Origin of the sequence: Actinomadura sp. RB99 (assembly GCF_014706005.1) — a bacterium.
Classification (GTDB): Bacteria; Actinomycetota; Actinomycetes; order Streptosporangiales; family Streptosporangiaceae; genus Spirillospora.
The window spans coordinates 1-57,671 of record NZ_JABMCA010000046.1 but is presented as its reverse complement, the minus strand read 5'-3'; the positions used below and the strand labels follow the sequence as shown (position 1 = coordinate 57,671).

49 protein-coding genes and 1 pseudogene are annotated in these 57,671 nt (G+C 72.6%); 32 read left to right on the top strand and 18 right to left on the bottom strand.

What is annotated here, in order from left to right:
- The first annotated feature begins 230 nt into the window (after positions 1-230).
- A complete protein-coding gene (locus amrb99_RS32495) occupies positions 231-566 on the top strand; it encodes a hypothetical protein (RefSeq protein ID WP_190863327.1) in 336 nt (111 codons plus the stop codon).
- A complete protein-coding gene (locus amrb99_RS32490; protein ID WP_190863325.1) occupies positions 563-997 on the top strand; it encodes an acyl-CoA thioesterase in 435 nt (144 codons plus the stop codon). Before amrb99_RS32495 ends, amrb99_RS32490 begins: the two co-directional genes overlap by 4 nt.
- A 17-nt stretch (positions 998-1,014) precedes the next feature.
- On the opposite strand, the gene amrb99_RS32485 is transcribed toward amrb99_RS32490, so the two are convergent.
- The 3 genes from amrb99_RS32485 to amrb99_RS32475 all read right to left on the bottom strand — a co-directional run bounded on the left by amrb99_RS32485 (position 1,015) and on the right by amrb99_RS32475 (position 3,578).
- The gene (locus amrb99_RS32485) at positions 1,015-1,653 is read right to left on the bottom strand and encodes a LuxR C-terminal-related transcriptional regulator (protein WP_190863322.1); all 639 of its coding nucleotides are present in this window, start codon (positions 1,651-1,653) and stop codon (positions 1,015-1,017) included.
- Positions 1,650-2,780 (bottom strand): ATP-binding protein, encoded by a 1,131-nt coding sequence (locus amrb99_RS32480; protein ID WP_206700190.1) that lies wholly within the window; start codon positions 2,778-2,780, stop codon positions 1,650-1,652. The genes amrb99_RS32485 and amrb99_RS32480 overlap by 4 nt, the downstream gene beginning before the upstream one ends.
- A gap of 180 nt (positions 2,781-2,960) precedes the next feature.
- Complete coding sequence (locus amrb99_RS32475) at positions 2,961-3,578, bottom strand: hypothetical protein (protein WP_190863317.1); 618 nt, start codon at positions 3,576-3,578, stop codon at positions 2,961-2,963.
- Between the two features lie 130 nt (positions 3,579-3,708).
- On the opposite strand from amrb99_RS32475, the gene amrb99_RS32470 reads away from it, so the two are divergent.
- The 6 genes from amrb99_RS32470 to amrb99_RS32445 all read left to right on the top strand — a co-directional run bounded on the left by amrb99_RS32470 (position 3,709) and on the right by amrb99_RS32445 (position 10,166).
- Complete coding sequence (locus amrb99_RS32470) at positions 3,709-4,950, top strand: PspC domain-containing protein (protein ID WP_190863315.1); 1,242 nt, start codon at positions 3,709-3,711, stop codon at positions 4,948-4,950.
- Entirely contained in the window at positions 4,943-5,149 is a 207-nt protein-coding gene (locus amrb99_RS32465) for a hypothetical protein (RefSeq protein ID WP_190863312.1), read from the top strand. Before amrb99_RS32470 ends, amrb99_RS32465 begins: the two co-directional genes overlap by 8 nt.
- A 212-nt stretch (positions 5,150-5,361) precedes the next feature.
- Positions 5,362-6,720 (top strand): dicarboxylate/amino acid:cation symporter, encoded by a 1,359-nt coding sequence (locus tag amrb99_RS32460; RefSeq protein ID WP_190863310.1) that lies wholly within the window; start codon positions 5,362-5,364, stop codon positions 6,718-6,720.
- A 187-nt stretch (positions 6,721-6,907) separates the two neighbouring features.
- Entirely contained in the window at positions 6,908-7,609 is a 702-nt protein-coding gene (locus tag amrb99_RS32455) for a TetR/AcrR family transcriptional regulator (RefSeq protein ID WP_190863308.1), read from the top strand.
- Positions 7,610-7,799: 190 nt separating this feature from the next.
- On the top strand, positions 7,800-9,701 hold the full coding sequence (locus amrb99_RS32450) for a hypothetical protein (RefSeq protein WP_190863306.1): 1,902 nt from the start codon (positions 7,800-7,802) through the stop codon (positions 9,699-9,701).
- Between the two features lie 27 nt (positions 9,702-9,728).
- Positions 9,729-10,166, top strand: coding sequence for a hypothetical protein (locus tag amrb99_RS32445; RefSeq protein ID WP_190863304.1), 438 nt, complete (start codon positions 9,729-9,731; stop codon positions 10,164-10,166).
- Positions 10,167-10,203: 37 nt separating this feature from the next.
- Here the strand turns inward: amrb99_RS32445 and amrb99_RS32440 are convergent, their stop codons facing one another.
- Positions 10,204-10,590 carry a cysteine dioxygenase gene (locus amrb99_RS32440; protein ID WP_241756138.1) on the bottom strand — a complete coding sequence of 129 codons (387 nt, stop codon included), beginning with the start codon at positions 10,588-10,590 and terminating at the stop codon, positions 10,204-10,206.
- 288 nt (positions 10,591-10,878) lie between these two features.
- Between amrb99_RS32440 and amrb99_RS32435 the strand changes: the two genes are divergently transcribed.
- The 4 genes from amrb99_RS32435 (at position 10,879) to amrb99_RS32420 (ending at position 14,723) form a co-directional block, all read left to right on the top strand.
- Positions 10,879-12,417, top strand: coding sequence for an alkaline phosphatase D family protein (locus amrb99_RS32435; protein ID WP_190863299.1), 1,539 nt, complete (start codon positions 10,879-10,881; stop codon positions 12,415-12,417).
- Positions 12,418-12,598: 181 nt separating this feature from the next.
- Positions 12,599-12,964 (top strand): hypothetical protein, encoded by a 366-nt coding sequence (locus amrb99_RS32430; protein ID WP_190863297.1) that lies wholly within the window; start codon positions 12,599-12,601, stop codon positions 12,962-12,964.
- Between the two features lie 140 nt (positions 12,965-13,104).
- Entirely contained in the window at positions 13,105-13,617 is a 513-nt protein-coding gene (locus amrb99_RS32425) for an RNA polymerase sigma factor (RefSeq protein ID WP_190863295.1), read from the top strand.
- Positions 13,614-14,723, top strand: a complete 1,110-nt coding sequence (locus amrb99_RS32420; RefSeq protein ID WP_190863292.1) for a CU044_5270 family protein — start codon at positions 13,614-13,616, stop codon at positions 14,721-14,723. Before amrb99_RS32425 ends, amrb99_RS32420 begins: the two co-directional genes overlap by 4 nt.
- Positions 14,724-14,727: 4 nt before the next feature.
- On the opposite strand, the gene amrb99_RS32415 is transcribed toward amrb99_RS32420, so the two are convergent.
- A complete protein-coding gene (locus amrb99_RS32415) occupies positions 14,728-15,453 on the bottom strand; it encodes a TetR/AcrR family transcriptional regulator (protein ID WP_190863290.1) in 726 nt (241 codons plus the stop codon).
- A 114-nt stretch (positions 15,454-15,567) separates the two neighbouring features.
- Between amrb99_RS32415 and amrb99_RS32410 the strand changes: the two genes are divergently transcribed.
- From amrb99_RS32410 to amrb99_RS32365, 10 genes are all read left to right on the top strand, one after another.
- Entirely contained in the window at positions 15,568-17,073 is a 1,506-nt protein-coding gene (locus amrb99_RS32410; protein ID WP_190863288.1) for an MFS transporter, read from the top strand.
- A gap of 224 nt (positions 17,074-17,297) precedes the next feature.
- Positions 17,298-18,170 (top strand): isocitrate lyase/PEP mutase family protein, encoded by an 873-nt coding sequence (locus amrb99_RS32405; RefSeq protein WP_347256949.1) that lies wholly within the window; start codon positions 17,298-17,300, stop codon positions 18,168-18,170.
- 189 nt (positions 18,171-18,359) lie between these two features.
- Positions 18,360-18,707, top strand: coding sequence for a hypothetical protein (locus amrb99_RS32400; protein ID WP_190863286.1), 348 nt, complete (start codon positions 18,360-18,362; stop codon positions 18,705-18,707).
- Between the two features lie 194 nt (positions 18,708-18,901).
- Positions 18,902-19,069, top strand: a complete 168-nt coding sequence (locus amrb99_RS32395; RefSeq protein WP_190863380.1) for a hypothetical protein — start codon at positions 18,902-18,904, stop codon at positions 19,067-19,069.
- The gene (locus amrb99_RS32390; RefSeq protein WP_190863283.1) at positions 19,066-19,773 is read left to right on the top strand and encodes a peptidoglycan-binding protein; all 708 of its coding nucleotides are present in this window, start codon (positions 19,066-19,068) and stop codon (positions 19,771-19,773) included. The genes amrb99_RS32395 and amrb99_RS32390 overlap by 4 nt, the downstream gene beginning before the upstream one ends.
- Before the next feature lie 224 nt (positions 19,774-19,997).
- A complete protein-coding gene (locus amrb99_RS32385) occupies positions 19,998-20,492 on the top strand; it encodes a (2Fe-2S)-binding protein (protein ID WP_190863281.1) in 495 nt (164 codons plus the stop codon).
- The gene (locus amrb99_RS32380) at positions 20,489-22,909 is read left to right on the top strand and encodes a xanthine dehydrogenase family protein molybdopterin-binding subunit (protein ID WP_190863278.1); all 2,421 of its coding nucleotides are present in this window, start codon (positions 20,489-20,491) and stop codon (positions 22,907-22,909) included. The genes amrb99_RS32385 and amrb99_RS32380 overlap by 4 nt, the downstream gene beginning before the upstream one ends.
- Entirely contained in the window at positions 22,906-23,763 is an 858-nt protein-coding gene (locus tag amrb99_RS32375) for an FAD binding domain-containing protein (protein ID WP_190863276.1), read from the top strand. Before amrb99_RS32380 ends, amrb99_RS32375 begins: the two co-directional genes overlap by 4 nt.
- Before the next feature lie 207 nt (positions 23,764-23,970).
- Positions 23,971-24,852, top strand: a complete 882-nt coding sequence (locus tag amrb99_RS32370) for an SRPBCC family protein (RefSeq protein ID WP_241756137.1) — start codon at positions 23,971-23,973, stop codon at positions 24,850-24,852.
- A gap of 102 nt (positions 24,853-24,954) precedes the next feature.
- The gene (locus tag amrb99_RS32365; RefSeq protein ID WP_347256948.1) at positions 24,955-25,656 is read left to right on the top strand and encodes a class I SAM-dependent methyltransferase; all 702 of its coding nucleotides are present in this window, start codon (positions 24,955-24,957) and stop codon (positions 25,654-25,656) included.
- A gap of 66 nt (positions 25,657-25,722) precedes the next feature.
- Here the strand turns inward: amrb99_RS32365 and amrb99_RS53395 are convergent, their stop codons facing one another.
- The 3 genes from amrb99_RS53395 to amrb99_RS32350 all read right to left on the bottom strand — a co-directional run bounded on the left by amrb99_RS53395 (position 25,723) and on the right by amrb99_RS32350 (position 34,088).
- Complete coding sequence (locus amrb99_RS53395; protein WP_190863271.1) at positions 25,723-29,343, bottom strand: bifunctional glycosyltransferase/CDP-glycerol:glycerophosphate glycerophosphotransferase; 3,621 nt, start codon at positions 29,341-29,343, stop codon at positions 25,723-25,725.
- A gap of 75 nt (positions 29,344-29,418) precedes the next feature.
- Positions 29,419-32,865 (bottom strand): bifunctional glycosyltransferase/CDP-glycerol:glycerophosphate glycerophosphotransferase, encoded by a 3,447-nt coding sequence (locus amrb99_RS32355; protein ID WP_190863269.1) that lies wholly within the window; start codon positions 32,863-32,865, stop codon positions 29,419-29,421.
- 308 nt (positions 32,866-33,173) lie between these two features.
- A complete protein-coding gene (locus tag amrb99_RS32350; RefSeq protein ID WP_347256947.1) occupies positions 33,174-34,088 on the bottom strand; it encodes a LysR substrate-binding domain-containing protein in 915 nt (304 codons plus the stop codon).
- Positions 34,089-34,255: 167 nt separating this feature from the next.
- On the opposite strand from amrb99_RS32350, the gene amrb99_RS32345 reads away from it, so the two are divergent.
- From amrb99_RS32345 to amrb99_RS32335, 3 genes are read left to right on the top strand one after another with little or no spacing between them, the layout of a single operon-like run.
- Complete coding sequence (locus tag amrb99_RS32345) at positions 34,256-34,828, top strand: SigE family RNA polymerase sigma factor (RefSeq protein ID WP_190863267.1); 573 nt, start codon at positions 34,256-34,258, stop codon at positions 34,826-34,828.
- Positions 34,825-35,916, top strand: a complete 1,092-nt coding sequence (locus amrb99_RS32340) for a hypothetical protein (RefSeq protein WP_190863264.1) — start codon at positions 34,825-34,827, stop codon at positions 35,914-35,916. The genes amrb99_RS32345 and amrb99_RS32340 overlap by 4 nt, the downstream gene beginning before the upstream one ends.
- Before the next feature lie 49 nt (positions 35,917-35,965).
- Positions 35,966-36,571, top strand: a complete 606-nt coding sequence (locus tag amrb99_RS32335) for a TetR/AcrR family transcriptional regulator (protein WP_190863262.1) — start codon at positions 35,966-35,968, stop codon at positions 36,569-36,571.
- Positions 36,572-36,692: 121 nt separating this feature from the next.
- Here amrb99_RS32335 and amrb99_RS52660 read toward each other — a convergent pair whose 3' ends face one another.
- A complete protein-coding gene (locus amrb99_RS52660; protein WP_277820096.1) occupies positions 36,693-36,821 on the bottom strand; it encodes a hypothetical protein in 129 nt (42 codons plus the stop codon).
- Between the two features lie 394 nt (positions 36,822-37,215).
- On the opposite strand from amrb99_RS52660, the gene amrb99_RS32330 reads away from it, so the two are divergent.
- On the top strand, positions 37,216-37,770 hold the full coding sequence (locus amrb99_RS32330) for a redoxin domain-containing protein (protein ID WP_190863260.1): 555 nt from the start codon (positions 37,216-37,218) through the stop codon (positions 37,768-37,770).
- A 127-nt stretch (positions 37,771-37,897) separates the two neighbouring features.
- Positions 37,898-38,440, top strand: a complete 543-nt coding sequence (locus amrb99_RS32325) for a carboxymuconolactone decarboxylase family protein (RefSeq protein ID WP_190863257.1) — start codon at positions 37,898-37,900, stop codon at positions 38,438-38,440.
- 82 nt (positions 38,441-38,522) lie between these two features.
- Here amrb99_RS32325 and guaA read toward each other — a convergent pair whose 3' ends face one another.
- A complete protein-coding gene (guaA, locus tag amrb99_RS32320; protein WP_190863254.1) occupies positions 38,523-40,091 on the bottom strand; it encodes a glutamine-hydrolyzing GMP synthase in 1,569 nt (522 codons plus the stop codon).
- Positions 40,092-40,321: 230 nt separating this feature from the next.
- On the opposite strand from guaA, the gene amrb99_RS32315 reads away from it, so the two are divergent.
- Positions 40,322-41,299, top strand: coding sequence for a zinc metalloprotease (locus amrb99_RS32315; protein WP_347256946.1), 978 nt, complete (start codon positions 40,322-40,324; stop codon positions 41,297-41,299).
- A 1,311-nt stretch (positions 41,300-42,610) separates the two neighbouring features.
- On the opposite strand, the gene amrb99_RS32310 is transcribed toward amrb99_RS32315, so the two are convergent.
- A complete protein-coding gene (locus amrb99_RS32310; RefSeq protein WP_190863251.1) occupies positions 42,611-43,345 on the bottom strand; it encodes a DNA alkylation repair protein in 735 nt (244 codons plus the stop codon).
- Between the two features lie 247 nt (positions 43,346-43,592).
- On the opposite strand from amrb99_RS32310, the gene amrb99_RS32305 reads away from it, so the two are divergent.
- Positions 43,593-44,504, top strand: a complete 912-nt coding sequence (locus tag amrb99_RS32305; RefSeq protein WP_190863249.1) for a zinc metalloprotease — start codon at positions 43,593-43,595, stop codon at positions 44,502-44,504.
- Positions 44,505-44,569: 65 nt separating this feature from the next.
- Here the strand turns inward: amrb99_RS32305 and amrb99_RS32300 are convergent, their stop codons facing one another.
- A complete protein-coding gene (locus tag amrb99_RS32300) occupies positions 44,570-44,956 on the bottom strand; it encodes an avidin/streptavidin family protein (protein ID WP_190863246.1) in 387 nt (128 codons plus the stop codon).
- A gap of 74 nt (positions 44,957-45,030) precedes the next feature.
- Between amrb99_RS32300 and amrb99_RS32295 the strand changes: the two genes are divergently transcribed.
- On the top strand, positions 45,031-45,987 hold the full coding sequence (locus amrb99_RS32295; protein WP_190863244.1) for a helix-turn-helix domain-containing protein: 957 nt from the start codon (positions 45,031-45,033) through the stop codon (positions 45,985-45,987).
- A 233-nt stretch (positions 45,988-46,220) separates the two neighbouring features.
- On the opposite strand, the gene amrb99_RS32290 is transcribed toward amrb99_RS32295, so the two are convergent.
- A complete protein-coding gene (locus tag amrb99_RS32290) occupies positions 46,221-47,978 on the bottom strand; it encodes a GMC family oxidoreductase (protein ID WP_194737382.1) in 1,758 nt (585 codons plus the stop codon).
- Positions 47,979-47,980: 2 nt separating this feature from the next.
- Complete coding sequence (locus amrb99_RS32285; RefSeq protein WP_190863240.1) at positions 47,981-49,561, bottom strand: succinic semialdehyde dehydrogenase; 1,581 nt, start codon at positions 49,559-49,561, stop codon at positions 47,981-47,983.
- A 289-nt stretch (positions 49,562-49,850) separates the two neighbouring features.
- Here amrb99_RS32285 and amrb99_RS52655 point away from each other — a divergent pair, with 289 nt between their 5' ends.
- Positions 49,851-50,825, top strand: coding sequence for a TetR family transcriptional regulator (locus amrb99_RS52655; protein WP_277820095.1), 975 nt, complete (start codon positions 49,851-49,853; stop codon positions 50,823-50,825).
- Positions 50,826-51,443: 618 nt separating this feature from the next.
- On the opposite strand, the gene glpD is transcribed toward amrb99_RS52655, so the two are convergent.
- The 3 genes from glpD to guaB form a co-directional block, all read right to left on the bottom strand.
- Complete coding sequence (glpD, locus tag amrb99_RS32275) at positions 51,444-53,180, bottom strand: glycerol-3-phosphate dehydrogenase (protein ID WP_190863235.1); 1,737 nt, start codon at positions 53,178-53,180, stop codon at positions 51,444-51,446.
- A gap of 97 nt (positions 53,181-53,277) precedes the next feature.
- Positions 53,278-54,393: a GuaB3 family IMP dehydrogenase-related protein gene (locus tag amrb99_RS32270; RefSeq protein WP_190863362.1), complete on the bottom strand. Its 1,116-nt coding sequence runs from the start codon at positions 54,391-54,393 to the stop codon at positions 53,278-53,280.
- A 409-nt stretch (positions 54,394-54,802) separates the two neighbouring features.
- Positions 54,803-56,299: an IMP dehydrogenase gene (gene guaB, locus amrb99_RS32265; protein WP_190863232.1), complete on the bottom strand. Its 1,497-nt coding sequence runs from the start codon at positions 56,297-56,299 to the stop codon at positions 54,803-54,805.
- Between the two features lie 275 nt (positions 56,300-56,574).
- On the opposite strand from guaB, the gene amrb99_RS32260 reads away from it, so the two are divergent.
- Positions 56,575-56,964, top strand: coding sequence for a DUF5319 family protein (locus amrb99_RS32260; protein WP_190863230.1), 390 nt, complete (start codon positions 56,575-56,577; stop codon positions 56,962-56,964).
- Positions 56,965-57,204: 240 nt separating this feature from the next.
- On the opposite strand, the pseudogene amrb99_RS32255 reads toward amrb99_RS32260, so the two are convergent.
- Positions 57,205-57,671: pseudogene (locus amrb99_RS32255) on the bottom strand (hypothetical protein); the annotation flags it as partial.

Here is a 57,671-nt window from a genome sequence, read left to right as displayed (position 1 = left end):
GCGGGGGCGGATAGGGGGCCATGGGATCGGGGCCCGGCTGACCGGGCCCGGGAGGTGGATAACTCATGGGGAGCGACCCTGCCACACCCCGCGGACCCCGTGATCATGATGCCCGATATTCCGGACATTACATTTTGCTCACGCCCGCCACTGACACGTAGGCCCCGGGCGGGGCGACGGAGACGCCTCAACATAGGTAAGCGATCGCTATCGATTGCTAAGCTATGAGCATGGAGCCGCCCACCACGCCGCCGACCCCCCGCGAGGAGCGGATCGCCGCGGCGCTGCGCCAGATCAGCGCCGGGTTCGCGGCCCTGGCCGACGCCGTCGCGGCCGACCCCGCCGAGCCCACCGAGGAGAGCCGCTACCGCGGGCTCATCTCCGAATGGGGCCGGCAGGGCCTCACCAGGGCGGAGGCCAGCGCGCTGTTCCGCAAGCACGGCTTCTCCCCGCAGGCCGCGGGCGGCTGGGTTCGCGGCGACTGGCTGGAGGTCCGCGACGACGGCCGCCGCTACCTCACCGAGCGCTCGCTCCGCTGGCGGGCGGAACAGGAGGACCCCGAATGACCGTCGCCGCCGAACCGTTCAGCGTCCGGATGGAGGTCCGCGTCTACGAGATCGACCCGCAGCTGCACCTCAACGGGGGCTTCTACGTCCAGTACGCCGACCACGCGCGCTTCGCCTGCGTGCAGGCCGCCGGGGTGTCCGTCCAGGACCTCGTCGGCGGCGGCTTGGGGCCGGTCAATCTGGAGACCGTCATCAGGTACCACCGCGAGCTGCGCGGCGGCGACCAGGTCGACGTGACCTGCGAATGGGAGTGGGGCGGCGGCAAGACCTACCGCGTCCGCCACGAGTTCCGGCGCTCGGACGGCACCGTCGCCGCCGAGGTCGCGCACGTCAGCGGCCTGCTCGACTTCGGGACGCGGCGCCTCGTCGCCGACCCCCGCGAAGCGTGGCGCACCCGGGCGAGCAGGCCGGAGCTCCTCGGCCTGGCCTGAGGTCCCCGGTCCGTCCGCTAGACGAGGCGGCGGGCGGCCGCCCAGCGGGACAGCTCGTGCCGGTTCGACAGCTGGAGCTTGCGCAGCACGCTGCTGACGTGCGTCTCCACCGTCTTCACCGAGATGAACAGCTCCTTGGCGATCTCCTTGTAGGCGTAGCCGCGGGCGATCAGCCGCAGCACGTCCCGCTCCCGCTGGGTGATCTGGTCCAGCTCCGGGTCGACCGCCGGGACGTCCGTCGCCGCGAACGCGTCCAGCACGAACCCCGCGAGGCGCGGCGAGAACACCGCATCGCCCTCCGCGACGCGGCCGATCGCGTCCGTCAGCTCCGGACCCGAGATCGTCTTGGTGACGTAGCCGCGCGCGCCGCCCCGCACCACCCCGATCACGTCCTCCGCCGCGTCCGACACCGACAGCGCCAGGAACCGCGACGGCACCACCCCGTTCAGCCGCCGCAGCACCTCGATGCCGCCGCCGCCGGGCAGGTGCACGTCCAGCAGCACCACGTCCGGGGTCGTCGCGCGGATCACCGACACCGCCTCGTCGACGTCGCCGGCCTCCCCGACGATCTCGACGCCGCCGCCGAGCTCCGCCTTCACCCCGGTCCGGAACATCTGGTGGTCGTCGACCAGCACGACCCGCTTCAGCTCGCTCACGCCTTCTCCATTTCCAGCCGGACCTCGGTGCCCTCCCCCGGGGCGGTGCGGACGGTGGCCTTGCCGCCGTTGCGCTCCATACGTCCGATGATGGACCCCCGGACGCCCATCCGGTCCTCCGGGACCTGATCCAGGTCGAATCCCTTCCCCCGGTCCCGGACGAAGATGGCGACCTTCTCCCCCTCCACCTCCGCGTACACCGACACCGACGGCGACTCCGCGTACTTCGCGGCGTTCACCATCGCCTCCCGCGCCGCCTGCAGCGCCGCGCCCAGCCGGTCGTCCAGCTCGGTGTCGCCGACGCACACCACCTCGATCGGCACGCCGTGGTCGTCCTCGACCTCGCCCGCCGCCGCCTTGATCGCGGCGGCGAACGTCTGGTCCGGGTCCGAGCGCGGCTGGTAGAGCCACGTCCGGAGGGTCCGCTCCTGCGAGCGCGCGAGCCGCTGCACCTCCCGCGCGTCGTGCGCGTTCCGCTGGATCAGCGTCAGCGTGTGCAGCACCGAGTCGTGGATGTGCGCCGCCAGCTCCGCCCGCTCCTGCGACCGGACGCGCTCGGCGCGCTCGGTGTCCAGGTCCTGCCAGAGCCGCACCACCCACGGCGTCACGATCAGCGTCACCCCGGTCAGGATGATCAGCATCGCGATGACGACCGAGCGGGCCTGCCCGACGTCCACCCGCTGCGCCACGAACCCGCCGATGCCGCCGACGACCAGCAGCAGCCCGAGCAGGCTGCGCAGCCAGCGCTGCCGCAGCGGCAGCACCCACCGCTGCCGCTGGTCCCGGTCGGCCTGCTGCCACAGGATCGCGACGCCGACGCCGCCGAGCACGAACGGCCAGATCGCCCACTGCATCAGCCCGCCCGCCTCGCCCGCCGCCCCCCACGGCAGGGCGGCCAGGCCGAGCGTGACCGCGGCGTAGGCGGCGAGCTGCCCCCAGTCGCGGCCCCGCCGCACCGCCGCGCCCTCCCGCGCGGGCACCAGGATCCAGAACGCGCCGTACGCGGCGAGCCCGAGCCCGCTCGCGATCGTCAGCAGGACGAACGCCGACCGGACGATCAGCACGTCCACGCCGAGGTGCGCGGCGAGCCCGCGCGCCACCCCGGCGACGAGCCGCCCTTCCGGCATCCGTTCCAGCCGCGCCCCCTCGGGCCCGGCCGACGGCGCGGCCGTCACCCCGCCCGCCGCCCCCGCGTCCTGCGGGCCTTCGCCACGTACTCCCACGTCACCGATCGTCACACGCCTCGCGCCGCCCCGCATCAGGGCCGCACCCCGATTTCCCTCAGGGTCGCCCTCGCGGCCCGCCCGTCAGGAGTCGAACCAGACCACCAGGCGGACGTCGTCCGGCGCGGTCCGCTCGGCGAGCGTCTCCATGACCCGCCAGACGTGCCGCCACGCCCCGTCCGGCGGCACCACGTCGCGGCGGCGGAGGGTCACCGCTCGGAAGACGAGGTCGCCGAGTTCGAACTCCTGGCCTTCGGACCAGCGCACCCGGCCCTCCAGAACGTCCTCGTAGGACGCACCGGTCGCCTCCATGAGGCTCGGCCCCCAGAGGCTCTTTCCCATGGGCTCCAGAGTGCCGTCGGGTCGGCGGAGGTACTGGCGCAGCCGCTGGTCGGCGCTCTCGGCGGGCTCGTCCCAGTCCACCCTCGCCACCTCGGCCCAGCTGATCCAGGTCGCGTCGTGGTGCTCCCAGCTCTCGGCCGCCTCCCGGACGGCGTCGGACACGTCCTCGGGCAGCCCCCGCCCGGCCGCCAGCGGACGGAACGAGGCGTAGTTGCGCACCCCGAACAGGCAGCCGAACGCGTCGTAGTGCCGATCGTCGTAGAGCAGGTCGAGGTCCATGGCGGCGCGCCATGACCCGGACGCGTCCGGCCGGAGGGGCCGTTCGCGGCACTCGATGTATCCGCTGATATCGGTTCCCATGCCGCGATCGTCGCAGTGCCGTCAATCCGTTTCCGCCGGCCGGGTCCGCGGCGGCGAGGGCGCCATATCCGGGACGGGTCAGGGTCGTCCCCGATACCGGGGGGCGGCGGGAGCGGACACGATGGTGGGCATGGTCGAGGAACGGAACGCCGGCGAGCGCCGGCGGCTGGCACGGAATCCGGAGCGGCGCGTGCTGGCCGGGGTCTGCACCGGGCTCGGGCGGTACACGGGGATCGACCCCGTCGTCTTCCGCGTGGGGTTCGGGCTGCTGGTCCTCGCGCACGGGCAGGGCGTCTTCCTCTACATCGTCGCCGCCCTGCTGATGCCGTCGAGCCCGGGCGAGTCGTCGCCCGCGGAGCGGCTGTTCCGCCGGTGGTTCGACGCGCCGGCCGTGCTGTCGGCGCTCGGGGCGCTGCTGTGCCTCGGCGTCGCGCTCAGCCTGTTCGGCGGCGTGTCGACGGACTCGATCGCCGTGCTGGTGGTGTTCGGGCTGGTCATGCTGGTCGCCCACGCGCGGGGCGTCGACCTCGTCGGCGCGGCCAGGTCCCTGCCGGAGCGGTTCGCCGGGCACCCGCCGGGCCCGTCCGGCGAATGGGCCTCGGCGGCGAGCGTCTCGCTGGAGAAGGAGGCGCCGGTCCGGACGGGCGGCGGCCTGCCCGAGGGAATGATCGACCTCGCCACCTTCGGGCGCTCCCGCACCGCGGAGCGGCCCGCGGAGCCCTGGGACGAGGCGCCCCCGCCGGAGCGGCGGCGCGAGCGCCCGAAGTCGCCCGCGGCGACGATCACGCTGCTGGCGGCGATGGCCGCCGGCGCCGCGCTGATCCCCGTCGCCCGCGGGTACCCGGCGCCCGAGGCGGCGCTGATCGTCATGGCGCCCGCGCTCGCGGTCGTCGGGCTGGGCCTGATCGTCGGCGGCTGGTTCCGGACGCGCGGCCTCGCCGCCGCGGGGACCCTGCTCGCCCTGTCGCTGCTGGCCGCCTCGGCCGCGGCGGACCTGCCGGAGAACCTGAAGTACGGCGACATGGAGTGGCGGCCGATGAACGCGACCAGCACGCACCAGGAGTACCGGATCGGCGTAGGGCAGGGCACCCTGGACCTGACCGCGCTGCCGCTGTCCACGGGCCAGCGCGTCTCGGTCGACGCCCGCGTGGGCCTCGGCGGGATGGAGGTCAAGGTGCCGCAGGGCGTCCGGGTCCGGCTGGACGCCCGGATCGCGCTCGGCGACCTGCGCATCGAGTACCGCACCACGAGCGGCCCGAACGCCAAGGTCGTGCGGGTGCTGGAGCCGGAGGGGACGGCCGTGAAGAACCCGCCCGAGATCGACCTGCGCATCCGCGGCAAGGTCGGGGACGTGGACGTGCACCGTGTCTGAGGGGCGTCGAAGGTTCGACCCGGCCGGGCCGGTCACGGGGATCTTCTTCCTCGCGCTCGCGGGGATCTTCCTCGCGGACGGGCTGTCCGGCGGGGACGCCGTCGAGGCGGCGGTGATGGCGCCGGTCGTGCTGATCGGGCTGGGGGTCGTCGGGACCGTCCGGGTGCTGACCCGGGCCCGCCGCAGGCGGCTGAGGTGACGGGAGTCACCCCGGTGGCCGGGAACATCCGCTCCGGGGGCGGCTGTTCGAAGGATTCGTGAAGTTCTCCGGGAAGAGCGTCCTGCTCGTGGCGCGGCTGCACGTGGACCTGTGCCGCCTCGCCAGCGTGCTGTGTAGCCGCTGAGCCTCTCCGCGCCCACCGCTCGTCCCCTTGTCACAGCCGGTCCACGGCTGCCCTGGAGAACCCCTCGATGAATCCGCGTGTCTGGAAATGGCAGTTCTGGCAGCAGATCGTGCTGTCGCTGGTGCTCGGCGTCGCCGCCGGCGCCCTGATCAACAACTTCGGCGGCGGCGAGAAGACCGCCGCCGACTGGCTCGACCCGTTCGGTGACGTCTACGTCAGCCTGCTGAAGGTCGTCGTGGTGCCGCTGGTGTTCGCCGCGATCGTGGTGAGCGTCGGCAGGCTCCGGGGGGTCGGCAGCGTCGCGCGGCTCACCGCGAAGACCCTCGGCTGGTTCGTGGTGACCTCGGCGATCGCGACCGCGATCGGGCTGACCGTCGCGCTGCTGATCAAGCCGGGCCAGGGGCTCGGGAAGCTCGCCAGCGAGTCCGCCACCACCGACCCCGTCACCTGGACGCAGGTGCTCCACAACCTGTTCCCGTCCAACATCGTCAAGGCGATGGCGGACGGCAACGTGCTCGGCGTCGTGACGTTCGCGGTGCTGTTCGGCGCGGCGCTGGTCGCGATCGGGCCGCGCGGCGAGCGGCTGACGAGCCTCATCGACGACCTGTACGTCGTGATGCAGAAGGTCGTGTGGTGGGTCGTGCGGCTCACCCCGATCGGGTCCTTCTTCCTGATCGGCTCGGTCGTGGCGACCTACGGGCCGAGCTCGCTCGCGCCGCTGGCGAAGTTCACCGGCGCGATCTACCTGGCCGTCGCGATCATGCTGCTGGTCGGGTACCCGGTGCTGCTGCGCGTGTTCGGGCGGGTGAGCCCGCTGAAGTTCCTGCGCAACTCCTGGCCGGCGATCCAGTTCGGCTTCGTGTCGTCGTCCTCGCTGGCGACGCTGCCGATCGCGCAGCGGGTGTCGATCGAGCGCAACGGCGTCCAGCGGGAGTACGCGAACTTCGCGCAGCCGCTCGGCGCGACGATCAAGTTCGACGGCTGCGGTGCGATCTACCCGGCGGTCGCGGCGGTGTTCGTCGCCCAGTACACCGGCGTCCACCTGGGCATCGCCGACTACGCGCTGATCGCGCTGGCCGCGGTGATCGGGCAGCTCGGCACCGGCGGCACGCCCGGCCCGGCGCTGGTCGCGCTGACGCTGACCCTCACCACGGTGGGGCTGCCGCTGCAGGCCGTCGGCTACCTGATCGCGATCGACAAGGTCATCGACATGGCCCGGACGGCGCTGAACGTCACCGGCCAGCTCACCGTCCCGGTGCTGGTCGCGCGGTCGGAGGGGCTGCTGGACGAGGCCGTGTTCAACGGCCCGCCGAAGGAGCTGACGTCGGCCCCGTCCACGCCGGACGAGACCGGCGGGACCGGCGGGACCGGCGGGACCGAGGAGGCGCCGGCCCGCGACCGCGCGGCCGAGCCCGTCCCCGCCTGACCGGCTTGTGCCGGGGGCGCGGGAAGCGCCCCGCGCGCACACCGCCCCTCCCACCACGGGGAACGCCCGCACCGGACAGGTGCGGGCGTTCTCCGTGTGACCCGTGCCGCACCGCCGGGACATCCCCCTCCGGTGGGAACGCGAAGTAGTGTGATCCCAACGGCAGGTGATCGGGGATCGAGGTGTGATGGCAGGGCAGCCCGGTGTCCCGGAGGCCGGCGGCACGGACGTGCTGCCGGGCTCGCGGTCCGCCCTGGATCCCGGCCGCGCGATCAAGCCGGGGCGGCACGGGCTGTCGCCCGAGACGGTCGCCGGCATCCAGCGCGAGCGGCTCATCGACGCGTTCGTGCAGGTGGTGTCGGAGCGCGGGTTCGCGCACACGACGATCGGGCGGGTGACCGAGGGCGCGGGCGTCACGAAGAAGACGTTCTACACGCACTTCACCGATCTCGACGACTGCTTCTTGGCCGCCTACCAGCGCGGCATGGACATCCTGCTGCGGCGGATGACCGAGGCGTACGAGGCGGCGCCGTCGTGGCCGGACGGGATCCGGGCGGCGCTGCGCAGGATGCTCGCGATCCTCGCGGCGGAGCCGCGGTTCGCGCGGGCGTCGCTGGTGGAGGTGAACGCGGCGGGCCCGCAGGTGCGGCAGGCGCGGATCGACAACCTCGCCCGGTTCCGCGGGTTCTTCGAGGACCCGTCGCTGCCGCCGGTCCCGGTCGCGGTGATCGACGCGATCGTGGGCGGGATCTACAGCGCGATCCACGTGCAGATGGAGACGGGCGAGGCGGAGGAGCTGCCGTCGCTGCTGCCGGCCCTCACCTATTTCGTGCTGCTGCCGCTCATCGGCCGCGAGGCGGCCTCCCCCTATCTGACCAGCGAATACTGACGCAGTCGCTCTCTTCGCAGGTCCGGGACACGCGCGCTGCGGTCCCGGTTGTCCCGCTGACCGGATGCGGACGAGGATCACCGATCCCGTTGACGTGAAAAACTTACGGGTTTCTAGTGTCCAGTGGATCTTGTGTGTGCGCGATCACTTCTCATCCGCCTCGGGGGACTTCGTCAAGGGAGGCGATGGCATGCGCCATCGGCACAGCAGGACGGGGTCGCTGGCGCTGGCCGCGATCCTCGGGATGACCGCCTTAGCCGCCTTCAGCGCACCCGCGGCCTCCGCCGACACCGGCGGAGTGACCGAGACCGCGCTGCCCGTCGCGGACGTCGTGCCCGTCGGCATCGCCGCCGGCGCCGACGGGGGCGCCTGGTTCGCCGCGAACGCCGGCGGCATCGGGCACGTCGACGCCGGCGGCAAGGTCACCGAGTACCCCGTTCCGGACAACTCGCAGAAGCTGGCGGGCATCCCCGACGGGATGGCCACCGGATCGGACGGCACCGTCTGGTTCACCGACCTGTCCGGCGTCGTCCCGCGCGTCGGCCGCGTCGACGCCGCCACCGGCAAGTCCACCCTCTACGAACTTCCGACCACCGGCGACGTGAACTTCGCCAACGCGCAGGTCTCCGACATCACCGCCGGGCAGAACGGCGCGATGTGGTTCACCGGCGGCTACTCCGGAGCCCTCGGCAGGATCGACCCGTCGGGGAACGTCACCGCCTACGCCACCGGCCTCGCCCCCGCCACCGTCACCCTCGGGCCCGACCAGGCCGTCTGGTTCACCGACAAGTCCGGCTCCATCGGCCGGCTGGACCCCGCCACCGGCGCCGTCACCTCCTACCAGACCCCGTCCGGCGGGAACGGGTCGCCGGCGCTCGGCGGCATCGTCGCCGGCCCGGACGGCAGGCTCTGGTTCACCGAGCCCGGCGTGAGCAAGGTCGGCAGCATCGACCCCGCCACCCACGAGATCCAGGAGTACGGCACCCCGATCGCCGACTCCCGCCCGTTCGGCATCGCCGCGGGCAAGGACGGCAGGCTCTGGGTGACCGAGTCCGCGACCAGCAACGTCGCGAGCGTCGACCCGGTGAGCGGCGCGATCCAGGAGTACGGGCTGCCGAAGACGCTCTCCGCGCCCGCCGAGATCACCGCGGCGCCCGGCGGCGACCTGTGGATCACCGAGCCGGGCCGCGGGCTGATCGGCCGCTTCGACCCGTCCGCGCCGCCGGCCGCCAACCCGAACCCGGCCGTCCCCGCCTTCTCCCCCGGCGCCTACCCGAACGGCGCCGCCGCGTTCATGAACCGCTGCCCGGCCGGGCAGATCTGCCAGACGCAGGTCACCACCGGCGGCACCGTCACCATCGGCTCGTTCAAGCAGACGCTCCCGGCCGGCGCGATCCGCATCACCGGCTACCTCGGCGCCGCCGACGGGACCGGCGACCCGGTGCTCGCCCCGCCGGTCGTCGGGCAGCAGCTCGAGTCCGCGCCGGTGGACGTGCCCGGCGGCCTCATCGGCCAGCTCCCGCTCATCGGGCCGATCCTCGGCCAGTCGCCCGCCGCGATGTGGGACGTCAACAAGCTGACGGTCACGCAGTCCCTCAACGGCCCGATCCACGTGTCGCTGGACGGCGGCGGCATCGGCGCGAAAGCGTCGCTGAACATCCACCTCAACAACCAGCTGCTCGGTTCGTCCTGCGTGATCGGCCCGCTGAACGCGAGCCTGTCCCCCACGTTCAGCGCGGGCTCCCCGGCGTTCGACGACTCGATCTCCTGGATCGCCGCGCAGATCTCGATCAGCGCGCCGGTCGCCGTGCCCGCCGCTAAGGGCTGCGGCCCGTTCGGCATCCTCGACGGCGTCATCAACCAGATGATGGGGCTGCCGTCGCCCGAGTCGAAGAACTCCATGTCGCTCACCGGCGTGCTGAGCCTCGCGGGCGGCATCAACCCGAGCAACGTCCCGGTCGGGCTCGCCCCGTCCGCCACGGCCAAGGCGAAGGCGTCCCAGTTCCTCAAGAAGGCCCGGACGGCGAAGAAGCCCGCGCACGTCGCCAAGGCCCCGAAGAAGGTCACGCTCCGGCTGAAGGCCCGGCACTGACCTCACCGCACCACCGAAGGAGCGCACATGCGGAGGTCCGCCCTCGCCGGTCTCGCCGTCCTGGCCCTGCTGGCGTCCGGCTGCAGCGGCTCGGACGACGGCGCCGCGCCGTCCGGCGGGGGCACCGCTCCGTCCGGGGGCGCCTCCCGCAGCGCTCCGCTTCCGACCAGGCCCGGGGCGGTCGTCACCAACGGCGTCCGCCCCGGCGCGGAGAAGAAGACCGCGCTGGACGGCACCTGGACGTCCGCGAAGGGCGGCGAGAAGGTCGCCCTCTACCTCTACCGGGGCGCGGCCGCGCTGAACTCCCCCGGGTTCTGCACCGGCACCATCGACGCGTCCGCGCGGATCGAGCTGACCTGCGCGAAGGGCTCCCGGACCCGGACGAGCGGCCGCGCCGTCCTGCGGTCCGGCGCGCTCGTCGTCAGCTGGCGGAACGGCCCCCGGGACACCCTCCACCGCCGCTGACCCGCACGGGCCTTCGCAGCGCCCGCGCGGTCGGCCGCTAGGCGGCGTGGAGGCTGACGGCGAAGGCGGGGCCCGGGTTCGTGAACGTCTGCGGGCCGCCGTGGACGCGGATCCGGTTGGCGCGCAGCGGCCGCTCCGTGACGCCGTCCGCGGCGATCGCGACCTCCGCCAGCTCGCCGGCGATCAGCGTGCTGACCTGCCCGTGCACGGTCGCGCCGTGGCCGGGCGGCCATGTCGTCAGCCACAGCCGCACGCCGTCCGGCGTGTCCAGCGCGACGCGGACCGGGCCGGCCTCGTCGAAGACGAGGCGGCGCCACCAGCCGGACGGGTGACCGGTCAGCTCGCGGACGCGGGCGGCGAGTTGCCCGACGGTGGGCGGGCGGGCGGTGACGGTGCGGCCGTGCGGGTCGTCCTGGCCACGCATAGTGAGATCGGGAACCATGTCCTGGATGTCCTGGTGTGAGCCGGATCCGGGTGAGCGCCACCCGGGAGCAACGGGATGATCAGCGGCTACAGGCAGGACACAGCGCGCTGGCCACGCGGCGGAGGGCCACGGGGCTGTCGGCGGGAACGCGCGCTGGCATGGAAACAAGGAGACACTCCGTGACCAACGGTTGTCAAGCCGAACGCCTCCGTTCACCCGCCGTGCACCCCTGATCCGTCCCGGTCCGTCACCATCCGTCCGGTAACGGATCAAGGAACGGAGTCTGCGATGGACCGGCGGACCGTGCTGCGCGGTGGTCTCGTGACGACCGCGGGAGCGGCTTTTGCCCTGCTGAACGACGGCCCGGCGCGCGCGGCCGGCCTGCTGCGGACGGGCCGCCCGCGGCTCACCCACGGCGTGCAGAGCGGCGACGTCACCGCGAACGAGGCCGTGATCTGGGCGCGTTCGGATCGGCCCGCGCGGATGCTCGTCGAGATCGGCGACCGCCCCGACTTCCGCGGCGCCCGGACCCTCCGCGGCCCGGTCCTCACCCCGGACACCGACCTGACCGGCAAGGCGTTCCTGCGCGGCCTGCCGCCCGGCCGCGAGCTGCACTACCGGGTCCGGCTGGACGGCCTGGACCGGGGCCCGGCGTCCGAGCCGGTGGCCGGCCGGCTGCGCACGGCGCCGCGCACCCGCCGCGACATCCGGTTCGTCTGGTCCGGCGACCTCGCCGGGCAGGGCTGGGGCATCAACCCCGACCTCGGCGGCTACCGCATCTTCAAGGCGATGGCCGCGGTCGATCCCGACTTCTTCCTGTGCAGCGGCGACCTGGTCTATTCGGACGGCCCGCTCTCCGAAACGGTGAAGCTGCCGGACGGGTCGACGTGGCGCAATCTCACCACCGCGGAGAAGTCCGCCGTCGCGCAGACCCTCGCCGAATACCGCGGCCAGTTCCGCTACAACCTGGAAGACGCCAATCTCCGCGCGTTCAACGCCCAGGTCCCGATGCTGTACCAGTGGGACGACCACGAGACGCTCAACAACTGGTACCCCGGCGAGATCCTGGACCTGCCGCAGTACACGGAGAAGCGGGTGGACGTACTGTCGGCGCGGGCCCGCCGCGCCGCCTTCGAGTACACGCCGATCGCCATTCCGGCGGCGAAGGGCGGGCGCATCTACCGCAAGATCTCCTACGGTCCGCTGCTCGACGTGTTCATGCTGGACATGCGCACGTACAAGTCGCCGAACGACGCGGACGACTCCCCGACGCAGCGCGACGGCCTGCTCGGCGCCGAGCAGGCCGCCTGGCTGAAGAGCGAGCTCCGCCGCTCCCGCGCCACCTGGAAGATCATCGCGAACGACCTGCCCATCGGCCTCGTCGTCCCCGACGGCACCGCGCAGGAGGCGGCCGCGCAGGGCGACGGCGGCGCGCCGCTCGGCCGCGAGCGCGAGATCGCCGGGATCCTCTCCGACATCAAGAGGAACCATGTCCGCAACACGGTCTGGCTGACGGCCGACGTCCATTACACGGCCGCCCATTACTACGACCCGTCCAAAGCGGCGTTCAAGGACTTCGACCCGTTCTGGGAATTCGTCTCCGGCCCGCTGAACGCCGGCGCCTTCGGCCCGAACGCCCTCGACGGCACGTTCGGGCCGGTCGCGAAATTCGTCCAGGCGCCGCCGCACGCCAACACCTCGCCCGCCGAGGGCTACCAGTTCTTCGGCGAGGTCGACATCGACGCGGATTCCGCGGCGCTCACCGTCCGTCTGCGCGACCTGGACGGAAAGGTCCTGCACACCGAGACGCTGAACCCCGCCCGCTGAAGGGCTCCGGAGGCCGCGCCCCCGGCACGGCGCGGCCTCCGGCGGCCGGTGGCGGTCAGCGGGTGATCAGGACGTACGCGATCACGGTGAGCACCGCCGTCACGATCAGGTACCTGGTGAACACGTAACGCACATACCCCACAGATCGGGGCACAGTCCACGACCTGGGATCATCGTCCCTGTGAACCCCGTGCGCACCCTCGTCCCGCCCGTGGCGGCGCTCGCCCTGTGCCTCCTCGTCCCCGGCTGTTCCGGCGGCGGAGGCGACCACCGGAAGGCCGACTGCGCGAAGATCACCGCCGCGCTGCGCACCCCGGCGAAGTCGGACGACGTCCAGGGGATCATCGACGCCCTGCGCCGCGTCCGGCCGAAGCTGAAGGACGACCACCTGGCCCAGCAGGTCGACGTCGTTCTGGACGTGGGCGCGAAGCTGAAGAAGAGCGGCGGCGACGAGACCGGCCGGAACCTGCTGTCCGATTCCGAGGCGATCCGCTTCAGTAAGGCGACCGACGACATCACCAAGACCTGCGGCACCCCGTCCCCCTGACACCACGCCGGACCGGCCGCCCCACCCGGTCCGCCGACCCGGTCCGGCCGCCCGTTCCGGCGGCCCGGTATCGGCGGTAACCCGCGCGGGCTCCGCGGACCTTTAGGGGTGAGGGGCCCCATCTCGGGTTTGGAGTCGGAGTGGCGGACGATGCGGCGGAACGGTTCACGGTGCTGTTCAGACGGCACCACGCGCGTGTGCGGGCGTACGTCCTGCGCAGGACGGACGAGGCACGCGCGGACGACGTGGTGGCGGAGGCGTTCACCGCGGCGTGGCGGCACATCGACCGGCTGCCCGAGGATCCGCTGCCCTGGCTCTACCGGGCGGCGCACAACTGCCTGAACAACGACCGGCGATCCCGGCGGCGGCGCGACCGGCTGGCCGGGCGGCTGGCCCTCCACCACGAGGACGCGCCCGACCACGCGGCGGGCGTGGTCGAGGAGGTGCGGCTGCGGGAGGCGCTGTGGCGGCTGCCGGACGCCGACCGCGAGGCGCTGATGCTGGTCGGCTGGGAGGACCTCGACCACCCTTCGGCCGCCTTCGTGGCGGGCTGCTCCGCGGCGGCGTTCAAGGTGCGGGTGCATCGCGCCCGCAAACGCCTGGCCGCCCTGCTCACCGACGACACCAGTCCCGCAGAGGAGGCGGCACGATGAACGACCTGGACGGCCTGCTGGCCGCCGCGAACCCGGTGCGCGCGGAGGACCTGGAGTACGGGGAGAGGGAGGAGGCGGTGCTGCGGGGCATCACCGCCCGGCGGCGCGGCCGGTGGCGCCCGAGGTGGAGCCCGAGGTGGAGCCCGCGGCCGCGGGCGAGGTGGGCGCTGCCCGGAACGGCCGCCGCCGTGGCGGCGGTGGCGGCCGCGGCGGTGGTGGCGTGGAACGCGCTGACACCCGAGCCCATCCCCCGGCAGCGGTTCGTGACGTCCGGACCGGCGCACGCGGTGCTGATGGCTGCGGCGGAGAAGGCCGACCACACCGAGCCGAAGCGGTTCTGGCACGCGGAGGGCGAGGTCGGGCAGCTGATCCAGCGCGACCATCACGGCCACCGGTACACGCTGCTCGCGACGTTCCCCACGGAGACATGGCTGCCGCGCGACCCGGTCGACGGGGACGGTGTGCACTCCTACGACATGGGCGCCGTGCGGCTGCGGCCGGTGAGTCCGGCCGACGCCCGGGAGTACCGGCTGGACGGGTCGCCGCAGCCGAACGAGAACCCGGACCCCGACGCGGGCGTCTCGGTCCCGGACGTCCCGCCGGGCCCCCGGCCCGACGACCGGGTCTTCGAGGGGGACCCGGCGCGGCTGCCGAAGGACCCGGCGCGGCTGCGGACGGCGATGCTGACCTGGATCCGCGACCACGGCGGCCTGCCGAAGGACCCGGACGCGTGGCTGTTCCGGGAGACGCCCGGCCTGCTCAGCGATCCGGTGTCGCAGCCGTCGCAGGCGCTGCGGGCGGCGGTGTACCGGATGCTCGCGGGGCTGCCGGGCGTGCGGAACCTCGGCACGGTCCGCGACCCGCTCGGGCGCCCGGCGCTCGGCGTCGCGATGGACGAGACCACCCGCGACCTCGGGACCCTGCAATGGCAGATCATGCTCAGCCCGTCCGAGGACTTCCTGATGGCGAGCCGGGCCGTGGTGGTGCGGCCGGGGACGGCCAACAGCCGGATGCCCGCCGGGAGCGCGCAGTACTACACGGTGCAGCGGACGGCGGGGTGGACCGACACCCCGCCGGCGCAGAAGCTGCCCGGCGCGCGGCGCTGAGCGGTCAGGACTTCCGCTTGAGCCAGCCTTCCAGGCCGTCGAGGATCCGTTCGAGGCCGAACTCGAAGCTGACGTCCGGCTCGACGCGGATGGTCGGGTTCTCCCGCCACCAGGCGGCGTAGCTGGGGTAGTCGTCGGCGACGCGCTCCACGAACGGGCGGAGCTGCTCGACGAGGTCGGCAGGCGACTTCCCTGCGTCGCGGGTGGCGCGCTCCAGCGCGGCGTCCGACATCGCGTAGCCGATGGCGTGCGACATCAGCAGGTTGCTCGCCCAGCTGACCTCCGCGCCGGACAGGCCGGCGGCGGTCAGCAGCGCGATGGTGCGGTCGCTGACCCGCATCGCGTTCGGTCCGATGGCGGGGTGGTTGCCGAACAGGCCGAGCACCCAGGAGTGGCGGAGGAGGACCGCGCGGAAGGCGCGGACGGTCCCGGCCGCCGCCTCGCGCCAGCCGACCTGGTCCGGATCGGGGATCTCGACCTCGCCGAGGATCTCGTCGACGACGAGTTCCAGCAGCTCGTCCTTGTTGGCGACGTAGAAGTACATCGAGGTCGCGCCCGCGCTGATGCTGGCGGCGAGGCGGCGCATGCTGAAACCCTCGATGCCCTCGGCGTCCAGCAGCGCGACGGCGGCGCCGACGATCTCCTCGCGGCTGAGCTGCGGGCGGCCCCGGCGCGGACGGCCGGGGCGCAGCCAGACCGAGCCGGCGACGGGATCGGTTTCAGAGGCCATGCGACGTCCTTCTGACCAGGGGATGCTCGGCCGCTCCAGATTATCGGTTGACGAACGCCGTACCAAAGTTAGTACAGTGTGCGAAAATTCGATCGCCGTACGAACGGGGATGCCATGTCCGCCCGCAATCCGCGCCGCTGGGTGATCCTCGGCGTGCTCTGCCTCAGCCTGCTCGTGGTGGTCATCGACAACACGGTGCTGAACGTCGCGATCCCGTCGCTGGTCGAGGACCTGCACGCGAGCAACTCCGACATCCAGTGGATCCTGGACGCCTACATGCTGGTGTTCGCCGGGCTCCTGCTCACCGCGGGCGCCCTGTCGGACCGGTTCGGGCGCCGCCGCGGCCTCGTCACCGGCCTCATCCTGTTCGGCGGCGCGTCCGGCCTCGCCGCGCTGGCCGACTCGTCCGGCGAGCTCATCGCCGCACGGGCGCTGATGGGCATCGGCGGCGCGTTCCTGATGCCCGGCACCCTGTCGATCCTCACCACCGTCTTCGACGACGAGGAGCGCAAGAAGGCCCTCGCCATCTGGAGCTCGGTGCTGATGGTCGGCGCCGTCGCGGGCCCGCTGGTCGGCGGCCTGCTGCTGCGCGACTTCTGGTGGGGCTCGGTGTTCCTGCTGAACATCCCGATCGCGGTCGTCGGGGTCGTCGCCGCGCTGCTGATCATCCCCGAGTCGCGCGGCCCGGCCGTCCGCCCGGACGCGGTCGGCGCCGTGCTGTCGACCGCCGGGATGACCGCACTCGTGTGGGGCGTGATCGAGACCGCGCGGGACGGCTGGTCGTCCGGCCGCACCATCGGCGGGTTCGTCGTCGCGGTCGTCACGATCACCGCGTTCGTGCTGTGGGAGCGGCGCTGCGCGGAGCCGATGCTGCCGATGGGCCTGTTCCGGGACCGCAACTTCAGCGGCGCCAGCCTCTCGGTGGTGCTGATGTCGTTCTCGGCGGGCGGGCTGCTGCTCGCGCTCACCCAGTACCTGCAGTTCGTCCTGGAGTACAGCCCGTTGAAGGCGGGCGCCTCGTTCATCCCGCTGATGGTCGCCGCGATGGCGTTCAACGGGGTCGGCGTGGTGGTCGACAAGAAGCTCGGCGCCCGCGTCGCGGTGGCCGCCGGCCTGCTGCTGCTCGCGGCCGGCTTCGGCGTGCTGGCGACGCTGTCGCCCGGCGACGGCTACCCCAAGCTCGTCGTCGCCCTCGTCGTCATGGGGATGGGCAGCGGGACGATGGGGCCCGCGGCGTACGGGACGCTGCTCGGCGCGCTGCCGCCCGAGCGCGCCGGCGTCGGCTCGGCGGTCAACGACACCGTCCAGCAGGTCGGGCAGGCGCTCAGCGTCGCGGTGCTCGGCAGCGTCCTGTCGGCGGCGTTCTCCAGCCACATGCCGGACGGCGTGACCGGCGCGGCACGCGAGTCCATCGGCGACGCGCTCGCGGTCGCGGCGGCCAAGGGCGACGCCGGGCTCGCGGCGGCGGCGCGCGACGCGTTCACCGACTCGATGGCCACCATCGCGGTCGTCGGCGTGGTCGCCGGCGTCGCCGCGGCCGTGCTGGCGTTCCTCGTCCTGCGCCCGGCCCCGTCGGCGCAGCAGGACGCCCCGAGCGCGCCGGTCGACGTCGCCCCCTAGACGACGCCTTTTACAAATCACCATATGCCACTTCATTACCGGCGATGCATGACCGGTTTTTAGTGGACCGCTACATTCACTTTACCCCTCCTATACGTTCTGGATGAGTAACTAATCGCGACGCGGAATAGCGACACATCCGCGTTGTTCGAGGCGTGACAGTTCCCCCGGCCCGGTGCCCGCGCGGCACGAGCCTGCCACACCCCAGAACAGAGGAGTGATACGTGAATTACGGAGACGAGCTACGACGCGAGATCATGTCGGAGGGGGTCACCCCGCTCATCGGAGTGTTCGACATGTTCTCCGCCTCCGTCGCCGCGAAGCACTACGACGGCCTCTTCGTGTCCGGATTCGGGTTCGCCGCGTCGCACTACGGGCTGCCCGACATCGGCTTCATCGCCTGGCCGGACCTCGTCGCGTTCGTGCAGCGGCTGCGGCTCGCCTTCCCCGGCCGGCACCTGCTGGTCGACATCGACGACGGGTACGTCGACCCGGAGGTCGCCTGCCACGTCGTCGAGCAGCTGGAGATGATCGGCGCGTCCGGCGTCATCCTGGAGGACCAGCAGCGGCCGCGCCGCTGCGGGCACGTCGACGGCAAGCGGATCCTCCCGCTGCCGGAGTACCTCGAGAAGCTCGACATGGTGCTGCGCACCCGCGGCGACCTCGTGGTGGTCGCCCGCACCGACGCCACCGACGAGGACGAGATCCTGCGCCGCGCGCAGGCCCTCGCCGAGACCGACGCGGACGTCGTCCTGGTCGACGGCGTCCGCAGCGTCGACTGGATCCGCCGGGTCCGGTCGGTGATCGGCGGCAAGCCGCTGCTGTTCAACCAGATCGCGGGCGGCAAGTCGCCGCGCATCTCGCTGCCCGAGCTGACCGAGCTCGGCGTCGACGTGGCGATCTACAGCACGCCGTGCCTGTTCGCCGCGCAGAGCGCCATGGACGCGGCGCTGCTCGAACTGAAGGGCGCCGACGGCCGGCTGCCCGAGATGACGCCGGACGCCGTCGGCGTCAAGGAGTCCATCGAACTGCTCGAACGCAATATCAGCCGGCACCACCGGCCGAACGGCCGGAAGATGGCGGGCACCCCCGCCTGAGCCTTCCGAACACCGGCATTCGCCCATCGCGGTGATTCCCCATCCGGGAGTCGCCGCGATGTTTCGTCCTTGCACGGTTCCCGTCCTTCACGGGTTCCTTTCCGCGCGAATTCCGTCGCCCACGGGATCCGCCGTCCGCGAATTCCACCCGTCCACGAATTCCACCCGTCCACGAATAAAGGGGTCACCATGCGCATGCTCACCAGGCTTCTGGTCCTGTCCGCCCTCACCTGCGCCGCCGCGGCCGCGACGGCCGGCGTCACCTGGGCGTCCACCTCCCCGTCCGCCCCGGCGGCCCCGGCCGCGCACGGGGACAGCCTCGTCAGCGCGTTCAACAACACCGGCGACGACGCCGGCGACGACAGTTGGCTGGAGATCGACCGCTCGTTCAACCTCGCCAAGGGCGACGGCAGCCCGGGCAGCGACATCATCAACGAGGTCGGCGGCGCGTCCAGCGGGATGTCGCCCGGGTCCGCGAACGGGTCGCTGTCCGGCACCTCGACGACCACGTCCCCGCCGCAGTCGGACGACGAGTGACGTCCGGGACGGCGCCCGCGCACCGGCCGGGCGCCGTCCGCTCACCCGCGGGTGACGATCGGGCGGCCCTTGGGGCAGGTCAGACGGTGTCGAGGTGATTAGGGCGGAAAACCGGAAATGTAGGGGGCATCCGATTACGGTCGGTTGGTGATCGCCCACGGAACGGGGGCGGTCGCGACCGGCGAGGAGTGACAGTGACCCCCGAAGCACGAACGGACGCCGCGGAGGCGTCGCATATGGACCGGGTCGACGTGAACCCCGGCGTCGACCGCGCGACGGAGCCCGACGAGGACCGGGTCCTGCGCGAGCTGTACGGAGAGCCCGACGAGGACGGCATCCACCGCGGGGAGGGGCTCTCATGACGGCGGCGAGCATGCTGGCGGAGGCCCGCAAGTCCCTCGGGATGTCGGGCCGTCCGAACACCATCACCAAGGAGTACGCCGCCCGGCACGGGGACGAGTTCCTCAAGGCGTCCTGGTGCGACATGGCGATCACCTACTGGGCGCGGCACAGCGGCAACGCGGACGCCGCCCTGCTCGGCGGCGACCGCGCCTACACCGTCTGGCACGCCGAGGACTTCCAGAAGGCCGGGCGCTGGCACGCCGGCACGGCCGCGCGGGTCGACGCGGCGAAGCCGGGCGACATCGTCTTCTTCGACTGGGGCGCGTCCAACAGCATCTCCGCGATCGACCACGTCGGCGTGGTCGAGAAGGCGCTCGGCGGCGGACGGGTCCAGACGATCGAGGGCAACACCTCCGACGCCTGCAAGCGCAGGGTGCGCGGCGCGGACGTGATCGCGGGCTACGGACGGCCCGACTACAACGGCGACGACTGGACGGAGGCCATCGTGAACAAGCTGCCGCAGGTGAGCAAGGGCGACACGGGCGAGCACGTCGAGAGCGTGCAGGGGCTGCTGCTGGCGCGCAGCCACCCCGAGGTGTCCGTCAACGGGCGCTTCGACGACACCACGGAGGCGGCGGTGAAGGCCGTCCAGAAGTGGGGCGGCGTCACGGCGGACGGGGTCGTCGGGCCGGACACCTGGCCGGTGCTGCTGCGCGTGCACTAGGACCGAAACTCCCCCGGTCCCGGGACAAATAAGCCACGTCGGGGTCTAGTACGCGATTCAACCGCGGCATACCTTCGTAAGGTCGCATGTCGCGGAGCGGTTCCGGCAGGCACGCCGCGGAGTGCTCCAGAGAGGCGGGGCCCCGATGACGTGGCCGAACCAGCGCGCTCCGCCCGGGGACGTCCTCTCTCCGGTCCACCCCGAGACGTCCCTGGGAGAAACGCATGCCACGTATCCGTGTCGAGGTCGACGGTGCGACGTACGAGGACGACGTCGAACCGCGGCTTCTTCTCGTCCACTATCTGCGCGACCGGCTGGGGAAGGTCGGCACCCCCGTGGGGTGCGACACCAGCAACTGCGGAGCCTGCACCGTCCTGATGGACGGGATGAGCGTCAAGAGCTGCTCCGTGCTCGCCGTCCAGGCCGACGGCCGTGACGTCACGACCGTCGAAGGGCTGGGGATCGGCGGCGCGGAGCATCCGATGCAGCGCGCCTTCCACGAGGAGCACGCGCTCCAGTGCGGCTACTGCACCCCCGGCATGATCATGGCGTCGATCGATCTGCTGCGGGAGAACCCCGACCCGTCCGAGGAGGAGGTCCGGGACGGGCTGGAGGGCAACCTGTGCCGGTGCACCGGCTACCAGAACATCGTGAAGGCCGTCCGGCGCGCCGCGGCGGAGATGCGGACGCCCGCGCAGGAGCGGGAGGTGACGCCATGACCGCGACGGCCGAGGGCCGCCCCGCGAAGGAGATGGGCTCGCCCCGGAAACGGTCGGAGGACGCCCGGCTGATCACCGGGCGCACGAAATGGACCGACAACATGGCGCCGGCGGGGACGCTGTACGTGGCGTTCCTGCGCAGCCCGCACGCGCACGCGCGCATCGCCGGGGTGGACGTCGCGCAGGCGAGGAGCCGCCCCGGGGTGGTGGCGGCGTTCAGCGGCGCCGACTTCGCGGACGAGCAGGGGGCGCTGCCGTGCGCGTGGGTCGTCACCGAGGACATGAAGCATCCGGACCATCCGCCGATGGCGGTGGACGAGGTCCGGTACGTGGGCGAGCCGGTGGCCTGCGTGGTCGCGCGCGACCGGTACGCGGCGTTCGACGCGCTGGAGGAGATCGACGTCGACTACGAGCCGCTGCCCGCCGTGGTGGACATGGAGGCGGCGGTCGCGGACGGCGCCGACCTGGTCCATGAGGACCTCGGCACGAACACCTCGTACACGTGGGTGTTCGAGAACGGGGACCTGGACGCGGCGATGCGGGACGCCCCGGTCGTGCTGGAACGCCGGTACGTGCAGCAGCGCCTGATCCCGACGGCGATGGAGCCGCGGTCGGTGCTGTGCGTCCCGGAGGGCGACGAGTTCACGCTGTACTCGGCGACGCAGATCCCGCACATCCTGCGGCTGATGCTGGCGACGGTCACCGGGATCGGCGAGCACCGGATCCGGGTCGTCGCGCCGGACGTGGGCGGCGGGTTCGGGTCCAAGCTCCAGGTGTACGGCGAGGAGGTCCTCGCGCTGCTGCTGGCGCGGCGGCTGGGCCGTCCGGTGAAGTGGACGGAGTCGCGCAGCGAGGGGAACATGACCGTCCACCACGGCCGCGACCAGATCCAGCGGCTGACGCTCGCGGCGGAGCGGGACGGGCGGATCCGGGGCCTGAAGGTGGAGCTGCTCGCCGACATGGGCGCCTACCTGATGCTGGTGACGCCGGGCATCCCGCTGCTGGGCGCGTTCATGTTCAACGGCATCTACAAGATGGACGCCTACTCCTTCACGTGCTCGGGCGTGTTCACAACGAAGACGCCGACGGACGCGTACCGGGGCGCGGGGCGCCCCGAGGCGACGTTCGCGATCGAGCGGCTGATGGACGAGCTGGCCGCCGAGCTCGGCATGGACCCGATCGAGGTGCGGCGCCGCAACTGGATCGCGCACGAGGAGTTCCCGTACGACACGATCGCCGGCCTCACCTACGACAGCGGGAACTACGAGGCGGCGACGGACAAGGCGCTGGAGCTGTTCGAGTACGACAAGCTGCGCGCCGAGCAGGCGGACCGGCGGGAACGCCATGACCCGGTGCAGCTCGGCATCGGGGTGTCGACGTTCACGGAGATGTGCGGGCTGGCGCCGTCGCGGGTGCTGGGGTCGCTGTCGTACGGCGCGGGCGGCTGGGAGCACGCGTCCGTCCGGGTGCTGCCGTCCGGGAAGGTCGAGGTCGTCACGGGGTCGTCCGCGCACGGGCAGGGCCACGAGACGGCGTGGGCGCAGATCACTGCGGACCGGCTCGGCGTCCCGTTCGAGGACGTGAAGGTGCTGCACGGCGACACGGCCGTGTCGCACAAGGGCATGGACACCTACGGGTCGCGGTCGCTGGCGGTCGGCGGGATGGCGCTGTACTCGGCGTGCGACAAGGTCGTCGACAAGGCCCGGAAGGTCGCCGCGCACCTGCTGGAGGCGTCCGAGCAGGACTTGGAGTTCGAGAACGGGCGGTTCGGCGTCCGGGGCGTCCAGCAGGAGGGCCGGACGCTGCAGGAGGTCGCGCTGGCCGCGTTCGCGGCGCACGACCTGCCGGACGGGATCGAGCCGTCGCTGGACTCCGACGCGACGTTCGACCCGGACAACTTCTCCTTCCCGCACGGCACGCACCTGTGCGCGGCCGAGGTCGACACCGAGACCGGGATGGTGAGGATCCGCAAGTACGTCGCGGTGGACGACGTCGGCAAGGTCGTGAACCCGCTGATCGTCGAGGGGCAGGTGCACGGCGGGCTGGCGCAGGGCATCGCGCAGGCGCTGTACGAGGAGGCCGTGTACGACGCGGACGGCAACCTCACGACGACGACGATGGCCGACTACCTGATCCCGTCGGCGGCGGACCTGCCGCCGTTCACGACCGACCGCACCGAGACGCCCGCGACGTCCAACCCGATGGGCGTGAAGGGCGTCGGCGAGGCGGGCACGATCGCCTCGACCCCGGCGGTCGTGAACGCGGTCGTGGACGCGCTGCGCCCGTTCGGCGTGGACGACGTCCCGATGCCGTGCACGCCGGAGCGCGTGTGGCGCGCGCTCCGCGCGGAGTCCACGCCCGACACGGCCGAGCCCGGCGCGGGCGGCGGCCTCGGATCGGCCGGAGGTGCCCAGTGATCCCCGCGACGTTCGACTACGTGCGGCCCGCGTCGGTGGACGACGCCGCGCGGGCGCTGGCCGACGCGGGCGAGGACGCGAAGGTCCTCGCCGGCGGGCAGAGCCTGATGCCGCTGCTGCGGATGCGGCTCGCCTACCCCGACGCGCTCATCGACCTCGGCCGGCTGGACGGGCTCCGGGAGATCCGCGACGACGGCGGCGCGGTGGTCATCGGCGCGATGGCGACGCACCACCAGGTGGTCGGCGACCCGCTGGTGCGCGAGCACCTGCCGCTGCTCGCGCGGGCGACGGAGACTGTCGCGGACCCGGCGGTCCGGCACCGCGGCACGTTCTGCGGGTCGCTGGCGCACGCGGACCCGGCGGGCGACCTGCCGGCGGTCGCGCTGGCGCTGGACGCGGTGCTGCTGGCCCGGTCGGTGCGCGGCGAGCGGGAGATCCCGGCGGCGGAGTTCTTCGTCGACTGGATGACCTCGGCGCTGGAGCCGGACGAGCTGCTGGTCGGCGTCCGGGTGCCGAAGCTCGGCGCGGGCTGGGGCGTGCACTACGAGAAGTTCCACCGGACGGCGCAGGCGTGGGCGATCGTGGGTGTCGCCTGCGCGGTGCGCCGGTCGGGGGACACCGTGGAGGACGCCCGCGTCGCGCTGACCAACATGGGGCCGGCGCCGGTCCGGGCGAGCGGGGTCGAGGAGGCCGTCCGGGGGCGGGCGGCGTCGCGGGAGGCGTTCCAGGCCGCCGCCGCGCGCGCCGCCGAGGGCACCGAGCCGCCCGCGGACCTGCACGGGTCCGCCGAATACCGGACGCACCTGGCGTCCGTGCTGACCGCGCGGGCGCTGAGCGCGGCGGCGAACGTATGAGCGGCCCGGCTCGGCGGGTGCGCGGGACCGTCCCCTCGCACGCGGCGCGCGGCTGAGTCGTGGCCGTGCGGCCGGGTCCCCGCGCCCCGGGGCCCGGCCGCGCGGCCGCCCGTGCCGCCGCGAGTGTGGGGACACCCCGCACTGGCGGCGCCCGGGTGATCGCCGTAGGGTCGCGAGGAAGTACACCGGACGATAAGGACCATGATCATGGAGCTCGACCACGAATTCACCGTCCCCGTGCCGGTGGATCGGGCCTGGTCGGTGCTGCTCGACGTGGAGCGCGTCGCGTCGTGCATGCCGGGCGCGACCCTCGACTCGGTCGACGGCGACGAGTACGCGGGCCGGCTGAAGGTGAAGGTCGGCGCGATGACCATCACCTACCGGGGCACCGCGCGCATCGTCGCGGCCGACGAGTCGTCCCGCACCGTCACGATGGAGGCCGCCGCGAAGGAGGCGCGCGGCTCCGGCACGGCGTCGGCGACCGTCCAGGCGAAGCTGCGCCAGCAGGAGGACGGCACGACCCTGGTGTCGGTGCGCACCAAGCTGAACGTGACGGGGCGGCCCGCGCAGTTCGGCCGCAACATCCTGTCCGAGGTCGGCTCGAAGATCATCGCGCGGTTCGCGAAGGCGCTCGCGGCGGAGCTGGAGTCGCCGGCCGAGCCGGAGGCCCCGGAGGCTCCCGTGGCCGAGGCCGCCGCGACGGCCGCGCCCGCGGCGCCCGTGCAGGAGGAGGCCGCGCCGGAGCCGGAGGCTCCGGCCGAGGAGCCGGCGCCGGAACCCGAACCGGCCGCCGAGAAGGCCCCTGAGCAGGCCGCTGAGCAGGCCGCCGAGCCGGTGAAGCCTGCCGAGCCGGTGAAGCCCGCCGAACCGGAACCGGCGAAGGCGGAGGTGGCGCGGCCCGTGCCGGCCGCGCCGCGGCACGCGGCGCCGTCCGAGCGGCCGCCGCTGCGGCTCGCGCGCGACGACGACGCGATCGACCTGCTGGAGGTCGCCGGGCCGTCGCTGGTGAAGCGGGCCGTCCCGGCGGCGGGCGGGCTCGTCGTGCTGCTGCTGGTGATCCGCTGGCTGGTGCGGCGCCGCAGGCGCTGACGGCCCGCCGAGGCTCGGAGCCGGTTCAAGCGCGGGTCAACGATCGGCATGCGATCGGCGACGACGGTGGAACGCGCCGCCGCGATGGCGTGGCCTTGTCCCGTGGACACGATCGAGCTGCAGCGGATCTCGGGGATCGAGCACGACAACTGGTGGTACCGGGAACGGCGCGCGATCGTCTCCGGTGAGCTGCTGCGGTTCAGCGTGCCCGGCACGGCCGTCGACGTCGGCGCCGGGGCGGGCGCGGACGCGCGGATGCTGGCCGGGCACGGCTGGCGGACGACCGCCATCGACCTGAACCCGGGCGCGGTCGCGCTCGCGCGCGCACACGGCGTCGAGGCGTACGAAGGCGACGCCCGCTACCTCCCGCTCCCCGGCGGGCAGTACGACCTGGCGCTCGCGATGGACGTGCTGGCGCACATCGACGACCACGAGCGCGCCGCCGCCGAGATCGCCCGCGTGCTGAAGCCCGGCGGGACGGCGCTGGTGTGCGTCCCGTGCGACATGGCCCTGTGGTCGGCTCACGACGTCGCGCTCGGGCGCGTTCGCCGCTACACCCGCGACGCCCTCACCGAGCTCCTCGAAGGCGCCGGCCTGCTGCTGGAACGGCTGTGGAGCCGCGGCGTGCTGCTGCGCCCCGTGCTGCGCCGGCTCCGGCACCGGACGACGCGCCGCGAGGACCTCGCTCCCCTGCACCCGCTGGCGAACGAGGCCCTGTGGCTGTCGATGGCCGTGGAGCGGCGGCTGCCGCTGTGGTCGTGGCCGGGCACCTGGCTGTTCGCCCGCTGCCGCCGCCCCGGCTGACCGGACGGCGTTCACCCGCGGCGAGCCGCCGTCATGGCGGACCCCATGACGGCGGCTCGCCGCGGGTCAACGAGGGAAGACGTGGTCGATGACGCGGGCCGCGGCCTCGCCGTCGTCGTGCGGGCAGTACTTCACGAAGAAGTCGTCGTACCGGCCGCTGTACACGTCCTCCAGAGCGGGCGCCTCGCGGACGGCCTCGGCGACCTCCTCCGACGTCGCGACCAGCGGTCCCGGCGCCTCCGCTTCCAGGTCCAGGTAGAAGCCGCGGACGTGGTCCCGGTAGCGCTCCAGGTCGTAGGTGTAGAAGACCATCGGGCGGCCCAGGACGGCGTAGTCGAACATGGCGGACGAGTAGTCCGTCACCAGCACGTCGGACGCCATGTAGAGGTCGGCGATGTCGGGGTAGCGGGTGACGTCGATGACGAAGTCGTCCGACGCGACGTGGGCGCGGTCCGTGACGAGATAGTGCGCGCGCAGGAGCAGGACGTGGTCATCCCCGAGCGCGCGCCGCATGGCCTCGATGTCCAGTTCCAGGTGGAAACCGCGGCGGTCCGGGGTGTGGTGTTCGTCGTCCCGCCACGTCGGCGCGTACAGCACCACCTTCTTGCCCTCGGGGATGCCGAGGCGCTTGCGGATGTCCGCGCCCACGCGCTGCCACTCGGGAGCGCTCATGACGTCGTTGCGCGGAAAACCGGTCTCCAGGACCTCGCCGCTGTAGTGGAACGCGTGCCGCATCACCTGCGTGGCGAACGGGCTGGACGACAGCAGGTAGTCCCACCGGGGCACTTCGCGCTGTATCCAGTCGAGCTTCTCGGTGCGCCGGTACGGCATGTCCTTCAGGTCATAGCCGAGCCGCTTGAGCGGCGTGCCGTGCCAGGTCTGAAGGTAGATCTGGCCCGGTCGCTTGGCGAACCAGTACGGCGCCCCGTAGTTGGTGACGATGTACTGTGCGCGCGCGAGCGTCCGGTAGTGCTCCCGTGTTTCCGCCTGGACGGTCCGTGCCTCGCCCTCGACGGCGAACTGGCCGTCCCGCGAAACCCACACGCATTCGAGGTCGGGCCTGCGCTTGGCGAGCTGCTCGTAGAGCGCGCGCGGGTTGCAGCTGTACTGGGACGCGTTGCAGCTGTCGAACACGACGACGTCCGACAGCGGGCTGCGCAGGTAGACGGGGTAGTCGTTCTGCTGCAGGAGCCGCTGCGCGTGCCGTCCGCGCTCGTCCTCCGACAGGGCGGGACGGCTGTGGATCTGCACCGCGTCGGTCTGGTGGACGCCGACCTCGAACTCGTGGGTCCCGACGCGCCGCCATTCGGGCAGCGCGGGGATCCCGGCGCGCTCGGCGACGACGGCGACGTCCCCGGACCGGGTGGGCGCGATCAGGTCCCAGGCGCCCTCGGCGAGCGGCAGGTCCGTCCCGAACACCGGCAGGCGCGCGGGCGTCAACGCGGCGGTGAACCGGTTCCCCTCCCAGGTCAGCGGCACCTCGTGCGCCTCGCCCGAGCGGCTGCGGTGCAGCACGAGGCGGCCGGGCCGGTCCTCGGGGTCGGCGTAGGTGCCGGTGAGCGCGAGCCGGCCCTCGGCGTCCCAGGCGGCCTGCGTGACCACGGGCCGGAAGCCGCGCTCGATGCCCCGCAGGTTCCCGTACGCGGTGCGGGTGACGACGAACTCGCGGCCCCGCCAGGCGAACCTGGCCTCGGCGAGATGCGCGGCCATGGTCAGCCGGAGCGGGCCGCCCTCGCCGCTCAGCCGGATGTCCCAGTCGATGACGTCCAGCAGGTGCGCGTGGCCGGGAGCGATGTGCGGCACTGCGTCGTCCGGCGCGCGCTCCCCTCCTTCGGCCGGGCCGCCGGCCGGTCCGCCGGCCGCGCCGACGGCCGGGCGCGCGCCGGAATCGGGGGCGTCGCCGGCGGACTCGGGGAGCGAGAGCAGGCCGTCCAGCGGCAGCGTCGCGGTGAAGCTGAAGCCGGTCCCCTCGGCCGCCGGCGTCACCGCCGCCGGGCGGACCGTGACGTCGCCGAACACCTCCGTCCCGCCGTGCCGCCGCGCCGCCATGATCGCCGCCCCGGCGCCGAGCGCCCGGTTCGTCCACCCGGTCAGCTCCAGCACGTCGCCCATCCGGCGGAACCCGGTGAGCACCGCCCGGGACGCCTTGACGTGCACGGCGAACCCCTCGTCGCCGTCCGCCGGCTGGACCGCGACGTGCTCGGCGAGCTGCCGCGCGGCCGTCCACCGCACCCGCGGCGCCGCCGCGGTGACCCGCCGGACGGCCTTGTGCCCCGCCGTCGTCACCTCGGCGTACAGCTCCCACGCGGCGGTGCGCCACTCCTCGCCGTCGCGGAGCGCCTCCGGGTCGATCCGGACGGCGAACCCCGACCACTCGTACGACACCAGCGCCTGCCCGGAACGGGCCGTGGCCTCGGGGCAGCGGGTCCGCTCCACGTCGAGGCGGACCTCCTGGCCCGTCCGGGCGTCGCGCAGCCACATCCGGATCCGGGAGTCGTGCGCCGACGACACGTCGAGGCGGGCGAGGTGCGCGAACCCCTCGAGCGTGAGGACGTCCCCGTCCCAGCCGGCCCGCTCCACCCCCGTCCACAGCTCGAACTCGTCGGTGACGTCGTACACCTCGTCGGGCACGGCGCGGTGCGGGTCGCCGAAGAATGGGTAGCGGGCGTACCAGCGCTGCCGGAACCGGCCCTTCGCGACGAGCGGGACCTCGTCCAGGCCGCCCTCCTCGAACCGCAGCACCTCCAGCAGCTCCGGCAGCATCCGCTCGCCGAGCAGGTGCAGCTCCAGCCGCTTGATCGCCTCCAGCCCGGACACCGCCGCCGGGTGCGCCTCCGCGACGATCTCCGCGCCGAGGCCGACCAGCCGGCGGCGCTCCTGCTCGGACGCGGCGGGCAGCGCGTGCACGAGCGCGCGGACGTCCAGGTCCAGCGCGTACATGTCGTGGGCGGGCAGCAGTTCCGGCGCCCGGTCGCGCAGGACGCGGCGGACCATCCCCAGGGCGGCCATCCGGTCGATGATGTCGCCGAGCTCCTGCCGTTCCCGCTCGTAGGCGCCCAGGTGGTGGCGCCAGAAGTAGACGGTGGCGTCGAGGACGTCGACGGAGGACGCGAGGACGTGCGTCTCCATCGCCACGGTCAGGTCGCCGTACTGCATCGCGGGGAACTCGAACTGGTGCGCCTCCCAGAACGAGCGGCGGAACACCTTGTTCCACACGGTCCGGTCCTGCAGCAGCGCCGGCTGCTGGGAGATGTGCGTGGACCGCGCAGCCGCCGCGTACGGCTCCGCGTGCAGCCACGACTGCCAGACGCCCTCGTCGTCGAGGCACATGACGTTGCCGCCGGCGATGTCCGACCCGGTCGACTCCAGCGTCCCGACCAGCAGCTCGTACGCGTAGGGCGGGAGCGCGTCCTCGCCGTCGACGAACGCCAGGTAGCGGCCCCCGGCGTACCGGACGCCGGTGTTGCGCACCGGCCCCGCGGACGGGTCGTTGTGCGGGGCGAGCACGAACCGGCCGTCGCGGCGCGCGAACGCCTCGGCGACGGCGGCGGCCTCGTCCGCGGCCCCGTCGTCCACCATGATCACTTCCAGGTCGCGCAGCGTCTGCCCGGCCAGCGACTCCAGGCATCCGGCGAGGTGGTCCCCGGCGGCTCGGAACGGTACAACGACGCTGATCTTCGGTGACACGGGTTCTCCAGGGGTTGCGGGGTGGTGGGGCGCGCGGATCCGCGCGGCGCCACTCGGGACGGCGCCGCGCGGACGTCAGAGCACGTGGTCGAGGACGCGGGCGGCGGCCCGGCCGTCGTCGTGCGGGCAGTACCGGGCGGCGAACGCCGCGCGCGCGCCGCGGTACCCGGACTCGATCGCCGCCGGCTCGGCGAGCGCCTCGACGACCTGCTTGGACGTGCGCAGCAGCGGCCCGGGCGCCTCCGCGTCGAAGTCGAAGTAGAAGCCGCGCACGTGGTCGCGGTACCGCTCCAGGTCGTAGGTGTAGAACAGCATCGGCCGGCCGGTGACGGCGAAGTCGAACATCGCCGAGGAGTAGTCGGTGACGAGCACGTCGCTGATCAGGAACAGCTCGGAGATGTCGGGGTAGACCGACACGTCCATGACGCAGTCGCCGGGCCGCCACTTCGGCCGGTCCGTCACCAGGTAGTGGGTGCGGAGCAGCAGCATGTGGTCGCGGCCCAGCGCCTTCCGGAACTGCTCCACGTCCAGTTCGAGGCGGAACGCCCGCTTGCCGATGGCGAAGTGGAAGTCGTCCCGCCACGTCGGCGCGTACAGCACGACCCGCTTGCCCTCGGGAATGCCCAGGCGCCGCCGTACCGCCGTCGCTATCTCGTCGCGGTGCGGGCTGTTCAGGATGTCGTTGCGCGGATAGCCGCTCTCCAGAACCTCCCCCTGGTAGCCGAACGCGCGCCGGAACAGCGGCACGGAGAACGCGTTCTGCGATAGCAGCACGTCCCACTGCGGGACGTCGTGCTGCATCCAGTCCATGCCCTCGGTCCGCTTGTAGGGCATCTTCTTGACGTCGTAGCCGAGCTTCTTGAGCGGCGTGCCGTGCCAGCACTGCACGTACGTCTGGTCCTCGCGCTTGGTGAACCACTCCTGCTGCGACCAGTTGCCGAACACGTAGCGCGCCCTGGCGAGCGCCTCGTAATGCTCGCGGGAACCGGCCAGGACGGTCCGCGCACCGGCGGGCTTGCCGAACTGGCCGTTCTCCGTGACCCACACGCAGTCGACGTCCAGTTCCCTGCGGCGAAGCTCGTCGTAGATGCCGCGCGGGTTGCACGCGTACTGGCGTCCCTTGTACGCGTCGAACACGGCCAGGTCGCGCACGGGCAGGTTCAGGTGGCGCCTGTAGTGCCCGGACCGGATCCTCGCCTGCGCGTAGGGGCCGCGCTCGTCGTCGTCGAGGGCCGTCTGGATGTGGAGCTGGAGCAGGTCGGTCTTGTAGACCCGGACATCGACGCGGTGCAGGCCCGTCTCGGTCGGCTCCGGCAGGCGCCGCAGGGCGTGCCGCCGGACGGCCACGGGCCGTTCCGTCTCGCCGAGCGCCGCGAACACGTCCCAGCGGCCGGACACCAGCGGGCGCGACAGCCCCAGCACCGGCATCCGCTCCGGCGCGAACTTCGCGGTGAACCGGTCGCTCTCCCAGCGCAGCGCGACGGTGTGCTCCTCGCAGGACCGCCGCCGCCGCAGGATCAGGGCCTCCGGGCGGCCCGCCGGGTCCGTGCAGGTCCCCGATAGTCGGAGCAGCCCGTCAGGCGACCACGACACCCGGTCCACGACCGGCCCGCCGTCCCGCGCGACGACGCGGACCTGGCTGCGCCGCGTCCGCGCGACCTCCAGCTCCCCGCAGGGGGCCGGGTGGACCGCGCCCGCCGCGTCCTCCTCCAGGTACGGGCGGACGCCGCCGGGCAGGCTGATCTCCCAGTCGCCGAGATGCCGGGCGAGCGCGCCGACCGGCAGCTTCGCGCGGAACCCGTACCAGCCGTCCGCCGCGCCCTCCGCCGGCTCGACCGGGCCGACCACGGTGGCGCGCCCCGCCTTCGGCACCGCGGTGACCCGCGCGTCCTCGCCGAGCGGCGTGCGGCTCCAGCCGTCCAGCCACAGCTCGCCGCCCTCGACGTGCGAGCCGGCCACCGTCGCCTCCGTCCGCCGCACCTGCACGACGAACCGGCGCTTCGCCGCGACGCCCTGCACCAGCACGCCCGGCGCGCACTCCTGGTCGTCCGGCCACTGCCGGGCGCTGAGCCGCGGGTTGGCGAACGTGCGGCGGCGCCGCAGCCCCCGGTTGACGATCTCCACGCACGGGATCCAGTCGACGTCCCGCCAGCGGCCGAAGATCCGCAGCGCGGCCGGGTCGATCTCCGCGACGAACCCCGACCAGTCGTAGGACACCACCGACTGCCGGGTCCGCGCCGTCACGTCCGGCCGCCGCACCCGCCGGATCGGCACCCGCATCAGCCCGCGCCGGTTGGACGCGAGCAGCCACAGCCGGATCCGGGAGCCGTCCTCGCTGGAGGAGTCCAGGTGCCGGATGTAGGCGTGCCCTTCGAGCCGCAGCCGCCCGCCGACCCAGGTGGCCCGGTCGATCACCGCCGCCGGCTTCAGCTCGTCGGTCACGTCGTACACGTGCAGCGGGACGCCGCACTCCTCGTCCTCGAAGAACGGGTACTCGGCGTACCAGCGGTGCCGGAGCCCGCGCCGTACCCGCGCCGTGTCGTTGTGCTTGCCGAGCTGAACGAACCGCAGCACGTCCATCAGCTCGGGCAGCTTCTTGCGGCACAGCAGGTGCATCTGGAGCCGCGTCATCGACGGGAGCCGCCTGATGACGCGCGGGTTGATGCCCTGCGCTAGGGCCGCGCCCATGGCGACGAGCTCCTCGCGGTTCTCGTCGTCGGTCCTGGGGAGGGCGTCGAGGACGACGCGCAGCTCGATGTCGACGAGCACGTGCTCGTCGTAGGTGGCGACGAGCTGCGGCGCGTAGGAGGCCAGTCCCTCCCGCACCACGCGCGCGGAGCGCAGGCGCTGGCAGAGGTTGTCCCAGTCGTAGCGGTCCTCGGTGATGGACCCCGGCCGCTTGCGCCAGTAGTAGACGGTGTCGCTCAGCACGTCCACGGCACCGGCCAGCGCGTGCGCGCGCGCCGTCACGGGCGGGTCCTCATAGAAGCCGGCGGGGAACTTCAATTCCGCGCGGTCCCAGAACGCGCGCCGGTACACCTTGTTCCACGGCGTACGGTCGCGGATCAGCAGCCCGTGCGACGACACGTGCGTCTTCAGGCGGGTCTCGGTGAAGACGCCGCTGTGGAGCACCGACTGCCACGTCCGGTCGGCGTCCATCCGCTCGACGTTCCCGGACGCCATGTCCGACCCGGTGCGCTCCAAGGAGCCGACCATCTTGCTGTAGGCGTCCCGCTCAACGACGTCGTCGGCGTCGGCGAACGCCAGGTACTCCCCCTTCGCCAGCCGCACCCCCGCGTTGCGGGACGGCCCCGGCCCCTCGTTGTCGCGCGCCAGCAGCCGGAACCGCGGATCGCGGTCGCACATCTCCTTGGCGATCACCGCGCCGTTGTCGTCCGACCCGTCGTCCACCATGATCACTTCGAGGTCGCGCAGCGACTGCCCGGCGATCGACTCCAGGCAGGCGCGCAGGTACTCCTCGGTGTTGTGGAACGGGACGACGACGCTGAGCTTCGGTGACATGCGGCCTCCTAGGGGCGGGGGAACGACCCCCGCACCCCCCGGTTCGCTTCGCTCGTGCCAGTGGGTCGGTTGACGCGGGCCGCCGCCGAGCGAGAGCGGAAACCCCGCCACACCGAGCATGGTGACACGAAGTGATCAGACGAACGCGGATCGCGATTGCCAGGCCGTCCCCTGACGCAGACTTGACCCGCCCTGCCGTCCCTTTACCGCGCCCTGACGCGGCGACCCCGCCCGCGACCTCGCGGAGGCCGCCCTCAAGGCGAGGCCCGGTGATCCCGGGGCGTCAGGGCCCCGGTGATTCCGGGGCGTCAGGCCGGCCGGATGCCCGGCGAACCGGTGCCGAGCTCCGCGATCGCCGCGCGGACGCCCGCCGCCAGCGCCTCGAACTCCTCCGCGCGCGGCGACGTCGACCGGAACCCCAGCCCGATCCGCCGGAACGGCGCCGGGTCGGCGAACCGGTGCAGCGACAGGTTCGGCGCCCGCCGCGTCTCCACCGGCAGCGCCGTCTCCGGGACCAGCGTCACGCCGAGCCCGCCCGACACCAGCTGGACGAGCGTCGCCAGGCTCGTCGCGTACGTCGCCGACGGCGCCCGCGCGCCCACCTCCCGGCACACGTCCAGCGCCTGGTCGCGCAGGCAGTGCCCCTCGTTCAGCAGGATCACGTCCAGCTCGTTCAGCGCGTCGCGCGGCACGCCCTCGGCGTCCAGATCGAACGACGCCGGGGTGACCAGCACGAAGTCCTCGTCGTAGAGGGGCAGCTCGGTAACGCCCTGGACCGGCGCGGGCAGCGCGAGCAGCACCACGTCGAGCCGCCCGGCCATCAGCTCGGCGACGATGTGGTCGGTCTGCTCCTCGTGCACCGACAGCTCGAGATCGGGGAACTCTTTGGCGAGCCGCGGCAGCACCACCGGCAGCAGGTAGGGCGCGACGGTCGGGATCACGCCGACGCGCAGCGGCCCGACCAGCGGCCCGCGCACCGCCCTGACCTCCTCGACCAGCCGGTCCAGCTCCGCCAGGACGTTCTCGGCCCGACGCGCGACCCGCTCGCCCGCCGGCGTCAGCAGCACCCGCCGGGTCGTCCGCTCGACGAGGCGGGTCTCGAGGCTCTCCTCCAGCGCGGCCACGGAGCCCGACAGCGCGGGCTGGCTCATCCGCAGCGCGGCGGCGGCGTCCCGGAAGTGCAGATGCTCGGCCAGCGCCAGGAACGCCCGGAGCTGCGACACCGTCGGCCTGCTGATAACCGTCCCCTATCACCGCATCGTCGATGGATAACCGCCGCCTCACATTACCCGGCGGTCGCACGGGCCCCGGACCATCCTCTGCGCCGCAGCAGGCAACGAACGGGCGCCTCGTGAGTGTAAGAAGCGTGGAAACCGACATAGTGGCGAACATGCGCCACCCCCGCCGCGCGACCGGCGCCGTCCCCGAGGCGGACGCCTCCGAGGCGGGCGCCTCCGAGGCGGACGATCGCGCCGCGGCCACCGCCGCCCTGACGGCCCTGTTCCGCGAGCACCAGCTCGGCCTGGCCCGCACGGCCCTGATGATCGTCGGGGACCGGGCCACCGCCGAGGACGTCGTGCAGGACGCCTTCATCGACCTCTACCGCAGGATCGACCGCCTGACCGACCACGACCGGATGCTGCCGTACGCCCGCGCCGCGGTGGTGAACAAGTGCCGCACCGTGCTGCGGCGGCGCAGGCTCGCGTTCCGGACGGGACGCACGCACGAACCGCCGGTGTGGTCGGCGGAGTCGGCGGCCATGCTCGGCGAGGAGCGGCGCGAGGTGTTCCTCGCGCTGCGGCGCCTTCCGCGGCGCCGCCGCGAGGCCCTGGTGCTGCGCTACTACCTGGACCTGGACGAGCGGGAGATCGCCGAGATCATGGGAATCGGTGTCGGCACGGTCCGGTCCACCGTCTCGCGGGCGCTCGCGTCGCTCGCCGACCTGCTCGGGGAGGAAGCATGACCAGGACCGAGGACCGGCTCCGCGACGCGTTCGGCGCCGCCGCCGCGAGCATGCCGGACGGCGCAATGGCGCCGCTCACCGTCCCGTCCGCCCGGCGTCGGCGCCGTCCCTGGACGGTGCCCGTCGCGGTCGCGGCCGGGCTGGCCGCCGTCATCATCGGCGGCACCGCGGTCGGCGGGGCGATCCCGCGCGCCGCTCACGACGGCCCCGCCGCGGGCGCCGGCGGGCCCCGGCACGTCGTCGCGATCCGCGACGGGCGCGCGGTTGTCGAGAACGCCACCGCGCAGGGCCTCACGGAGGCGGCCTCGCTCGGCGGCCGGTACGAGGCGGTGGCCGCGACCGGCGACGGGCGGACGTTCTTCCTCGCCGGCAAGGCGGGCGGCGACTCCTACGCCTTCTACCGGCTCACCCTGGGCGCGGACGGCACCCCGTCGGCGCCGGAGCGGGTCCCCGGCGGGACCGTCCGGCTCGACACGGGGTTCGGCAAGCCCGAGAACCTCGCCGCCAGCCCCGACGGCTCCCGGCTCGCCGTCGTCGGCGCCGCCGGCGGGCGCCCCGAGGCCGTCGTCATCGACGTCCGCACCGGCGGTCACCGGACCTGGAGCACCGCCACCGGCGGGTCCGTCACCAGCGCGACGTGGGCGCCCGACAACCGCACCCTCGGCTTCGTCCAGGCCCCCGGCGGCCCGTCCGGCCAGGCGGTGCTGCGGCTGCTCGACACCGGCCGGCCCGGCGCCGACCTGCTGTCCTCCCGCGTGCTGCGCCCCGCCGAGGTCACCGGGACGCGGGTGAACGGGCTGATCAACGTGTTCGTCCTCAACCCCGACGGGCGGACCGCCACGGCCCAGATCCAGGGCGCCAAGCACGGCCCCGACGACGACGCGTCCTTCGTCCTCGCGACGCTGTCGGCGGCGAACGGGCGGCCCACGGGGCCGGCCGTCCGGCTGCCCGGCGACTCCTTCTTCGTCAAGGCCGACGGCTCCGGCGAGCACTTCCTGCAGCTCGTCGACGGCCGGCCCGGACGCGTCGACGGCGACGCGTTCGCCTGGCTGAGCCGCGCCGCCGACTACGACGACCTCGCCTGGTGACCCGTCCCGCCGGCCGCCGGTGACGCGACCGCTGTGGTATCAAGCCCGGGTGTCCGACGATCCCGCCCGGCGCCCGGGCTACCACCACGGCTCCCTGCGGGCCGCGCTGACCGCGACCGCCCTCGACCTGCTGGACGAGGGCGGCGTGTCGAACGTCTCGGTGCGGGAGGCGGCGCGGCGGACCGGCGTCTCGGCGGGCGCCCCGTTCCGGCACTTCGCCGACCGGGACGCCCTGCTCACGGCCGTCGCGGGACGTGTCCTGGAGGACTTCGGCGAGTGGCAGCGGGCGGCGCTCGCGGACGCCCGTCCGGACCGTCCGGCCATGTGGACGTTCGGGCACGCCTTCGTCCGGTACGCCGCGCGGCACCCCCACCGGTTCGAGCTGCTGCGCACCACCGTCTACACCGCGGACCCGGCACCGGAGATCCGCGAGGCCATGCTTGCGATCGAGCGGCAGGTGACCGATCTCATAGCGGCGGGGCAGAACGCGGGCACGCTGCGCGCGGGCGACCCGCAGCTGGTGATCCTGGCGGCGCACGCCCTCGTCTACGGGCTCTCGCAGATGGTCGTCGACGGCTTCCTGCCCGCCGAGCACGCCGGTGAGCTGGCCGAACAGGTCCTCGACACGTTCGGGAAGGGCATCGGGCAGGGCTGACCCGCACCGGCCTCCGCGGGGCGTTGACGGTGCCCGCGCGGCCCTGATGTAATCGGTGCTCACATTCGCCGGAGGACAGGGGCGCCCATGCCGTTCGAGCAGCCCATCGCGACGGGCCGGATCACCGGGACGACGGCCGGGGCTGCACCGTCACCGAGACGAACTGGCTGCGCGTCCCGCTGTGGCTCATCCCGATCGCGATCGCGCTGACCGGCACCGTCGACCGCCCCGCCCACAACGCCCGCAACATCGCGACCACCCTCGGGCGCCTCAAGGCGCACCTCGAAGGGACCGGCGCGTCCTGAGCGGCCGGGCGCGATGCCCCGGAATGCCGGGCCGGTTCGGAGATCGTCTATTCTCGTCCGTTACGGAGCGTGTCGACAGCTCGGAGCGCGAGTGTGATCTCGATCAACTCGCGGCGCCGCCCGGACCCCGCCGAGAGGGCCTTTGTGCCGGTCCGGCTGGGTTTGCCGAGATCCAATAAGAAGCTCCTATCAATCTGTTGCGATAGATCGATTTCTCTTTTCTTTGCCGGTAGGGCACGCTGAGTGACATCAGCCGCCGGGTGCCGGTTGCGCCGCGGCGGCCTTCCCACGCCTCTCCGGGCGAGAGGCGCGCCCTTTCTCGTGACAAAAGGAGCATGCGTGCTTACTGTCGGTGACCAGTTCCCCGAGTACGAACTGACCGCCTGCGTCTCGCTGGACCCGGACAACGCCTTCGAGACGATCAACCACAAGTCCTACGAGGGCAAGTGGCGCGTCGTGTTCTTCTGGCCCAAGGACTTCACCTTCGTCTGTCCGACCGAGATCGCGGAGTTCGGCCGCCTCAACGAGGAGTTCGCCGACCGCGACGCCCAGGTGCTCGGCGCGTCCGTCGACAACGAGTTCGTCCACTTCGCGTGGCGCAAGGACCACCCGGACCTGCGCGAGATCCCGTTCCCGATGCTGTCGGACCTCAAGCGCGAGCTGTGCGAGTCCCTCGGCATTCTTACCGAGGACGGCGTCGCGCAGCGGGCGACCTTCATCGTCGACCCGAACAACGAGATCCAGTTCAGCATGGTGACCGCGGGCTCCGTCGGCCGGAACGTCAAGGAGGTCCTCCGGGTCCTCGACGCCCTGCAGAGCGACGAGCTGTGCCCCTGCAACTGGAACAAGGGCGAGGACACCCTCGACGCCGCCAAGCTGATGGCCGGGGCCTGATCCCACCCGCCTCACCCCGCCGGCCGGCCGGTCCGCGCGGCGCCGCGACGCGCCGCGACGCCCGGCCCCGGCCCCCGACGGCCGGTCGCGCGCGCGGCCGGCCGTCCGCAGGAAAGGACTCGACATCATGAGCGTTGACGCGCTGAAGAGCGCCCTCCCGGGCTACGCCAAGGACACCAAGCTCAACCTCGGCTCGCTCACCTCCACCTCGCAGCTCACCGACCAGCAGCTGTGGGGGACGGTGCTGGCCTGCGCCCTCGCCACCCGGAGCGCCACCGTCATCCGCGAGCTGGCCGAGGACGCCGGCGACCACCTGTCCGCCGAGGCGTTCGAGGCCGCCAAGGGCGCCGCGTCGATCATGGCGATGAACAACGTGTACTACCGCGCCACGCACCTGATCGGCGACGAGACGTACGCGACCCTGCCCGCCAAGCTGCGGATGTCGATCATCGGCAAGCCGGGCGTGGACAAGGTCGACTTCGAGCTGTGGTGCCTCGCCGTGTCGGCGATCAACGGCTGCGGCCGGTGCCTGGAGTCGCACGAGAAGGTCGTCCGCGAGGCCGGCCTGTCGCGCGAGCTCGTCCAGGAGGCGCTGCGGATCGCCGCGGTCGTCAACGCGGCCGCCGCGACCCTGGACGCCGAGGCCGCCCTGGCCCCCGCGACCGTCTGACACCTCCGCGAACACGTGAGGGCCCGGGTGCGGATCGCACCCGGGCCCTCACGTTTCCCGCGCTATCGCCTCGCCGCCGAGGTCACTCCCACTCGATGGTGCCCGGCGGCTTGGAGGTGATGTCGACGGCGACCCGGTTGACCTCGCGGACCTCGTTGGTGATCCGCGTCGAGATCCTCTGCAGCAGGTCGTACGGGAGCCTCGCCCAGTCGGCCGTCATCGCGTCCTCGCTGGTCACCGGGCGCAGCACGATCGGGTGCCCGTACGTCCGGCTGTCACCCTGCACGCCCACGGACCGGACGTCGGCGAGCAGCACCACCGGGAACTGCCAGATGTCGCGGTCCAGGCCCGCCCGCGTCAGCTCCTCGCGGGCGATCGCGTCCGCGTCGCGCAGGATGTCCAGCCGGTCGCGGGTCACCGCGCCGATGATCCGGATGCCGAGCCCGGGCCCCGGGAACGGCTGCCGCCACACGATCTCCGACGGCAGGCCGAGCTGCTCGCCGAGCGCCCGCACCTCGTCCTTGAACAGCGTCCGCAGCGGCTCCACCAGCCGGAACTGCAGGTCCTCCGGCAGCCCGCCGACGTTGTGGTGCGACTTGATGTTCGCCGCGCCGGTACCGCCGCCCGACTCCACGACGTCCGGGTAGAGCGTGCCCTGCACGAGGAACTCGACCGGCTCCGCCGCGTCCTCGCCGACGATCTCCCGGGCCGCCTCCTCGAACACCCGGATGAACTCGCGGCCGATGATCTTCCGCTTCTCCTCCGGGTCGCTCACCCCGTCCAAGGCGGCGAGGAAGCGCTCCTGCGCGTCCACGACGTGCAGGTTCACCCCGGTCGCCGCGACGAAGTCCTTCTCGACCTGCTCCGGCTCGCCCTTGCGCAGCAGCCCGTGGTCGACGAACACGCAGGTCAGCTGGTCGCCGATGGCGCGCTGGACGAGCGCCGCGGCCACCGCCGAGTCGACGCCGCCCGACAGCGCGCAGATCGCCCGCTTCCCGCCGACCTGCTCCCGGACGGCCTCGATCGACTCGTCCGCGATGTTCACCATCGTCCAGTTCGGCCGGCAGCCCGCGCCCTCGTAGAGGAAGCGCCGCAGGATCTCCATGCCGTTCTCGGTGTGCAGCACCTCCGGGTGGAACTGCACGCCGAAGAAGCCGCGGTCCCGGTCCTCCATGCCGGCGACCGGCGTCACGTCCGTGCTGGCCGTGACCGTGAACCCGGCGGGCGCCTCGCGCACGAAGTCGCGGTGCGACATCCACACCGCCTGCTCGTTCGGCAGCCCGGCGAACAGCATCCCCGGCGAGGTCACGGCGACGGTCGCGCCGCCGTACTCGGCGACGTCGGAGTTCTCCACCGCCCCGCCGAGCGCCTGCGCCATCACCTGGTGGCCGTAGCAGATTCCGAGGGTCGGCACGCCGAGCTCGAACAGGCCCTCCGGCGCCGCCGGCGCCCCCTGCTCGTACACCGACGCCGGCCCGCCCGACAGGATGATCGCTTTCGGCCGCTTGGCGAGCATCTCCGCCGCCGGCATGGTGGACGGCACGATCTCGCTGAACACATGGCACTCACGGACCCGCCGCGCGATCAGCTGCGCGTACTGCGCGCCGAAGTCGACGACGAGAACGGTGTCAAAGGACTGGTCTACGGCCACCAACAACGCCTTTCGCACGGGCCTGGAAAGAACTCCAGTCTACGGGGCCGCATCCAGGGCCGATGCGCCCGGGCGGGTCACGGCGGTCACATTGGGCGACTGGCCGAAAACGGTCGGCATCCGTTTACCTTGATCACACGCGCAGCAGGACTTCTCTCTGATACGTCTTGATAACGCCCTGTGTCCAGTCGCTGTCCGTACGCATTCAGCAGTCCCTCCCTAGGAGTGTCGTGAAGCTGCTCGCTGCCGCCGCCCTCATCACCGCCCTCGTCCCCGCCGTACCGACCGGTCCGGCCGGAGCGGGCGCCACGGCCGGGCGAGCACACCCCGACGCGCCTCGCGCCGCCGGCCCGAACGCCTGCGCCGCGCCGTCGAACGCCCGGCTCCGGCGGCCCGACGCGCACGTGCGGGAGCGCAACGCCCTCACCCCTTCGGAGTCCGCGAGCGTCGAGCAGCGCCTCGGCCAGGCCCTCAGGGGCCTCGGCCTCGGCGCCATGGACCGGCCGGACGACCAGTCCACCCCGACCGACCTGCGCGCCGCTGGCAAGATCAGCGTCCCGGTGTACTTCCACGTGCTGCACGACGGCTCCACCGGCAACGTCCCCACGTCGGTGGTGAAGCGGCAGATCAGCGTGCTGAACGCGTCCTACGGCGGCCGGTACGGCGGCGCGAACACCCGCGTGACGTTCCACCTGAAGGCGATCAGCCGCTCCGACAAGGCCGCCTGGTTCAACGAGCCGGAGCGCTACGAGGGCACCTACAAGCCGAAGCTCCGCAAGGGCGGCAAGGGGACGCTGAACCTCTACAGCGCCCGCATCGGCGGCGACCTGCTCGGCTGGTCCACCTTCCCGTGGAAGTACAAGTCCGAGCCCAAGATGGACGGCGTCACCATCCACTACGGCAGCATGCCCGGTGGCCCGATCGACAACTTCAACCGCGGGTTCAGCGCGACCCACGAGGTCGGCCACTGGCTCGGGCTCTACCACACGTTCCAGGACGGCTGCGGCGGCAAGGGCGACCGGGTGTCCGACACCCCGGCCGAGCGCGACCCCACCAACGGCTGCCCGTCCGGCAAGGACACCTGCCCGGCCCCCGGCGACGACCCCGTCCACAACTTCATGGACTACAGCTACGACACCTGCATGACCTCCTTCACCGCCGGCCAGGGCGCCCGCATGCACAAAGTCTGGACCGCCTACCGCCGCTAACCCCACCACACACGGCACACAAACGAGGCACGCGCGCCCAACACACACGCACCGCAGCCCCCCAACACGAGCCACCCAGCCCCCAACACGCACGCCACCGCCCCCGCCACCGACCCACGCCACCCGGCCACGCCACGGACACACGCCACGATCGGCCAGCACGCAGCACGCACCCGCAGCACCAACGAGCAGCACTGAGCGCCCCAACACGAGCACTACACGAACGGCATAGCACCAGGCGTCCGGCATCGGCGTCCGGTGTGCAGGCGCGCACAACGTGGGCAGTCCAGCATGACCGCGCAACGTGAGCAGTCCAGCATGAGCGCACGACATAGACGTGCTGGACGTGTGACACGAGCGGCCAGCACGCCCGCAGCATGAGCGCACAGCAGTGGCGGTCCAGCACCAGCAGGCGGCGCGGCCGCACGGCACTCGCCACATGAGAACGAACGAGCGGCCCGAAACCGGTGCTCCAGCACGATCAAGCAGCACGGGCGGCAACGCCTGCTACCGAACACCAGCGGCCCGGCACCAGCCGCCCAGCACCAGCCGCCCGGCACCAGCGGCCTGGCACCAGCGGCCTGGCACCAGCGCGCAGTACCACCGGTCCAGCGCGGCCAGGCAGCAACGTTGGGCAGACGGTCAGCCAACGCGGACGTCCCCAACATCGGGAGTCCACCAGCAGCGCGCAGCACGGCAAGCTGCACCACCACGGGGCCAGCAGCGCAGGGCACGGTCGGCCCAGCACCACGGCGCCCGACACAGAAGCGCAACATCGCCGGACCAGCACCAGCGTCCAGCGGCACGAGTGCACGACACTGGCAGCCCAGCGTGAGCGCACGACACGGGCAGTCCAGCATGAGCGCACAGCATGAGCGCGACACGAGCGGCGGCCAGCGTGCACGGAGCACGAGCGCACAGCACGTCTGCGCAGCATCACCGGGCACCAGTCGCTCGTCACAGACGCCCAGCACCCACGCGCAGCACTGAGCGCTCCAGCACGAGCACTACACAAACGGCACAGCACCGCGTCCGGCACTGGCCGTCCCGCGGCACGGGTAGTCCAGCGTGAGCGCACAACATGGACGTGCTAGGCGGATGTGCGGTACGAGCGCCAGCGCCAAGCGGCACGAGCGCACCGCGCAGCCAAGCGGTACCGGCGATGGGACCGGCGCGTGTCACGGCGGCATTGGCACCAGCGCGGAGCACGCGGGACGGTCACGGGCGGGCAACACGGTCGGGCAGCACGGGCGGGCCTGGCGGGACGCACGGGCGGGCCTGGCGGGACGCGGGTGCGTGAGCGAGCGGGGGTCAGCGGGCCTTGTACGCGGTGAGCAGGCGGTCGGCGTCGGGGGGTGGCAGGCGGCGGACGGCCTCGCGGAACGTGACGCCGGAGACGTCGGCCATGTGCGCCTCCACCCATGCCGTCACCCACGCGGGGTCCTTCTTCGACAGTTCGCGCAGCACCCACCCCAGTGCCTTGCGGATGAAGAACTCCTTTTCGCCTATGAGGATGTCTCCGTATCTGGTGAGCCGGTCCAGGTCGGGGGTTCCGGCGCGGACGCCCGGTAGCAGCGCGAGAAGCGACGTGCGCCGTATCCACATGTCGGGATCGCGGACCCACGCGTCCAGCACCGCGCTCAGGTCGGGGTAGCGGACGATCAAGCGGCCGACGACCCTGTCGGCGAGCTGGTCCACCATCACCCAGCCCGCAGAGTCGCGGATGAGGCGCTCGACCACGGCCAGGTCGCCGGGGACGAGCAACTCCACTCGCTTGGCCAGCACTTCCACGGCCGACATGCGCGCCTCGTGGATGGGACGGCCGTCGTCCGTCGCCGTCCACAGCGCGTCCACGAGCCCGAGCAACTCGTCGCGCGCAGGTAGTACCCTGACCGCCGACACGGCGATCTTCCGCAGCACCGGGACGGGCACTCCGATGTGCGCGAGTTCGCTCTTCAGGTAGCGCTTCTCGCTGTCGGCCCGCACCGGATCGGCCTGGGCGCGCAGCTCGCCCAAGATCCGTTCGGCCTCGTCCTCGGCGTCCATGCGACGACGCTACGCGGTCCGTCCGACAATCCGGCGCCCACGCCGACGGCCCCAGGGCACGGCGCTCACGCTACGCCTCCCGTCTGACATTCCGGCGCTCGCGCTACGGCATCGCATTCAGCATTTCTCGTCCCTATTCGTCCAGGTTTGCCAAAGACGCACTCCTTGTCGGCAATCACCCTGGTTCCAGCGATGACTCCGCTCCCCCGCGCGCCCGTCACCGGACGCGCCGCCCCCAAGGAGTTCCATGAAACGCGCTGGAATCGTCACCGCCATCGGCATGCTCGCCGCGTTCACCGCCTACGCGCCCGCCGCCGCCCCCGCCCTCTCCGCTCCCGTCCCGGGCGCGAAGTGCAGCTCCGAGACGTCCGCCGCGCAGGCCCGCGTCCGTGCCGGCTCCCACGCCACGGAACGGCACCAGCCCGGTGCCGCCAAGGTCGCGGCCATGGAGAAGGACTTCCACGACCGTCTCGGGCAGCTCGCCACGTCCGGCCGCCTCAAGGCCGCCGCCGCCTCGATCACCGTCCGCGTGCACTTCCAGGTCATCACGAGCGGCAGCACGGGCTCGCTGTCCGACGCGACGCTCAACAAGCAGCTCAGCGTCCTCAACGCCGCCTATGCGCCGAGCGGTGTCTCCTTCACCCTCGCCTCCATCACACGGACGAACAACGCGGCATGGTTCTCCGACCCTGAAGGCAACGAGACGGCGATGAAGAACGCGCTCCACACGGGCGGCGCCCAGGACCTCAACCTCTACACCGCCGACTTGGGCGACAGCCTCCTCGGCTGGGCCACGTTCCCCAGCGACTACCGCTCCAAGCCCAAGCTGGACGGCGTCGTCATCCACTACCAGAGCGTCCCCGGCGGATCGCTCACCAACTACAACGAGGGTGACACGGCGACCCACGAGGTCGGCCATTGGATGGGGCTTTACCATACGTTCCAGGGCGGCTGCAGCGGCCAGGGCGACCGGGTGTCCGACACCCCCGCCGAGCAGAGCCCCGCCTCGGGCTGCCCCACCGGCCGCGACACCTGCTCCTCGTCCGGCCTGGACCCCATCCACAACTTCATGGACTACAGCTACGACTCCTGCATGTACGAGTTCACGCCCGGCCAGACCCAGCGCATGAGCGACCAGTGGGCCGCCTACCGCGCCTGACACCCGGCCCGGTTCCGGCGCCGGAGACCCACCCCCTCCGGCGCCGGGCACGCCCCTTCACGGCGTTATACGCGAGCGAAGGTGTCGGCGTTGGTCAGGACGGCATGCGCCCATGGCAGTTCGATCAGCTCGGGCGCCCGTCCCGGCGCGGGCGGCTTCACCGCCTTATCGGACACCACATGCCACATCGTCTCCAGCCGTCCGTCCCGCAGGAGTCCGGTGAAGGAGGCGACGGCGTCGCCGTGCGGCCCGGAACGGCCGAACGCGAAGTGTGCGCACGCGCCGACGTGCAATCCCGTGATCTCGGCTTCCTCGCCCGCGAACGCGCTGTCGACGAGGGCGGTGCGGAAGGTGCCCCGCAGCCTGCCGCCGGCGTCGTCGGTGATGACCAGCGTCGACCCGTACTGATTGCGCCACGTGCCGATCCAGCTGACGGTGTTGTCGTTGCTCATTCCTCCACGATCACGGTCGCTCGTCTCCCGAACCAGTGGCTGGAAAGTCGCGATGCGGGACTATCCTGCCGACCATGCTCCACCGCGTCGCGGCGCTGGTGACGCCGCCCCAGTCGACGTTCGAGCTGGGATGCGTCGCCGAGGTCTTCGGCATCGACCATCCCGGAGTCGAGACCCGCTACTCCTTTCGCGTCTGCGCCGAGGAGCCCGGGGCCGTGGCGACCAAGGCGGGCTACCGCATGTTCGTCGAGCACGGCCTCGGGCTCCTCGCTGAGGCGGACTCGGTGTTCCTGACCGGGTGGCCCGACCGGGAGGCGCGGCCGTCTTCACGCCTCGCGCGCGCCCTCAGGAAAGCCCACGAACGCGGCGCCCGCATCGTCGGCGTCTGCTCAGGCGCCTTCGCACTCGCCGCTATGGGGCTCCTCGACGGCCGTACCGCGACCACCCATTGGCGCATGGCGGACGAACTCGCCGGGCGCTATCCCGATGTGACCGTCCAGCCTGACGCGCTGTACATCGAGCATGGTGACGTCGCCACGAGCGCGGGCACCGGCGCGGCGATCGACCTCGCGCTGCAGCTCGTCCGGCGCGACTTCGGTGCCGCCTACGCCAACGACATCGCGCGGCACATGGTGCTTCCGCCGCACCGTGATGGCGGCCAACGCCAGTACTCCCGCGTCCCGCCCTCCAGGGACGTCGGCGACGAACGGACGCTCTCCTCTGTCCTCGAATGGGCCGAGGCGAACCTGCACAGGCCGATCACCATCGACGAACTCGCCACGCGGGCCGGGGTCTCGCCGCGCACGCTCGCGCGCCTGTTCGACCGGCGTCTCGGCACGACACCGGGACGATGGCTGCTCCGGCGCCGCATCCAAAAGGCATGCGCCCTGCTCGAACGGACGGACGCGACCATCGAGTCCGTCGCGTCCGCCACCGGCTTCCCGGACACGTCGAACTTCCGCCGCCGCTTCGCCGACGAGATGGGCACGACCCCGAGCACCTACAGGCGGACGTTCTCCGTTCCTCGCTGAGGCACTCCAAGATCATGGCCGAGCCCGGAAACGGCCTGGCGACCAGCAACGATGCGCCCGGCCATTCGCACGGCCAAGGGCTCCGCCGCCGAGCCTGACGGAGAGTTATCCACAGAACGACGTTCCACTTCCCCGGCCATCGGCGGGGCGTGAGCATGGGACGCGGTGGGCCTACCAGGAGGCACCGGCCGCGCTCCGGTTCGGAGGCGGGGACGAACCGGAACGCGAACCGGTCAGGTGATCTCGACGATAGGAAGGTGGAGTGCCGCTGGAGCATCCGCTGGAACGACGGGATTCTTCGGAAGGACGGGGGTGATTCTTCGATAGGTGCCGCCCAGCTCGGGGCGGGTGTCGGCCTCGCCCCGGTTGGGCCAGAAGGACATCGCGCGTTCGGCCTGCGCGGTGATCGTAAGGGACGGGTTGACGCCGAGGTTGGCGGAGACCGCCGAGCCGTCCACGATGTGCAGGCCGGGGTGCCCGTACACCCGGTGGTAGGCGTCGATGACGCCGGATTCGGCGGAGTCGCCGATGGCGCAGCCACCGAGGAAGTGCGCGGTCATCGGGACGTCGAACAGATCGCCCCAGGTGCCGCCGGCGATCCCGCCGATCTCCTCGCCGATCAGCCGGGTCGCCTGGTGCCCCTCGGGGATCCAGGTGGGGTTCGGCTCCCCGTGCCCCGCGGACGCGCGGACGTCCCAGCCGAACGGGCCCCTCTTCGGGCGGAGCGTGATCGAGTTGTCCCGGGTCTGCATGACCAGTGCGATCACGGTCCGCTCGGACCAGTGCCGGACGTCGAAGAGCTGGATGAGGTCACGGGGGCGGCGCACCGCCTCGCGCGCGAACTTCAGGATCCTGGGGGTGTGCCGCTCACCGGGCCTGTCCCCGTCGATCAGCAGGGTCTGCAGCCCGGCGAGGAGGTTGGACCCGCGGCCGTAGCGGACGGGCTCGATGTGGGTCTCGGGAGTCGGGTGGAAGGAGGAGGTGATCGCCACGCCCTTGGAGAAGTCCGGGCCGGGCGTGCCGTTGCGGCGGCCGCCGCCGAGGATGGCCTCGGAGTTCGTCCGGGTCAGCGCGCCGAGCCGATCGGACAGGCGCGGCAGCAGGCCGGTGCTCTTCAGCTTGTGGAGCAGCTTCTGCGTGCCGTAGGTTCCGGCGGCGAACACCACCTGCCCGGCGGTGAGCGTCCTGCGGTTGCGCCCGAACGAACCGGTCCGCACGATCTCGACCGCGTAGCCGCCGCCCGCCAGCGGCTTCACCGAGGTCACGCGGCTGAGCGGCATCACCCGGGCGCCGGCCTTCTCGGCGAGGTACAGGTAGTTCTCGGTGAGCATGTTCTTCGCCCCGTGGCGGCATCCCACCATGCACTCGCCGCACTCCAGGCAGCCGCGGCGGCGCGGGCCCTCGCCGCCGAAGAACGGGTCGCCGCTCTCGACGCCCGCGCCACGGCCGAAGAAGACGCCCACCGGAGTCTTGACGAAGGTGCCGGCCGCGCCCATCCGGTCGGCCACCTTCCTCATGACCTTGTCGGCCTCGGTCGTGGTCGGGTTCTCGACCACGCCCAGCATGCGCTTGGCCTGGTCGTAGTAGGGGGCGAGCTCCTCCTGCCAGTCGGTGATGTGCGCCCACTGCCGGTCCTGGAAGAACGGCGCGGGCGGCACGTACAGGGTGTTGGCGTAGTTCAGCGACCCGCCGCCGACACCCGCGCCGGCCATCACCAGGACCCGGCTGGACTTCGCGCCGCGGATCAGGTGCAGCCGCTGGATCCCGGTGAGGCCCAGCGCGGGCGCCCACAGGTACCGGGAGACGCGCCAGTTCGTCTTCGGCAGCGCGGGGTACCGGGCGCCGGGCGCCGCGAACGGGGCGGTGTCGAAGCGGCGGCCCGCCTCGATCACACCGACCTTGTACCCCTTCTCGGTCAGCCGCAGCGCCGAGACGCTGCCGCCGAACCCTGACCCGACGACGAGCACGTCGAAGTCGTGCTTCACGGCCATCCTTACTTGATCCGCAGCTTCTTCATCAGCTTGATGCCGGTGGCCATGAAGTCGGCGAACCTGTCATAGCCGAGGGACCCGGGCGGCTCGAGGTCCATGATGTGCTGGCTCGCGACGGTCTGCACCTCGGTGAACTTCAGCATGCCCTCGGCGCCGTGGCGGCGGCCCACGCCGGACTGCTTCATCCCGCCCATCGGGGAGTCGTAGGACGCGTAGGCGGCGCCGTACCCGTCGTTGATGTTGACGGTGCCGGCCTGGATCCGGGCGGCGAGCCGGCGGCCGCGCGCGGGGTTCTTCGTCCACACCGACGCGTTCAGCCCGTAGGCGGTGTCGTTGGCGCGGGCGACGACCTCGTCCTCGTCCCGGTACTTGTAGATCGCGACGACCGGGCCGAACGTCTCGTTGGCGCACAGGTCCATGTCGCCGTTGACGTCCGCGAGGAGCGTCGGCTCGTAGAACAGCGGGCCGATGTCGGGCCGGGCCTTGCCGCCGGCGAGGACGGTCGCGCCCTCCTTGACGGCCTGGTCGACGTGCCGCGTCACCGCGTCCAGCTGGCGCTGATAGGTGAGTGATCCCATCTCGGCCTCGAAGTCGAGGCCCGTGCCGAGCTTCATGCCCTTGACCAGCTCGACGAGGCGCGGGACGAACCGGTCGTAGATGTCCTCGTGGACGTACATCCGCTCGATCGAGATGCACAGCTGCCCGGCGTTGGTGAAGCACGCGCGGACGGCGCCGCGCGCGGTCCGCTCGATGTCGGCGTCCGCCATCACGATCATCGGGTTCTTGCCGCCGAGCTCCAGCGAGTACGAGACAAGACGGGGGGCGACGCGCTCGGCGATCGCCTTGCCGCCCCGGGTGGAGCCGGTGAACGACACGTAGTCGGCGTTGTCGATCAGCGGGTCGCCGATCTCGCCGGGGTCGCCGACGACGATCTGCCACACGTCGCGCGGCAGCCCCAGCGCGACCAGCAGGTCCAGCACCCACAGGCTGGACAGGCACGTCTGGGTGTCCGGCTTGTGGATCACCGCGTTGCCCGCCATGATCGCGGGCGCGATGTCGCTGGCGCCGAGCGCGAAGGGGTAGTTCCACGGCGAGATCAGCGCGACGACGCCCTTCGGGTGCCGCAGCTCCTGCACGCGGGTGAGGCCCGGCATCATGCCCTGCCTGCGCCGCGGCTTCAGCAGCTTCGCGGCCCGGCGCGCGTAGTAGAGCGAGCACAGCGCCACGTCGAGGAACTCCTCCATCGCGTGGCGGCGGGCCTTGCCGGTCTCGAGCTGGATGATGTCCAGGATCTCCTCGCGCCGGTCGACCAGCGCGTCCGACAGCCGCAGGAACGGCTTGACGCGCTCGCTCACCGGCAGCGCGGCCCACGCGCGCTGCGCCTCGCGGGCGCGCTCGTAGGCGGCCCGGACGTCGTCGGCTCCGGACTGAGGGACCGTCGCGAGCGGCTCGCCCGTGAACGGACTGGGGATCGTCACCGTCTCGGCGCCGCCCGAAGCGACATGGGAGGCCAGCCGGTCGATCAGGGACTGCGGGAGCTCGTGCTCTGCCTCGCCTTTGGCAGGGACCGTCGGGGATGCCATGCAGGCAGGGTATGACCCCCTGGCCATTCTTGGCTACCCGCAGGTAACAGGGCACTTGCCGTGAAATGCCCCACCTTCCATGGGTTTCTCCGTCGGGCACTGACAACCGCCCACCGAACGGACCGTTCCAACCCCGGCGGAGTTGCGCAACTCCGGGACTGACCGCGTCCGGCCGGTGTATTCCGAGAACAGGAGGAGAATCCGGCGCCCATCCCGCCGCTCCCGGACGTCCGCTGCCGCGCGTCAGGAGCGCCGTGGACGCGCGCCATGGCAGCGGAGGGAACAGCACATGAACGACGCCCACGGCGACCTACGGCCCGAGGGTGACCCGACGGACGCGAGCGACCCCCGCACCCCGCGCCCGCCCAGCGGCGGCAGCACGACCCCGTCCGCACCCCCCACAGAGACCACCGCCGGTACGGCCACTCTCCCGGACGGCCCCGCCGTCGGCGGAGCACTCGCCACGACCACCCTCACCGAGGAACCGGGCGAGTCCGGCAACGGCACGTCCCCGCGCACCGCCGTTCCCGCCGCCCGGCCGGGCGAGCCGGAGAGCGGAAGCCAGGCACCACTGCCTCCGAGCTTCGGCGGCTCTCCCGTGGCCACCGAGCCGCGGACGCTCCAGCGCGACGCCGGCCGGCCACAGCAGCCCACCCGCGGGACGGGACGAGCGGGCCATATGAATGCACGGCAGGAGCGCCGGGAACAGACACGGACCGCCCTGCTGTCCGCCGCCGAGCGCCTGTGGGCCGAGCGCGGCATCCACGGCGCCTCGCTCGACGACATCGCCGCGGCGGCCGGCCTCACCAAGGGAGCGGTGTACTCGAACTTCGCCGGCAAGACGGACCTGCTGCTGGCGCTGCTCGAGCGCTTCACCAGCGACCGGCTCGGCACGGACGTCTGCGACGAACTGCGGTCCGCCGACCAGGCGCGCGACGACGACGAGCGCACGGGCCGCAACACCTCGCGCGACGGCTCCGACGACCGCGCCCGCCGACTCGCGCTCCTGCTGGTGGAGTTCTGGCTCTACGGCATGCGCGACTACGCGGCGGGCTGGCGGATCGCCGACTGGTACGCCGAACGCCGCGCCCACCTGGCGAGCGAGTTGCGCGACGTGGACGGCATCGCCCCGTCCGAGCGCGCGGCGCTCGCGATGGCGCTGGACTTCGGGCTGGCCTTCCAGCACCTGCTCGACCCCGACCGCGTCCCCGCCGACCTCTACTCGACCGGCATAGACCTCATGCTGGGCCGAGCAGCCAGCTAGCCGGCCCGTCCGGGCCCACAAGACCCGGTCGACCAGACACACCCTCGCCGGTCGGCCCGCGCAGCCGTCCCGCAACCCGCCAGCCTGCCCGGTCGACATGGTCAGGCGACACGGTGGACCAGCGCAGAAGATCGCCCGCCCAACCGGCTCGCCGAAACCATCGGTTGGGCGGGTCGACCTGCGTGGTCGAGTGGCGCAAGCGATGAGACCAGCCGCTACACCCAAACGCCCCAGCCAGCCCGCCCTGTTGGCTTGGTCGGGCCCACGTCCGGGCCACCCAGCTGGTGGGTTGGCACCGCCGGTCGACGAGGCACAACCGGCGGTGCCAACCCACCGACAAGCCCGTCCGCGGCCTTGTCGTGTGGACGGTCGGACTCTCGGGGGCAGCCGACACCGCGTGTTGGGTGCTCGACCGGCGCGGTCGGCTAGCACTCGCGGCCGGGCCGGGTGGCATGGCCAGGGCGCGGGCGGCGGCACGGGCGGTGGCGCATGGCCGGTCGGCGCATGGCCGGTCGGCGCATGGCCGGCCGCCGCATGGCCAGCCGGCGCATGGCCAGCCGGCGCATGACCGGCCGGCGCATGACCGGCCGGCGCATGGCCGGGGTGCGTGGGGTGGGGTCAGATGGCGGTGGGGACGATGTCGGGGGCGCCTCGGCGGCTGGCGTCGGCTTCCTGGTCGTCGTCCTGGGTCTGGGAGGCGCGTTCGGCCTCGACGCGCTTGCGGTAGTACTCGATCTCGCGGTCGCGCTGCTTCTTCGACCAGCCGAGGACGGGCGCGAGGAGGTCGGCGGCCTCCTGGGCGACGCCGACGCCCCGGTCCCACGTCTCGATGGAGATGCGGGTGCGGCGGGCGAGGACGTCGTTGAGGTGGCGGGCGCCCTCGTGGGTGGCGGCGTAGACGACCTCGGCGCGCAGGTAGTCGTCGGCGCCGGACAGGGGCTTGCCGAGGTCCGGCTTGTCGGAGATGAGGTCGAGAAGGTCGTCGGTGAGGGTGCCGTAGCGGCCCAGGAGGTGCTCGACGCGGGCGACGTGCACGCCGTAGCGGGACGCGAGGCGGTGGCGGGCGTTCCACATGGCCTGGAAGCCGTCGCCGCCGACGAGCGGGATCCGGTCGGTGCAGGACTCGGGGATCTTGCCGTCGAGGCCGTGCGCGACGGCGTCGATGGCGTCCTTCGCCATGACGCGGTACGTCGTGTACTTGCCGCCCGCGACCAGCACGAGGCCCGGGACGGGGTGCGCCACGACGTGCTCGCGGGACAGCTTGGACGTCTCCTCGGTCTCGCCGGTGAGCAGCGGCCGCAGGCCCGCGTAGACGCCTTCGACGTCGTCGTGGGTGAGCGGGGTGTTCAGGACGGCGTTGACGTGGTCGAGGACGTACTCGATGTCGGCCTTGGACGCGGCCGGGTGGGCCTTGTCGAGGTCCCAGGCGGTGTCGGTGGTGCCGATGATCCAGTGCCGTCCCCACGGGATGACGAACAGCACGGACTTCTCGGTGCGCAGGATGACCCCGGTCGAGGAGTGGATGCGGTCCTTCGGGACGACGAGGTGGATGCCCTTGGACGCCTTCACGTGGATCTGGCCGCGCCCGCCGACGAGTTCCTGGATGTCGTCGGTCCAGACGCCGGTGGCGTTGACGACCTGCTTCGCGCGGACCTCGCTGGTGGTGTTGGCCTCCAGGTCGCGGATGCGCAGCCCGGTGACGCGCTCGCCCTCGCGCAGGAGGCCGAGGACCTGGGTGCGGGACGCGATCTGCGCGCCGTACTCGGCGGCGGTCCGCAGCACCGTCATGACGTAGCGGGCGTCGTCGACCTGCGCGTCCCAGTACTGGATGGCGCCGGTGAAGGCGTCCTTGCGCAGGGACGGCGCGAGCCGCAGCGCGCCGCGGCGGGTCAGGTGCCGGTGGTGCGGGACGCCGCGCGACATGCCCATCTGGAGCGACAGGAGGTCGTACAGGGCGACGCCGGCGCCGAAGTAGGCGCGTTCCCACACGTGGTGGGTGGTCGGCAGGAGGAAGGGGACGGGGCGGACCAGGTGCGGCGCGATCTGCTGCAGCAGCAGGCTGCGCTCGGTGAGCGCCTCGCGGACCAGGTCGAAGTTGTACTGCTCCAGGTAGCGCAGCCCACCGTGGATCAGCTTGGATGACCGGGACGACGTCCCGGACGCGAAGTCGCGCGCCTCGACGACCGCGACCGTGAGCCCGCGGGTCGCGGCGTCCAGTGCGGCACCGGCCCCGACGATCCCGCCGCCCACGACCACGACGTCGAATTCCTCGCGGCCCATCCGGTCGAGCGCGGCGGCCCGCTCGGCGGGGCCGAGCCGTGAGCTGCCGAGGCCGGTCACCGGTGATCCCGTCATCGCGATTCCCCCCAGATCGGTTCGTTTACGAGCAGTACCTACCCAACAGTAGGGTCGGGTCCACCCGCGAAACGCCCGATTCGGCGTGGGGTCGCTCTCAGTCGGTGGACCGGCGCGGCGCCACTACCACCTGTACCCGCTGGAACTCCTTCAACTCCGTGTACCCGGAGGTCGCCATCGCGCGGCGCAGCGCGCCGATCAGGTTCATCGAACCGTCCGCGACGTGCGAGGGGCCGTGCAGGATCTCCTCCAGCGAGCCGATGGTGCCGAGGTTCAGGCGGGTGCCGCGCGGGACGTCGCCGTGGTGGGCCTCGCTGCCCCAGTGGTAGCCGCGGCCGGGCGCCTCGCTGGAGCGGGCGAACGGAGAGCCGACCATGACGGCGTCGGAACCGCAGGCGAACGCCTTGGCGATGTCGCCGCTGTTGGTCATGCCGCCGTCGGCGATGACGTGCACGTACCGTCCGCCGGACTCGTCCATGTAGTCGCGGCGGGCGGCGGCGACGTCGGCGACGGCGGTGGCCATCGGGACGGCGACGCCGAGGACGGTCCGGGTGGTGTGCCCGGAGCCGCCGCCGAATCCGACGAGGACGCCGGCGGCGCCGGTCCGCATCAGGTGCAGCGCGGCGGTGTAGGTGGAGCAGCCGCCGACGATGACGGGGACGTCGAGGTCGTAGATGAACTGCTTGAGGTTCAGCGGCTCGGCGCGTCCGGACACGTGCTCGGCGGACACGGTGGTGCCGCGGATGACGAACAGGTCGACGCCCGCGTCTATGACGGCCTTGTGGAACTGGGCGGTGCGCTGCGGGGACAGCCGCGCGGCGACGGTGACGCCGGCGTCGCGGATCTCCTGGATCCGGCGGCCGATCAGCTCCTCCTGGATCGGCGCGTTGTAGATCTCCTGGAGCCGCTGCGTGGCGCGGGCGTCGTCCAGCTCGGTGATCTCGGCGAGCAGCGGCTCGGGGTCCTCGTAGCGGGTCCACAGCCCTTCGAGGTCGAGCACGGCGAGGCCGTCCATCCGGCCCATCGCGATCGCGACGGCGGGGCTGACCACGCTGTCCATCGGCGCGACAACCAGCGGCATCTCGAACCGGTAGGCGTCGATCTGCCAGGCGACGCTGACCTCCTCGGGGTCGCGCGTGCGGCGCGACGGGACGATGCCGATGTCGTCGAAGGCGTACGCCCGCCGACCGCTCTTGCCCCGGCCGATCTCCACCTCAGCAGCCACTGCGCCCTTCCTCCACCTCGCGGACAAGCGTGGTGTTCCCGCCGGCGGCGGGAACAAGCCCCGCAAGAGCTTACGGCAGCCCGCGACCCACCCCGCGACCAGGACGGATCCACCCCCGGCCGCGGACGCCGCCGCCTGGTGCCCGTACTAGGCCGAGCGGGGCGACGGCGGACGTGCCAGAGGCGACGGCGGACGTGCCCGGGTGGGCGACGGCGGACGTGCCCGGGGGCGACCACGGACATGCCCGGGGCGCGACCGCGGACGTGCCGGGAGGCAACGACAGACGTGCCCGGGTGGGCGACGGCGGACGTGCCCGGGGGGGGCGCGACCGCAGACGTGCCCCGGGGGCGCTAGGGGTGCCGGCGGACGGGCCGGGGGGCGGCGACGCGGACCGGCGTCAGCGGCCCTGGTAGTTGGGGGCCTCGACGGTCATCTGGATGTCGTGCGGGTGGCTCTCGCGCAGGCCGGCGGGGCTGATGCGCATGAGCTGGCCGCGTTCCTGCAGCTCGGGGATGGTGCGGGTGCCGGCGTACCACATGGACTGGTGCAGGCCGCCGACGAGCTGGTGCGCGACGTTGGCGAGCGGGCCGCGGTAGGGCACCTGGCCCTCGACGCCCTCGGGGATCAGCTTCTCCTCGGCGGTGACGTCGGCCTGCGCGTAGCGGTCCTTGGAGAAGGAGCCGCCCCGCTCGCGGTTGCGCATCGCGCCGAGCGAGCCCATGCCCCGGTACGACTTGTACTGCTTGCCGTGCACGAAGATCAGCTCGCCGGGGGACTCCTCGACGCCGGCGAGCAGGCTGCCGAGCATCACGGTGTCGGCGCCCGCCACGAGCGCCTTGGCGATGTCGCCGGAGTACTGCAGGCCGCCGTCGCCGATCACCGGCACGCCGGCCTCCTTGGCGGCGCGCGCGGCCTCGAAGATCGCGGTGAGCTGCGGGACGCCGACGCCGGCGACGATCCGGGTGGTGCAGATCGAGCCGGGCCCGACGCCGACCTTGACCGCGTCCGCGCCCGCGTCGATCAGCAGCTTCGCGCCCGCGTAGGTGGCGACGTTCCCGCCGACGACCTGGACGGACGCCTGGGTCTTGATCGTGGCGATGGTGTCGGCGACGCCCTTGGAGTGGCCGTGCGCCGTGTCCACGATGATCACGTCGGTGCCGGCCTCGATGAGCGCCCGCGCGCGCTTGATCGCGTCCTCGCCGACGCCGACCGCGGCGGCGACGAGCAGCCGGCCGTCGGCGTCCTTGGTGGAGTCGGGGTACTGCTCGCTCTTGGTGAAGTCCTTGGTGGTGATCAGGCCCTTCAGCCGGCCCTCGGCGTCCACCAGCGGCAGCTTCTCGACCTTGTTGCCCGCCAGCAGCCGGAACGCCTCGTCCCGCGACACGTCCACCGGCGCGGTGACCAGCGGCATCGGGGTCATGACCTCGCGCACCGGACGGGACAGGTCGGACTCGAAGCGCATGTCGCGGTTCGTCACGATGCCTACCAGCACGCCCCGGACGTCCGTCACCGGCACGCCGGAGATCCGGTAGTGGGCGCACAGCTCCTCGACGTCGGCGAGGGTCGCGTCCGGCAGACACGTCACCGGGTTGGTGATCATCCCGGCCTCGGACCGCTTCACCCGGTCGGCCTGGCCGGCCTGCTCCTCGATCGACATGTTCCGGTGCAGCACGCCGATGCCGCCCTGCCGTGCCATCGCGACCGCCGTGCGGGCCTCGGTCACCGTGTCCATCGCCGCCGACACCAGGGGGATCCGCAACGAGATCTCGCGGGTCAACCGGGTCGTGGTGTCGGCCTCCCCCGGCTGCAGGTCCGAGTAGCCCGGCAGCAGCAGCACGTCGTCGAAGGTCAGGCCCTGCGGGAGGAATTTGGCGGGCTCGGCGGCGGGGTTCATGGTTGCCTTCCGTAGTGGTGGCGGTATCCGGCCAGGTCACGGCGACCCTGTCCCCATGGTAGGCCGTCGTCCCGCGCCGGGACGGGCTGTTGCGGACACCGGGCACGTGGCCTTGATGACACCCCGTAACGCGCGCCCGGCCCGGCCGCATTCCCCGCGGGACGGGCGTTCCGGGCCTGCCCGCGGGTGCCTCGACGGCCACGAAGAGTGATTGTTCGCGCACAGAGGAGACCGGGGCGTGCACCTGGCGGGGCGGCGCGCAGTAGCGTAAGGGTGTGCACGACGATGCCCCGCTCGACCCGTTCGCCGGAGACCCGGAGGATCCGGCGGCGTCGCTCGGCGACCCCGGCGAGGACGCCGCGCCGCTGAGCGTCGCCGAGCGCGAGGACGTGCTGGCCGATCTCGCCGACCTGGAGGTCTTCCGGGCGCTGCTGGAGCCGCTCGGCGTCCGCGGCCTCACGGTCGACTGCGCCGACTGCGGCAAGCTGCACTACATCGACTGGGAACTGCTGCACGGCAACCTGCGCCATCTGCTCGACCAGGGCCTGCCGCGCGTGCATGAGCCAGCCCTCTCCCCCGATCCGGTCGACTACGTGAGCTGGGAGTACGCCCGCGGCTACGTCGACGGCGTGATCGACAGCGAAGAGGGCCGCGAGGAGAACTGACCGGCGCCCCGCAGCTGAGCACCGGCACGCCACGGCCGAGCACCGGCACCCCACAGCAGAGCACCGGCACGCCACGGCCGAGCACCGGCACCCCACAGCAGAGCACCAGCACCCTACGCCGAGCGTCGGCACCCCACGGCCAAGTGTTGGCACCCCACGGCCGAGCGTCGGCGCGCCGCGCGGCCCGGTGGTCTGGGCGTCGTCCGTAGGCACCCGGACGGCGGGGAAAGCGGCGGGGGCTTACTCCGGGTCCGGGCGCTCGTACGGGCTGAGGCGCTGCTGGGTGCGCCTGCGGATGTCGTCGATGGTGCGGCGTGGCTCGTCGTCGGACGGGATCTGCGGGAGCGCGGGACGGATCGCCGGGGCCGAGCGCGGTGCGTCCGGACGGCGCGACGCGGACCTGCGGGGGCGCTCGGCGTCGCGGATGATCTGCTCCAGGCGGCGCTTCATGCGCTCGTAGTCCCGGCGACCCGGATCGTCGGCGGCGGGCGCCTTGGCGCCGGGACGCGCCGGGGCGGCCGGGAGGGGCGGGACGGTCGTGGGCGCGGGCGCCGGAGCCGGGGACGAGGTGCCCGGGGCGGCGTGGGTGCCCGCGTCGGTGTCCTTGGCGCGCGGTTCGGCGGAGCCGGACACGCCGGCGCCGGCGGGCGGGGACGCCGCGGCACGCTCGGTGATGCCGCCGCCCGCGGCGGCGACGCCGGTGCTGG

Excerpts from the sequence above, each read along its gene's own strand:
- amrb99_RS32450 (WP_190863306.1), top strand. The coding sequence starts at position 7,800 with ATGCGCCATCGGCACAGCAGGACGGGGTCGCTGGCGCTGGCCGCGATC.
- amrb99_RS32300 (WP_190863246.1), bottom strand. The coding sequence starts at position 44,956 with ATGAGCAACGACAACACCGTCAGCTGGATCGGCACGTGGCGCAATCAG.
- amrb99_RS32290 (WP_194737382.1), bottom strand. The coding sequence starts at position 47,978 with ATGGCCGTGAAGCACGACTTCGACGTGCTCGTCGTCGGGTCAGGGTTC.
- amrb99_RS32455 (WP_190863308.1), top strand. The coding sequence starts at position 6,908 with ATGGCAGGGCAGCCCGGTGTCCCGGAGGCCGGCGGCACGGACGTGCTG.
- amrb99_RS32370 (WP_241756137.1), top strand. The coding sequence starts at position 23,971 with ATGGAGCTCGACCACGAATTCACCGTCCCCGTGCCGGTGGATCGGGCC.
- amrb99_RS32355 (WP_190863269.1), bottom strand. The coding sequence starts at position 32,865 with ATGTCACCGAAGCTCAGCGTCGTCGTCCCGTTCCACAACACCGAGGAG.
- amrb99_RS32480 (WP_206700190.1), bottom strand. The coding sequence starts at position 2,780 with ATGCCGGAAGGGCGGCTCGTCGCCGGGGTGGCGCGCGGGCTCGCCGCG.
- amrb99_RS32295 (WP_190863244.1), top strand. The coding sequence starts at position 45,031 with ATGCTCCACCGCGTCGCGGCGCTGGTGACGCCGCCCCAGTCGACGTTC.
- amrb99_RS32420 (WP_190863292.1), top strand. The coding sequence starts at position 13,614 with ATGAACGACCTGGACGGCCTGCTGGCCGCCGCGAACCCGGTGCGCGCG.
- amrb99_RS32415 (WP_190863290.1), bottom strand. The coding sequence starts at position 15,453 with ATGGCCTCTGAAACCGATCCCGTCGCCGGCTCGGTCTGGCTGCGCCCC.
- amrb99_RS52655 (WP_277820095.1), top strand. The coding sequence starts at position 49,851 with ATGAACGACGCCCACGGCGACCTACGGCCCGAGGGTGACCCGACGGAC.
- amrb99_RS32495 (WP_190863327.1), top strand. The coding sequence starts at position 231 with ATGGAGCCGCCCACCACGCCGCCGACCCCCCGCGAGGAGCGGATCGCC.
- amrb99_RS52660 (WP_277820096.1), bottom strand. The coding sequence starts at position 36,821 with ATGTTGCGGGCGTTGTGGGCGGGGCGGTCGACGGTGCCGGTCAGCGCG.
- amrb99_RS32325 (WP_190863257.1), top strand. The coding sequence starts at position 37,898 with ATGAGCGTTGACGCGCTGAAGAGCGCCCTCCCGGGCTACGCCAAGGAC.
- amrb99_RS32440 (WP_241756138.1), bottom strand. The coding sequence starts at position 10,590 with ATGCGTGGCCAGGACGACCCGCACGGCCGCACCGTCACCGCCCGCCCG.
- amrb99_RS32475 (WP_190863317.1), bottom strand. The coding sequence starts at position 3,578 with ATGGGAACCGATATCAGCGGATACATCGAGTGCCGCGAACGGCCCCTC.
- amrb99_RS32490 (WP_190863325.1), top strand. The coding sequence starts at position 563 with ATGACCGTCGCCGCCGAACCGTTCAGCGTCCGGATGGAGGTCCGCGTC.
- amrb99_RS32435 (WP_190863299.1), top strand. The coding sequence starts at position 10,879 with ATGGACCGGCGGACCGTGCTGCGCGGTGGTCTCGTGACGACCGCGGGA.
- amrb99_RS32470 (WP_190863315.1), top strand. The coding sequence starts at position 3,709 with ATGGTCGAGGAACGGAACGCCGGCGAGCGCCGGCGGCTGGCACGGAAT.
- amrb99_RS32340 (WP_190863264.1), top strand. The coding sequence starts at position 34,825 with ATGACCAGGACCGAGGACCGGCTCCGCGACGCGTTCGGCGCCGCCGCC.
- amrb99_RS32305 (WP_190863249.1), top strand. The coding sequence starts at position 43,593 with ATGAAACGCGCTGGAATCGTCACCGCCATCGGCATGCTCGCCGCGTTC.
- amrb99_RS32445 (WP_190863304.1), top strand. The coding sequence starts at position 9,729 with ATGCGGAGGTCCGCCCTCGCCGGTCTCGCCGTCCTGGCCCTGCTGGCG.
- amrb99_RS32390 (WP_190863283.1), top strand. The coding sequence starts at position 19,066 with ATGACGGCGGCGAGCATGCTGGCGGAGGCCCGCAAGTCCCTCGGGATG.
- amrb99_RS32345 (WP_190863267.1), top strand. The coding sequence starts at position 34,256 with ATGCGCCACCCCCGCCGCGCGACCGGCGCCGTCCCCGAGGCGGACGCC.
- amrb99_RS32460 (WP_190863310.1), top strand. The coding sequence starts at position 5,362 with ATGAATCCGCGTGTCTGGAAATGGCAGTTCTGGCAGCAGATCGTGCTG.
- amrb99_RS32380 (WP_190863278.1), top strand. The coding sequence starts at position 20,489 with ATGACCGCGACGGCCGAGGGCCGCCCCGCGAAGGAGATGGGCTCGCCC.
- amrb99_RS32285 (WP_190863240.1), bottom strand. The coding sequence starts at position 49,561 with ATGGCATCCCCGACGGTCCCTGCCAAAGGCGAGGCAGAGCACGAGCTC.
- glpD (WP_190863235.1), bottom strand. The coding sequence starts at position 53,180 with ATGACGGGATCACCGGTGACCGGCCTCGGCAGCTCACGGCTCGGCCCC.
- guaB (WP_190863232.1), bottom strand. The coding sequence starts at position 56,299 with ATGAACCCCGCCGCCGAGCCCGCCAAATTCCTCCCGCAGGGCCTGACC.
- amrb99_RS32385 (WP_190863281.1), top strand. The coding sequence starts at position 19,998 with ATGCCACGTATCCGTGTCGAGGTCGACGGTGCGACGTACGAGGACGAC.
- amrb99_RS32410 (WP_190863288.1), top strand. The coding sequence starts at position 15,568 with ATGTCCGCCCGCAATCCGCGCCGCTGGGTGATCCTCGGCGTGCTCTGC.
- amrb99_RS32400 (WP_190863286.1), top strand. The coding sequence starts at position 18,360 with ATGCGCATGCTCACCAGGCTTCTGGTCCTGTCCGCCCTCACCTGCGCC.
- amrb99_RS32310 (WP_190863251.1), bottom strand. The coding sequence starts at position 43,345 with ATGGACGCCGAGGACGAGGCCGAACGGATCTTGGGCGAGCTGCGCGCC.